50 protein-coding genes, 2 tRNA genes, 1 other RNA gene and 2 pseudogenes (2 of these 55 only partly in view) are annotated in these 57,671 nt (G+C 58.2%); 18 read left to right on the top strand and 37 right to left on the bottom strand.

Going from position 1 to position 57,671, the window contains the following annotated elements:
- From pnp to rlmE, 15 genes are all read right to left on the bottom strand, one after another.
- Positions 1-288 carry the 5' portion of a polyribonucleotide nucleotidyltransferase gene (gene pnp, locus AC0R79_RS05135; RefSeq protein ID WP_007953735.1) on the bottom strand. The gene continues 1,818 nt to the left of window position 1, outside the view, so only the first 288 of its 2,106 coding nucleotides appear in the window; it begins with the start codon at positions 286-288; its stop codon lies off the left edge, out of view.
- 194 nt (positions 289-482) lie between these two features.
- A complete protein-coding gene (rpsO, locus tag AC0R79_RS05130; protein ID WP_011332409.1) occupies positions 483-752 on the bottom strand; it encodes a 30S ribosomal protein S15 in 270 nt (89 codons plus the stop codon).
- A gap of 141 nt (positions 753-893) precedes the next feature.
- Positions 894-1,811 carry a tRNA pseudouridine(55) synthase TruB gene (gene truB, locus AC0R79_RS05125; RefSeq protein ID WP_007953739.1) on the bottom strand — a complete coding sequence of 306 codons (918 nt, stop codon included), beginning with the start codon at positions 1,809-1,811 and terminating at the stop codon, positions 894-896.
- A gap of 4 nt (positions 1,812-1,815) precedes the next feature.
- Entirely contained in the window at positions 1,816-2,217 is a 402-nt protein-coding gene (rbfA, locus tag AC0R79_RS05120) for a 30S ribosome-binding factor RbfA (protein WP_007953741.1), read from the bottom strand.
- A 159-nt stretch (positions 2,218-2,376) separates the two neighbouring features.
- On the bottom strand, positions 2,377-4,893 hold the full coding sequence (gene infB, locus AC0R79_RS05115) for a translation initiation factor IF-2 (protein WP_007953742.1): 2,517 nt from the start codon (positions 4,891-4,893) through the stop codon (positions 2,377-2,379).
- Between the two features lie 27 nt (positions 4,894-4,920).
- The gene (nusA, locus tag AC0R79_RS05110; protein ID WP_003221546.1) at positions 4,921-6,402 is read right to left on the bottom strand and encodes a transcription termination factor NusA; all 1,482 of its coding nucleotides are present in this window, start codon (positions 6,400-6,402) and stop codon (positions 4,921-4,923) included.
- Positions 6,403-6,449: 47 nt separating this feature from the next.
- Entirely contained in the window at positions 6,450-6,908 is a 459-nt protein-coding gene (gene rimP / locus AC0R79_RS05105) for a ribosome maturation factor RimP (protein WP_039769696.1), read from the bottom strand.
- 138 nt (positions 6,909-7,046) lie between these two features.
- Positions 7,047-7,123 (bottom strand) — tRNA-Met (locus AC0R79_RS05100).
- A 97-nt stretch (positions 7,124-7,220) separates the two neighbouring features.
- Positions 7,221-7,306: transfer RNA gene (locus tag AC0R79_RS05095), tRNA-Leu, on the bottom strand.
- A gap of 22 nt (positions 7,307-7,328) precedes the next feature.
- Positions 7,329-7,712 (bottom strand): preprotein translocase subunit SecG, encoded by a 384-nt coding sequence (secG, locus tag AC0R79_RS05090; RefSeq protein ID WP_011332406.1) that lies wholly within the window; start codon positions 7,710-7,712, stop codon positions 7,329-7,331.
- A 4-nt stretch (positions 7,713-7,716) separates the two neighbouring features.
- Positions 7,717-8,472: a triose-phosphate isomerase gene (gene tpiA, locus AC0R79_RS05085; RefSeq protein WP_007953744.1), complete on the bottom strand. Its 756-nt coding sequence runs from the start codon at positions 8,470-8,472 to the stop codon at positions 7,717-7,719.
- Positions 8,473-8,537: 65 nt separating this feature from the next.
- On the bottom strand, positions 8,538-9,875 hold the full coding sequence (gene glmM, locus AC0R79_RS05080) for a phosphoglucosamine mutase (RefSeq protein WP_007953745.1): 1,338 nt from the start codon (positions 9,873-9,875) through the stop codon (positions 8,538-8,540).
- Between the two features lie 16 nt (positions 9,876-9,891).
- Positions 9,892-10,743, bottom strand: a complete 852-nt coding sequence (gene folP / locus AC0R79_RS05075) for a dihydropteroate synthase (RefSeq protein WP_474733517.1) — start codon at positions 10,741-10,743, stop codon at positions 9,892-9,894.
- A gap of 8 nt (positions 10,744-10,751) precedes the next feature.
- On the bottom strand, positions 10,752-12,659 hold the full coding sequence (gene ftsH / locus AC0R79_RS05070; RefSeq protein WP_011332403.1) for an ATP-dependent zinc metalloprotease FtsH: 1,908 nt from the start codon (positions 12,657-12,659) through the stop codon (positions 10,752-10,754).
- Positions 12,660-12,861: 202 nt separating this feature from the next.
- Positions 12,862-13,491: a 23S rRNA (uridine(2552)-2'-O)-methyltransferase RlmE gene (rlmE, locus tag AC0R79_RS05065; protein ID WP_007953751.1), complete on the bottom strand. Its 630-nt coding sequence runs from the start codon at positions 13,489-13,491 to the stop codon at positions 12,862-12,864.
- Positions 13,492-13,592: 101 nt separating this feature from the next.
- Between rlmE and AC0R79_RS05060 the strand changes: the two genes are divergently transcribed.
- Complete coding sequence (locus AC0R79_RS05060; RefSeq protein ID WP_007953753.1) at positions 13,593-13,901, top strand: YhbY family RNA-binding protein; 309 nt, start codon at positions 13,593-13,595, stop codon at positions 13,899-13,901.
- 9 nt (positions 13,902-13,910) lie between these two features.
- Here the strand turns inward: AC0R79_RS05060 and AC0R79_RS05055 are convergent, their stop codons facing one another.
- From AC0R79_RS05055 to grpE, 8 genes are all read right to left on the bottom strand, one after another.
- The gene (locus AC0R79_RS05055) at positions 13,911-14,315 is read right to left on the bottom strand and encodes an MFS transporter (protein WP_127796890.1); all 405 of its coding nucleotides are present in this window, start codon (positions 14,313-14,315) and stop codon (positions 13,911-13,913) included.
- A 28-nt stretch (positions 14,316-14,343) separates the two neighbouring features.
- Positions 14,344-14,820: a transcription elongation factor GreA gene (gene greA / locus AC0R79_RS05050; RefSeq protein WP_007953757.1), complete on the bottom strand. Its 477-nt coding sequence runs from the start codon at positions 14,818-14,820 to the stop codon at positions 14,344-14,346.
- The gene (carB, locus tag AC0R79_RS05045; RefSeq protein ID WP_007953758.1) at positions 14,817-18,038 is read right to left on the bottom strand and encodes a carbamoyl-phosphate synthase large subunit; all 3,222 of its coding nucleotides are present in this window, start codon (positions 18,036-18,038) and stop codon (positions 14,817-14,819) included. The genes greA and carB overlap by 4 nt, the downstream gene beginning before the upstream one ends.
- 126 nt (positions 18,039-18,164) lie before the next feature.
- On the bottom strand, positions 18,165-19,301 hold the full coding sequence (gene carA, locus AC0R79_RS05040) for a glutamine-hydrolyzing carbamoyl-phosphate synthase small subunit (RefSeq protein ID WP_007953761.1): 1,137 nt from the start codon (positions 19,299-19,301) through the stop codon (positions 18,165-18,167).
- Between the two features lie 256 nt (positions 19,302-19,557).
- On the bottom strand, positions 19,558-20,364 hold the full coding sequence (gene dapB, locus AC0R79_RS05035; protein WP_007953764.1) for a 4-hydroxy-tetrahydrodipicolinate reductase: 807 nt from the start codon (positions 20,362-20,364) through the stop codon (positions 19,558-19,560).
- Positions 20,365-20,373: 9 nt separating this feature from the next.
- Positions 20,374-21,498, bottom strand: coding sequence for a molecular chaperone DnaJ (dnaJ, locus tag AC0R79_RS05030; protein ID WP_007953765.1), 1,125 nt, complete (start codon positions 21,496-21,498; stop codon positions 20,374-20,376).
- A gap of 297 nt (positions 21,499-21,795) precedes the next feature.
- Positions 21,796-23,712, bottom strand: a complete 1,917-nt coding sequence (gene dnaK, locus AC0R79_RS05025) for a molecular chaperone DnaK (protein WP_474733512.1) — start codon at positions 23,710-23,712, stop codon at positions 21,796-21,798.
- 102 nt (positions 23,713-23,814) lie between these two features.
- The gene (gene grpE / locus AC0R79_RS05020; protein ID WP_207984996.1) at positions 23,815-24,384 is read right to left on the bottom strand and encodes a nucleotide exchange factor GrpE; all 570 of its coding nucleotides are present in this window, start codon (positions 24,382-24,384) and stop codon (positions 23,815-23,817) included.
- A 240-nt stretch (positions 24,385-24,624) separates the two neighbouring features.
- Between grpE and recN the strand changes: the two genes are divergently transcribed.
- Positions 24,625-26,298: a DNA repair protein RecN gene (recN, locus tag AC0R79_RS05015; protein WP_127796887.1), complete on the top strand. Its 1,674-nt coding sequence runs from the start codon at positions 24,625-24,627 to the stop codon at positions 26,296-26,298.
- A 75-nt stretch (positions 26,299-26,373) separates the two neighbouring features.
- Here recN and fur read toward each other — a convergent pair whose 3' ends face one another.
- Positions 26,374-26,778 carry a ferric iron uptake transcriptional regulator gene (fur, locus tag AC0R79_RS05010; protein WP_007953774.1) on the bottom strand — a complete coding sequence of 135 codons (405 nt, stop codon included), beginning with the start codon at positions 26,776-26,778 and terminating at the stop codon, positions 26,374-26,376.
- A gap of 97 nt (positions 26,779-26,875) precedes the next feature.
- Between fur and AC0R79_RS05005 the strand changes: the two genes are divergently transcribed.
- Positions 26,876-27,403, top strand: a complete 528-nt coding sequence (locus AC0R79_RS05005; protein ID WP_474733509.1) for an outer membrane protein assembly factor BamE — start codon at positions 26,876-26,878, stop codon at positions 27,401-27,403.
- A gap of 61 nt (positions 27,404-27,464) precedes the next feature.
- Here the strand turns inward: AC0R79_RS05005 and AC0R79_RS05000 are convergent, their stop codons facing one another.
- The 3 genes from AC0R79_RS05000 to AC0R79_RS04990 are packed head-to-tail and all read right to left on the bottom strand — an operon-like array spanning position 27,465 to position 29,617.
- A complete protein-coding gene (locus AC0R79_RS05000) occupies positions 27,465-27,779 on the bottom strand; it encodes an RnfH family protein (RefSeq protein WP_375745368.1) in 315 nt (104 codons plus the stop codon).
- Complete coding sequence (locus AC0R79_RS04995) at positions 27,772-28,206, bottom strand: type II toxin-antitoxin system RatA family toxin (RefSeq protein ID WP_003221509.1); 435 nt, start codon at positions 28,204-28,206, stop codon at positions 27,772-27,774. Before AC0R79_RS04995 ends, AC0R79_RS05000 begins: the two co-directional genes overlap by 8 nt.
- Positions 28,207-28,213: 7 nt before the next feature.
- Positions 28,214-29,617 carry a sodium-dependent transporter gene (locus AC0R79_RS04990; protein ID WP_007953780.1) on the bottom strand — a complete coding sequence of 468 codons (1,404 nt, stop codon included), beginning with the start codon at positions 29,615-29,617 and terminating at the stop codon, positions 28,214-28,216.
- Positions 29,618-29,736: 119 nt separating this feature from the next.
- Between AC0R79_RS04990 and smpB the strand changes: the two genes are divergently transcribed.
- Positions 29,737-30,219, top strand: coding sequence for an SsrA-binding protein SmpB (smpB, locus tag AC0R79_RS04985; RefSeq protein ID WP_007953781.1), 483 nt, complete (start codon positions 29,737-29,739; stop codon positions 30,217-30,219).
- Between the two features lie 50 nt (positions 30,220-30,269).
- Here smpB and AC0R79_RS04980 read toward each other — a convergent pair whose 3' ends face one another.
- A complete protein-coding gene (locus AC0R79_RS04980; protein ID WP_258712885.1) occupies positions 30,270-31,037 on the bottom strand; it encodes an FCD domain-containing protein in 768 nt (255 codons plus the stop codon).
- Positions 31,038-31,299: 262 nt separating this feature from the next.
- Between AC0R79_RS04980 and AC0R79_RS04975 the strand changes: the two genes are divergently transcribed.
- The 8 genes and pseudogenes from AC0R79_RS04975 to AC0R79_RS04940 all read left to right on the top strand — a co-directional run.
- On the top strand, positions 31,300-32,994 hold the full coding sequence (locus AC0R79_RS04975; RefSeq protein ID WP_474733503.1) for a lactate permease LctP family transporter: 1,695 nt from the start codon (positions 31,300-31,302) through the stop codon (positions 32,992-32,994).
- A 150-nt stretch (positions 32,995-33,144) separates the two neighbouring features.
- Positions 33,145-33,969 (top strand): (Fe-S)-binding protein, encoded by an 825-nt coding sequence (locus AC0R79_RS04970; protein ID WP_474733501.1) that lies wholly within the window; start codon positions 33,145-33,147, stop codon positions 33,967-33,969.
- On the top strand, positions 33,966-35,420 hold the full coding sequence (locus AC0R79_RS04965) for a LutB/LldF family L-lactate oxidation iron-sulfur protein (RefSeq protein WP_474733498.1): 1,455 nt from the start codon (positions 33,966-33,968) through the stop codon (positions 35,418-35,420). Before AC0R79_RS04970 ends, AC0R79_RS04965 begins: the two co-directional genes overlap by 4 nt.
- The gene (locus tag AC0R79_RS04960) at positions 35,420-36,091 is read left to right on the top strand and encodes a LutC/YkgG family protein (RefSeq protein ID WP_102687340.1); all 672 of its coding nucleotides are present in this window, start codon (positions 35,420-35,422) and stop codon (positions 36,089-36,091) included. Before AC0R79_RS04965 ends, AC0R79_RS04960 begins: the two co-directional genes overlap by 1 nt.
- Positions 36,088-38,910: an FAD-binding and (Fe-S)-binding domain-containing protein gene (locus tag AC0R79_RS04955; protein WP_474733493.1), complete on the top strand. Its 2,823-nt coding sequence runs from the start codon at positions 36,088-36,090 to the stop codon at positions 38,908-38,910. The genes AC0R79_RS04960 and AC0R79_RS04955 overlap by 4 nt, the downstream gene beginning before the upstream one ends.
- Positions 38,911-39,040: 130 nt before the next feature.
- A complete protein-coding gene (locus AC0R79_RS04950) occupies positions 39,041-39,319 on the top strand; it encodes a hypothetical protein (RefSeq protein ID WP_007953788.1) in 279 nt (92 codons plus the stop codon).
- Between the two features lie 95 nt (positions 39,320-39,414).
- Positions 39,415-39,804, top strand: a transfer-messenger RNA (tmRNA) gene (gene ssrA / locus AC0R79_RS04945).
- Positions 39,805-40,342: 538 nt separating this feature from the next.
- Positions 40,343-40,462: pseudogene (locus tag AC0R79_RS04940) on the top strand (IS66 family transposase); the annotation flags it as partial.
- An 85-nt stretch (positions 40,463-40,547) separates the two neighbouring features.
- On the opposite strand, the gene AC0R79_RS04935 reads toward AC0R79_RS04940, so the two are convergent.
- The 5 genes from AC0R79_RS04935 to AC0R79_RS04915 form a co-directional block, all read right to left on the bottom strand.
- Positions 40,548-43,589 (bottom strand): type I restriction endonuclease subunit R, encoded by a 3,042-nt coding sequence (locus tag AC0R79_RS04935; RefSeq protein ID WP_474733491.1) that lies wholly within the window; start codon positions 43,587-43,589, stop codon positions 40,548-40,550.
- Positions 43,590-43,624: 35 nt separating this feature from the next.
- The gene (locus AC0R79_RS04930; RefSeq protein WP_474733489.1) at positions 43,625-44,194 is read right to left on the bottom strand and encodes a hypothetical protein; all 570 of its coding nucleotides are present in this window, start codon (positions 44,192-44,194) and stop codon (positions 43,625-43,627) included.
- Between the two features lie 37 nt (positions 44,195-44,231).
- Complete coding sequence (locus AC0R79_RS04925; RefSeq protein ID WP_474733487.1) at positions 44,232-44,969, bottom strand: restriction endonuclease subunit S; 738 nt, start codon at positions 44,967-44,969, stop codon at positions 44,232-44,234.
- Positions 44,969-47,206, bottom strand: a complete 2,238-nt coding sequence (locus tag AC0R79_RS04920; protein ID WP_474733486.1) for a type I restriction-modification system subunit M — start codon at positions 47,204-47,206, stop codon at positions 44,969-44,971. The genes AC0R79_RS04925 and AC0R79_RS04920 overlap by 1 nt, the downstream gene beginning before the upstream one ends.
- A gap of 376 nt (positions 47,207-47,582) precedes the next feature.
- Positions 47,583-47,810 carry a hypothetical protein gene (locus AC0R79_RS04915; RefSeq protein ID WP_474733484.1) on the bottom strand — a complete coding sequence of 76 codons (228 nt, stop codon included), beginning with the start codon at positions 47,808-47,810 and terminating at the stop codon, positions 47,583-47,585.
- 1,081 nt (positions 47,811-48,891) lie between these two features.
- On the opposite strand from AC0R79_RS04915, the gene AC0R79_RS04910 reads away from it, so the two are divergent.
- From AC0R79_RS04910 to AC0R79_RS04900, 3 genes are all read left to right on the top strand, one after another.
- The gene (locus AC0R79_RS04910) at positions 48,892-49,260 is read left to right on the top strand and encodes a DUF6124 family protein (protein ID WP_474733483.1); all 369 of its coding nucleotides are present in this window, start codon (positions 48,892-48,894) and stop codon (positions 49,258-49,260) included.
- A gap of 216 nt (positions 49,261-49,476) precedes the next feature.
- Complete coding sequence (gene rimJ, locus AC0R79_RS04905; RefSeq protein WP_115076483.1) at positions 49,477-50,064, top strand: ribosomal protein S5-alanine N-acetyltransferase; 588 nt, start codon at positions 49,477-49,479, stop codon at positions 50,062-50,064.
- Between the two features lie 68 nt (positions 50,065-50,132).
- Positions 50,133-51,566 (top strand): ArnT family glycosyltransferase, encoded by a 1,434-nt coding sequence (locus AC0R79_RS04900; RefSeq protein ID WP_474733481.1) that lies wholly within the window; start codon positions 50,133-50,135, stop codon positions 51,564-51,566.
- A gap of 65 nt (positions 51,567-51,631) precedes the next feature.
- Here AC0R79_RS04900 and AC0R79_RS04895 read toward each other — a convergent pair whose 3' ends face one another.
- Entirely contained in the window at positions 51,632-52,453 is an 822-nt protein-coding gene (locus AC0R79_RS04895) for a phosphatase PAP2 family protein (protein WP_474733479.1), read from the bottom strand.
- Positions 52,450-53,121 carry a lipopolysaccharide core heptose(II)-phosphate phosphatase PmrG gene (gene pmrG, locus AC0R79_RS04890; protein WP_474733477.1) on the bottom strand — a complete coding sequence of 224 codons (672 nt, stop codon included), beginning with the start codon at positions 53,119-53,121 and terminating at the stop codon, positions 52,450-52,452. Before pmrG ends, AC0R79_RS04895 begins: the two co-directional genes overlap by 4 nt.
- 243 nt (positions 53,122-53,364) lie before the next feature.
- On the opposite strand from pmrG, the pseudogene AC0R79_RS04885 reads away from it, so the two are divergent.
- The 3 genes and pseudogenes from AC0R79_RS04885 to AC0R79_RS04875 all read left to right on the top strand — a co-directional run.
- Positions 53,365-54,426 (top strand): annotated as a pseudogene (locus AC0R79_RS04885) (methyl-accepting chemotaxis protein); the annotation flags it as partial.
- A complete protein-coding gene (locus tag AC0R79_RS04880; RefSeq protein ID WP_474735067.1) occupies positions 54,421-55,284 on the top strand; it encodes a methyl-accepting chemotaxis protein in 864 nt (287 codons plus the stop codon). The pseudogene AC0R79_RS04885 and the gene AC0R79_RS04880, both read left to right, overlap by 6 nt.
- Before the next feature lie 469 nt (positions 55,285-55,753).
- A complete protein-coding gene (locus tag AC0R79_RS04875; RefSeq protein ID WP_474733475.1) occupies positions 55,754-56,137 on the top strand; it encodes a DUF6124 family protein in 384 nt (127 codons plus the stop codon).
- A 108-nt stretch (positions 56,138-56,245) separates the two neighbouring features.
- On the opposite strand, the gene AC0R79_RS04870 is transcribed toward AC0R79_RS04875, so the two are convergent.
- Positions 56,246-56,440, bottom strand: coding sequence for a FitA-like ribbon-helix-helix domain-containing protein (locus tag AC0R79_RS04870; protein ID WP_474735065.1), 195 nt, complete (start codon positions 56,438-56,440; stop codon positions 56,246-56,248).
- 488 nt (positions 56,441-56,928) lie between these two features.
- Positions 56,929-57,671, bottom strand: the 3' portion of a protein-coding gene (locus AC0R79_RS04865; protein WP_474733472.1) for a DUF1329 domain-containing protein. Its footprint extends 631 nt past the window's final position; the window shows 743 of its 1,374 coding nt (coding positions 632-1,374); its start codon lies beyond the right edge, outside the window; its stop codon occupies positions 56,929-56,931.

Below are 57,671 nucleotides of genomic sequence, written 5' to 3'. Positions count from 1 at the left end.
GTCGATCAGTCGGGAAGTCAGGGTTTCTTTCTCGGAAGGACGGCCTTCACGCTTGAAGAAACCGCCAGGGATCTTACCGGCAGCGTAAGTCTTTTCCTGGTAGTGAACGGACAGAGGGAAGAAGCCCTTGCCCGGATCGGCTTGCTTGGCACCGACTACGGTCACCAATACGCTGACGTCGTCGTCAACGGTGACCAATACTGCGCCGGAGGCCTGACGGGCGATACGGCCAGTCTCGAGGGTAACGGTCGACTGACCGAACTGGAATTTTTTGATTACCGGGTTCACGGTGTCCTACCTTCTTTGTGGCTCTTGGGGGAACTGGTTTCTTGCGAAATTCTTGGGCAATGTCGGGAATCGGCCCGACGCCTGTCCAGGGTAAAACGTGTATCCAGATAAAACTTGAGGCTGGGAGCCTGCCGGACGCCGGCGGAAACCCGCTGACGTCTGACAGACAACCAACCTCATAGCGCAATCGCTGATTAGCGACGCAGACCCAGGCGAGCGATCAGAGCGCTGTAACGGCTCACGTCCTTGCCTTTCAGGTAGTCCAGCAGCTTGCGACGCTGGTTAACCATGCGGATCAGACCACGACGGGAGTGGTGGTCTTTACCGTTGGCCTTGAAGTGACCTTGCAGTTTGTTGATGTTGGCGGTCAGCAGTGCAACTTGCACTTCTGGCGAACCAGTGTCACCAACAGCTTGCTGGTAGTCGGCAACGATTTGAGCTTTTTCTTGAACGTCGAGAGCCATGAGGCAATCCTTTTATCAGGAAACTGTTTCAAAAACAGTTTCAACAGGCCAGGGACAAATCCCTGTATCTATAAATGAGTAGTGACCGTGCCTGTTGACAGCCACACTCGCCGGCCTGCTGTTACACAGACCGGTTTCCGGTCATTCTGACCGAATCAGTCGACGCGGCGCGATGCGCCCGTCTTCGCTCACTTCACCGATACCGATGAAGCGACCGTTGTGATCCTGTACCCGCACCATGCCGAACTTCGGAGCATCCGGGGCACGTACCGGCTGGCCGTTGAGCCAGTAGAACGCGCTCGCTTCCGAGAACTGCAGCAACGGCCAATCCTGCAGGCCGCTGTCCGATGGCATCAGGAAGCGGTCGACCGCTTCGTTGCCGCCTTCGGCATGTACCGCTTCCAGCTCTTCGAGGGTCACGGTCTGCGCCAGGGTGAAAGGCCCGGCCTGGGTACGACGCAGTTCAGCGACGTACGCGCCACAACCGAGTTGCTCACCGATATCCTCCACCAGGGTGCGAATATAGGTGCCCTTGCTGCAATCCACCGCAAGACGCGCAGTATCGCCTTCGAAGGCCAGCAATTCCAAGCGCGCAATAGTAACAGAACGCGGTTCGCGCTCCACTACTTCGCCTGCACGGGCCAACTTGTACAACGGCTGGCCATCACGCTTGAGAGCGGAGTACATCGGCGGTATCTGACTGATTTGCCCACGAAATTTCGGCAGAACCGCTTCAATGTCGGCCTGACCAACGGTCACCGGGCGCTCCTGCAAAACCTCGCCCTCGGCGTCCGCCGTGGTGGTGGTCTTGCCCAGTTGCGCCAGGGTTTCGTAACCCTTGTCGGAATCGAGCAGGTACTGCGAGAACTTGGTCGCCTCGCCAAAGCACAGCGGCAGAACACCGGTGGCCAGTGGGTCGAGACTGCCGGTGTGACCGGCCTTCTCGGCGTTGAGCAACCAGCGAACCTTCTGCAACGCGGCGTTGGAGGTGAACCCCAGCGGCTTGTCGAGCAGGATGATGCCGCTGACGTTACGACGGATACGTTTGACCTGAGCCACCGAGTTACTCCTTGGTGTCTTCGGGTTCTGCCGCAGCCACGTGCTGATTGTCCTCAGCCACGGCGCGCTCGATCAGGGCCGACAGGTGCGCACCACGCACGACGCTTTCGTCGTAGTGGAAGTGCAATTGCGGCACGCTGCGCAGCTTCATTTCGCGGGCCAGCTGCATGCGCAGGAAACCGGCGGCAGCGTTGAGCACCTTGATGCTTTGCGCGATGTCTTCAGCGTTGTCCTGCCCCATCACGGTGATGAAGATCTTCGCGTGACCGACGTCACGGCTGACTTCCACAGCGGTAATGGTGACCAGGCCGACGCGCGGGTCTTTGACTTCACGACGGATCAGTTGGGCCAGCTCACGCTGCATCTGATCGCCGATACGTTGGGTACGGCTGTATTCTTTTGCCATGATTTGTTACCTGTTACTGCCCCGCGGTGAAACCCGCAAGGTCTGAAAGCGGCAAACGCCCGGCCTGACAAAAGCCAGACCGGGCGTTGCGTTTAGAGTCCTGACGCCGTGCCGCGCACTTGCATGCGGCGGCCCGACGTGGCCCTTGAAGTGCGCGAGTCAGAGGCTGCGAGCAACCTGAACCTTCTCGAAGACTTCGATCTTGTCGCCGACTTTGACGTCGTTGTAGCTCTTCACGCCGATACCGCATTCCATGCCGGCACGTACTTCGGAAGCGTCATCCTTGAAGCGGCGCAGGGATTCCAGCTCGCCTTCGAAGATAACGATGTCTTCACGCAGTACACGGATCGGACGGTTACGGTGAACAGTACCCTCGATCACCATGCAGCCGGCGATGGCGCCGAACTTAGGCGAACGGAATACGTCACGGACTTCGGCCACACCGAGGATGTTCTCGCGAACATCGCTGCCAAGCATACCGGTCAGGGCTTTCTTGACGTCTTCGATGATGTCGTAGATCACGTTGTAGTAACGCATGTCCAGACCTTCCTGCTCGACGATCTTCCGTGCGCCGGCATCGGCACGCACGTTGAAGCCGAACAGTACAGCGTTGGAAGCCAGTGCCAGGTTGGCATCGGATTCGGTGATACCACCGACGCCGCCACCGACCACGCGCACTTGCACTTCGTCGTTGCCCAGGCCGTTCAGAGCGCCCTGCAAAGCTTCCAGCGAACCACGGACGTCGGATTTGAGGACGATGTTGAGCGTCTTCTTCTCTTCCTGACCCATGCTTTCGAAGATGTTTTCCAGCTTGCCGGCGTGAGCGCGAGCCAGTTTGACTTCGCGGAACTTGCCTTGACGGAACAGAGCCACTTCACGGGCTTTCTTCTCGTCGGCAACCACGCTCATCTCGTCGCCGGCGTCAGGCGTACCGTCCAGGCCGAGGATCTCGACCGGAATGGCCGGGCCCGCTTCCTTGATCGGCTTGCCGTTCTCGTCGAGCATGGCGCGCACTCGGCCATAGTTCGAGCCGACCAGCACCATGTCGCCTTGACGCAGCGTACCGTCCTGAACCAGGACAGTCGCCACCGGGCCACGGCCCTTGTCGAGACGCGATTCAACCACAACACCACGGCCAGGGGCCGAAGGAGTGGCAGTCAGTTCGAGAACTTCGGCCTGCAGCAATACAGCTTCGAGCAGTTCGTCGACGCCGGTACCCATCTTCGCGGAGACCGGAACGAATGGAGTGTCGCCACCCCAGTCTTCAGAAGTCACGCCGTGGGCCGACAGTTCGCTACGGATGCGATCGAGATCTGCACCCGGCTTGTCGATCTTGTTCACCGCAACTACCAGCGGAACGCCAGCAGCAACAGCGTGCTGAACGGCTTCGATGGTTTGTGGCATCACACCGTCGTCCGCCGCAACCACCAGGATCACGATGTCGGTCGCCTTGGCACCACGGGCACGCATGGCGGTAAACGCGGCGTGACCAGGGGTGTCGAGGAAGGTGACCATGCCGCGTTCGGTTTCAACGTGGTATGCACCGATGTGCTGGGTGATACCGCCGGCTTCGCCAGCAGCTACCTTGGCACGACGGATGTAGTCGAGCAGCGAGGTCTTACCGTGGTCAACGTGACCCATTACGGTCACAACCGGCGCACGAGGAACCGCTTCACCTTCGAACTTCAGGGACTCGGCCAGGGAATCTTCCAGTGCGGTGTCGCTGACCAGGGTCACTTTGTGGCCCAGTTCTTCGGCTACCAGTTGAGCAGTTTCCTGATCAAGCACCTGGTTGATGGTCGCTGGAGTACCCAGTTTGAACATGAACTTGATGATTTCGGCAGCCTTCACCGACATCTGCTGAGCGAGATCGCCAACAGTGATGGTTTCGCCGATCTTCACTTCACGCACGACAGGACCGGTAGGGCTCTGGAAACCGTGGGCGTTGCGTTTCTTCAGCTTGGCCTTGCCGCGACCGCCGCGACGGAAGCCATCGCTTTCTTCGTCGGTAGTGCGTGGCGCCACACGTGGAGCCGGAGCCTTTTCCTTGACCGATGCGCGATGCGGAGCGTTTTTGCGCTCGCCATCACCACCGCCACGACGGTTGTTGTCGTCGGCACGTGGCTTGTCCGGACGGCGCTGTTCGTCACGCTTGCGAGTGTCGGCAGCTGGGGCAGCAGCCACAACCGGCGCGGCTTCGCGCACAGGTTCGGCCACTGGCGCAGGAGCAGCGACGGCTTCGGCAGGAGCGGACGGCGCAGCAGGCTGGCGACGCGCTTCTTCTTCGGCGCGAACGCGGGCTTCTTCTTCAGCCTTCTGACGGGCAGCATTTTCTACTGCGCGACGTTCATCCAGTTCACGCTTGCGCTCGGCTTCGATTTCTTCCGGGCTACGCTGTACGAAAACTTTCTTCTTGCGGACTTCAACGCTGATGCTTTTGCTGCCAGCCACACGCAGGGTGCTGGTGGTTTTACGCTGCAGCGTGATCTTGCGTGGTTCTTCCACTTTCGCCTTGTGGCTGCTTTTCAAGTGGGTCAGCAGGGATTGCTTCTCACTGTCAGTCACATTTTCTTCGGCGGCGGTGTGCGGCAGACCTGCCTCACGCATCTGCTGCAACAGGCGCTCTACCGGTGTTTTGACCTCATCGGCCAGTTGTTTCACCGTGACTTGCGTCATGCACTTCTCTCCTCAGGCCGCGCCTAATTACTCGAACCAGTGGGCTCGGGCGGCCATGATCAACTTGCCGGCACGATCATCGTCAATGCCGTCGATGTCGAGCAGGTCGTCAATAGACTGCTCGGCCAGGTCTTCGCGGGTAATTACGCCGCGCACCGCCAGTTCCATCGCCAAATCCTTGTCCATACCCTCAAGCGAGAGCAGGTCTTCGGCCGGATGGGCGTCTGCCAGCTTTTCCTCAGTAGCGATGGCTTTGGTCAACAAGCGATCCTTGGCACGAGCGCGAAGCTCGTTGACGATATCTTCGTCAAAGCCGTCGATGTTGAGCATTTCTTCCAACGGTACGTAGGCAATCTCTTCCAGGCTGGTGAAGCCTTCGTCTACCAGCACCTGAGCCAGTTCTTCGTCGACTTCCAGCTCGTCGATGAAGTTGCGCAGGATGTCGCCGGTTTCCGCTTGCTGCTTAGCCTGGATGTCCGATTCGGTCATCACGTTCAGGGTCCAGCCAGTCAGCTGGCTCGCCAGACGCACGTTCTGACCACCACGACCGATGGCCTGAGCCAGATTGTCTGCGCCAACGGCGATGTCCATGGCATGGGCATCTTCGTCAACGATGATGGCCGCCACTTCTGCCGGCGACATGGCATTGATCACGAACTGGGCCGGGTTGTCGTCCCACAGGACGATGTCGACACGCTCGCCACCCAACTCGCCCGACACGGCCTGGACGCGCGAACCGCGCATACCGATGCACGCGCCTTGCGGGTCGATGCGTTTGTCCTTGGAGCGGACAGCGATCTTGGCACGCGAACCCGGATCACGGGATGCGGCCATGACTTCGATCAGGCCTTCAGCGATTTCCGGCACTTCGATACGGAACAGCTCGATCAGCATTTCCGGCGCGGTACGCGAAAGGATCAGCTGAGGGCCGCGGTTCTCGGTGCGGATTTCCTTGAGCAGCGCACGCAGACGCACGCCAACACGGAAGGTTTCGCGAGAGATGATGTCTTCACGGGCCAGCAACGCTTCAGCGTTATTACCCAGGTCGACGATCACGTTGTCGCGGGTCACTTTTTTCACGGTGCCGGAGATGATTTCTCCCAGGCGCTCGCGATAAGCGTCAACCACTTGAGCGCGCTCGGCTTCGCGCACTTTCTGCACGATGACCTGCTTGGCGGTCTGCGCAGCGATGCGGCCGAACTCGATGGACTCGATCTTTTCTTCAACGACGTCGCCAACCTTGGCGCCAGGGTGCGTTTCAGCAACCTTGCTCGGCCAGGTTTCGATGGCCGGATCATCGAGATCATTCTCTTCGACGACCGTCCAGCGACGGAAAGTTTCGTAAGAACCGGTGTGGCGGTTGATTTCCACACGCAGATCAACTTCGTCTTCAAAACGCTTTTTGGTAGCAGTGGCCAGAGCCAGCTCCAGCGCTTCAAAAATTACGCTTGCCGGTACACCCTTTTCATTGGATACCGACTCAACAACCAGCAGTACTTCTTTGCTCATCGTACGCCTCGCCTTTCGCAAGCCATTGGATCCGCGGGATCCGCGTCTCAGTCAAAACTGGGAATAATGTTGGCCTTGTCGATCATATCGATCGGCAACAGGAACTCATGGTCATCTACCTGCACCACGACGTCCTGCTCTTCTACACCGCGCAGAAGGCCCTGAAAGTTGCGTCGACCTTCAAAAGGCGAGCGCAGCTTGATCTTCACTTGTTCACCGACATATTTGGCAAACTGCTCAAGAGTGAACAGTGGGCGTTCCATGCCTGGCGAGGAAACTTCAAGGGTGTATTCAACGGAGATCGGATCTTCAACATCCAGCACACCGCTGATCTGACGGCTGACGATGGCGCAATCGTCCACCAGTACGCCGCCTTCCTTATCGATATAAACGCGCAACATTGAGTGGCGACCTTGAGCCGAAAACTCAATACCCCAGCATTCATAGCCTAGGGCCACGACCACCGGGGCCAGCAAGGCCTGCAACTCTTCTAGCTTGCTCGACACCTGAACCCCCTCGTGCATGTATGTGCATGCTATGCAAAATAAAAAAATGGGCGAAACGCCCATCCTTGAAACGCCGTCGAACAGCGGCGTTGAAAGTGTCCAGCTAACAAAAAGCCCCTTAAAAGGGGCTCCTTAAACTGGTTGCGGGGGCCGGATTTGAACCGACGACCTTCGGGTTATGAGCCCGACGAGCTACCAGACTGCTCCACCCCGCGACAAAGCTGGGGCGGAAGTATACGACCGATCCCTTATAGGGTCAATGTAACCTTCCACCTGCAAGAAAGCCCGCAACAGCGGGCTCTCCTGACTAATTGGTACCGAGAAGGGGACTCGAACCCCTACACCCTATGGGCACAACCACCTCAAGGTTGCGTGTCTACCAATTCCACCACCTCGGCAATACTACGTTTGAAACCCTTCTTACTTCTGCTCTTGAGCTGGAGGTACGTCAGTCGCTGGAGTAGCCGACTTTTGCTCTTGAAGCACCGGGACATCATCAGAAGCCGGTTGTTGCTTTGGAACTTCCAACACTGCCGGGTTTGGCAAACCTGCCTGAGTCAGCTGGTGAGCCTTCTCTTTAGCAAAGTATCCTAACCCCAAGCTGGTTATGAAGAAACCGGCGGCAAGTATAGCAGTAAACTTACTAAGAAAGGTAGAGGAACCTTGGCTTCCGAACACAGTATTTGAAGCACCTGCTCCGAAAGACGCGCCAGCGTCCGCACCTTTACCCTGCTGCAGCAAAACCAGAGCAACTACGCCCAATGCACCCAGCAGATGAAAAACGACTACGACTGTTTCCAGCATTTTTTCAGTTTCCCGCGGCGCGACAAATCGCACCGAACTCATCTGCATTCAGGGAAGCTCCACCAATGAGCCCCCCATCGATATCCGGCATGCCGAACAGTTCGACCGCATTGGCCGCCTTCACGCTGCCGCCGTATAGAAGCCGCACACCTCGTGCCACTTCAGAATTCTCTGCCGCCAACTGCTCGCGAATGGCTTTATGCACATCCTGAGCCTGTTGCGGCGTTGCAGTCAGCCCGGTACCAATCGCCCAGACCGGCTCGTAAGCGATCACTGCGTTGGCAAAAGCACCGACACCCAGCTCCTCGATGATACTGCCCAGCTGACGCCCGACAACCTCAAGAGTTTTTCCGGCTTCGCGTTGCTCCAGGGTCTCCCCTACGCACAACACCGGAATCAAGCCACATGCCTGTGCCGCTGCGAACTTGCGATTCAGCATTCCGTCTCGCTCACCCATGATCTGGCGGCGTTCGGAGTGCCCGACAAGCACCAGGGAACAACCTGCATCCACCAACTGACTCGGCGCAATCTCGCCCGTCAACGCACCTTGCATGGATTCCACCGCAGAGTTCTGCGCACCGACCGAAATCGATTTACCTTTCAAGCCATCAATCACTTGATTGATATACAAGCAAGGCGGGAATACCGCGACATCAACACCGCTTGGCAAGGCCAGATGACGAAGGCCGTTGATCAGCTCAGCGACGCTGGCGCGGGTACCGTGCATCTTCCAGTTACCAGCTACCATAGGGCGACGCATGCTGTACCTCGTCGGTCAAAGTGGGCGCAGATGTTACCCAACACAATCATGGCTGGCAAGCCGAATCAGGCAGAAACTTCAGTTACCAGTTTTGCCAGTTCTTCGGCATAGCCACGAACCTGAGTTTCGTCCTCGCCTTCGACCATCACTCGCACCAAAGGCTCTGTCCCGGACTTGCGCAAAAGCACACGACCACGACCCGCCATCGCCTCGGTCACACGCTTGCTGGCTTCCTTCACAGCCGGATGTTCAAGAGGGCTGTCGCCACCACCGAAACGCACATTGATCAGCACCTGAGGACACTTGCGCAGGGCCTGGCGAGTTTGCGCCAAACCTTCGTTACGGGTTTTCAACGCCATCAAAACCTGCAACGCCGCGATGATCGCGTCGCCAGTCGTCGTGTGATTGAAGCAGACGACATGTCCGGAGTTCTCGCCCCCGATCAGCCAATCGCGCTCCAGCAATTCGGCAATCACATAGCGGTCGCCGACATTTGCCCGGACAAAAGGAATCCCCAGATCCGCCAGAGCCAGCTCCAGCCCCAGATTACTCATCAGCGTACCGACCACACCGCCCTGCAACTTGCCTCGCTCATGCAGATCGCGCGCAATAATGAAGATCAGCTCATCGCCATCAACAATCGCACCCGTGTGATCAACCATCAACACCCGGTCGCCGTCGCCATCGAATGCGATCCCAAGATCAGCGTGCTCGGACAGCACCGCCGCCTGCAACTGCCCCATATGAGTGGAGCCACAGTTATCGTTGATGTTCAGACCGTTAGGCTGCGCAGACAGCACCACGACTTCGGCGCCCAGCTCGCGAAAAACGCTAGGTGCGACCTTGTAGGTTGCTCCGTGCGCACAGTCGATGACGATCTTGAGACCGGCAAAACTGGTGTTGGTCGGTACGCTGCTTTTGCAGAATTCAATATATCGACCGGAAGCATCGTTGATTCGCGAGACCTTGCCGATCTTGCTCGACTCGACGACCGTCATAGGGGTGTCGAGCAGCTCTTCGATCATCAACTCCAACTCATCCGGCAGCTTGGTACCTCTGCCGGAGAAAAACTTGATGCCGTTATCGTCATGCGGGTTGTGCGATGCGCTGATCACGATTCCGGCCTCGGCCTGAAATGTACGCGACAGGTAGGCAATTGCCGGAGTCGGCATCGGGCCCAGCAGCATCACATCGGCACCTGCGGATGTCAGGCCAGCCTCAAGGGCCGATTCGAACATGTAGCCGGAAATCCGCGTGTCCTTCCCGACCAGCACCTTGCAGGCACCCATCTTGCGAAAGGCCATACCGGCAGCCCAGCCGAGCTTGAGCATGAAGTCAGGAGTAATCGGATATTCCCCGACGCGACCACGAATGCCGTCAGTACCAAAATATTTCTTGCTCATAAGTGCTCCATCATTCTTATTCGGCTGATTCCACGGCTGCGAGCATTCGCACCACGTCCACCGTTTCCGCCACATCATGGACGCGCAATATACGCGCACCTTTCACCGACGCCAGTGCAGCCAGTGCCAAACCACCGTATAGACGCTCACCCACCGGGCGATTCAATGCATGACCGATCATGCTTTTGCGCGAAACGCCCACCAACAGTGGCCGCCCCAGCGCATGCAGGGCTTCCATATGCTTGAACAAGCTTAGATTGTGCTGCAGGGTTTTGGCGAAGCCGAAACCCGGATCAAGAATGATCCGCTCGGCCGGAATACCTGCCAACTCACACTGAGTCATGCGCTCGGCAAGAAACTCACCCACTTCCCGGGTGACATCCTGGTAACGCGGATCATCCTGCATGTCGCCAGGCTCGCCGAGCATATGCATCAGGCATACAGGCAACCCGGTGGCAGCAGCAGCATCCAGCGCGCCATCCCGCCGTAGCGAACGAACGTCGTTGATCAAGCCGGCACCCAACCGCGCCGTTTCGCGCATGACCGCCGGAGTGGACGTATCGACCGATATGACCACATCCAGTTCGCGGCTGATCAGCTCGACGACGGGAGCGACACGCTCCAGCTCCTCCAATGGAGAAACCGCCCGCGCGCCGGGCCGGGTTGACTCCCCGCCCACATCGATCAGCGTTGCACCCGCCGCAACCATGGCTTCGGCATGACGCAAGGCCGCATCGAGCTGACTGTATCGGCCACCGTCGGAAAAAGAATCGGGAGTGACATTGAGAATGCCCATGACATGCGTCCGGGCCAAATCAAGAACCCGGTTGCCGCAAGACAACCGGGTCAGGGACTGTACAGAAGTCATTTCAAACCTTAAACGTCGGCAGCCGGGCCGCCAATCGGTGTTTCCGGACGCTCGCCCTGAATGACAGGAGGCGTGCCAGTACCGGTACCGCCCGACCAGTCGCGAGGCTCGCGAGGTGTACGACCGGCCATGATGTCGTCGATCTGCTCGGCATCGATCGTCTCGTACTTCATCAGGGCATCCGCCATGGCGTCGAGCTTGTCGCGATTGTCCGTAAGGATCTGCTTGGCGGTGCCGTAGCACTGATCGATGATGCTGCGTACTTCGGAGTCGATCAGCTTGGCTGTCTCCCCGGAGAAGCTGGCATTCTGACCGCCACCACCGCGACCGAGGAATACCTCACCCTCTTCTTCGGCGTACATCAACGGACCGAGTTTTTCCGACAGGCCCCACTTGGTCACCATGTTCCGCGCAATCTGACTCGCACGCATGATGTCGTTGGAAGCACCAGTCGTCACACCGTCGAAGCCCAAAGTCATCTCTTCAGCAATACGGCCGCCGTACAGCGAGCAGATCTGACTGATCAGCGCACGCTTGGACAGGCTGTAACGATCCTCTTCCGGCAGGAACATGGTCACACCCAACGCACGACCGCGCGGGATGATCGACACCTTGTAGACCGGATCATGCTCGGGCACGACGCGACCAACAATGGCGTGACCTGCTTCGTGATAAGCGGTGTTCTGCTTTTCCTTCTCGGACATGACCATGGATTTGCGCTCGGCGCCCATCATGATCTTGTCTTTGGCCAGTTCGAACTCTTTCATTTCGACGATGCGCTTGCCGGCACGGGCAGCGAACAGCGAAGCCTCGTTGACCAGGTTCGCCAGATCGGCACCGGAGAAGCCCGGAGTACCACGCGCGATAACGGCCGGAGCAACATCGTCACCCATTGGCACCTTACGCATGTGAACCTTGAGGATCTGCTCGCGACCACGGATGTCCGGCAAGCCGACCACCACCTGACGGTCGAAACGACCCGGACGCAGCAGAGCCGGGTCCAGTACATCAGGACGGTTGGTTGCGGCGATGACGATGATGCCGTCATTCATTTCGAAACCGTCCATCTCGACCAGCAGCTGGTTGAGAGTCTGTTCGCGCTCGTCGTGACCGCCACCCATGCCGGCGCCACGATGGCGACCAACGGCGTCGATCTCGTCGATGAAGATGATGCATGGAGCGTGTTTCTTGGCCTGTTCGAACATGTCACGAACGCGGCTGGCACCGACACCGACAAACATTTCGACGAAGTCGGAACCGGAAATGGTGAAGAACGGCACCTTGGCTTCGCCGGCAATCGCCTTGGCCAGCAAGGTTTTACCGGTACCCGGAGGACCGACCATCAGCACGCCGCGAGGAATGCGACCGCCCAGGCGCTGGAACTTGCCCGGATCACGCAGGAACTCGACCAGCTCGCCCACTTCTTCCTTGGCTTCGTCGCAACCGGCAACGTCAGCCAGGGTGGTTTTCACCTGATCTTCGGACAGCAGACGCGCCTTGCTCTTGCCAAAGCTCATCGGCCCGCCCTTGCCGCCCGCACCGCCCTGCATCTGGCGCATGAAGAACATGAACACCGCGATGATCACCAGGATCGGGAAGCTGGCCACCAGAAGCTGGGTCCAGATGCTTTGCTGCTCAGGCTGCTTGCCTTCGACCACAACGTGATTGTCGACCAGGTCGCCGATCAGGCCATTGTCCTGGATTGCCGGACGAATGGTCTTGAAGCTGTCGCCATCGTTGCGTTTGCCGGTAATCACGTAGCCATCGACAGCCACGCGCTCGACCTTGCCATCCTTGACCTGCTGGATGAAGTCGGAATAGTTGAGGGTCTGCGGCTCGTTAGGGCTGGAGAAGTTGTTCATCACCGTCACCAGGACAGCCGCGATGATCAACCACAGGATCAGATTCTTTGCCATATCGTTCAATTAACTACCCTCTGAAGCAAGCTCCGCTACTGGCGCGCGCTTCGCATGATATTCACCGGCCTAACTTACTACATTACCTACAGCTCTGGCAGGCGCCGTCTGTAACCCTTTGTGAAACACTTTCTACACAATATTCGCTTATGCGCGCGGGGCGAAATACGAAAAACCTATCACCCCGCCCAAAAACCTCGTTTTACTCGCTACGACCGCGGTAGCCCCAAGCCAGCATGTACTGCTCGCGAGAGCTGCCACGAGAGGAGTCCGGCTTGATCATCTGGATCTTGTCGAACTTCTTGCGAGCATCCTTCAGGTAAACATCGAACCCTTCGCCCTGAAAAATCTTGATCACGAAATTGCCACCCGGCTTGAGTATCCGTTCCGCCAGATCAAGCGCCAGCTCGCAAAGAAACATGGCTTTTGGCATGTCCACTTCAGGCGTACCACTCATATTGGGGGCCATATCGGAAATCACAAGGTCCACCTGCGAATTACCCACAGCCTCAAGGATCTGAGCGAGCACTGCATCCTCGGTGAAGTCACCCTGGATGAAAGTCACGTCCGGAATGCTGTCCATTTCCAGGATGTCCGAGGCGATCAGTCGCCCCTGACCACCGATGAGCCGGCTGGTGACCTGCGACCAGCCGCCAGGCGCCGCGCCGAGGTCGACGACGTTCATGCCCGGACGGATCAGTTTGTATTTCTCCTGGATCTCCAGAAGCTTGTAACTCGCACGCGAGCGGTAGCCATCCTTCTGCGCTTGCTTCACATAGGGATCATTGACATGTCTTTTCAGCCAACCAAGGCTTGTCTTGGAACGCGCCATTGGGCACCTCGTTGATTAGGGTCGTGATTAATTGGGCGGATCCACGAGCCCTCGGGTAAAATGGCCGCCATTTTACAGAATCCAGACGAAAGGGTCAGATTATGCCGCTCACTCCAGAGCAGAAGAAACAGTACAAATCCATTGGCCACCACCTGAAACCAGTTCTGACTGTGGCTGACAACGGTTTGACTGAGGGTGTTTTAGCCGAACTCGAACGCGCATTGGCAGATCACGAGCTGATCAAGATCAAGCTCAACATCCTCGATCGCGAGGCGCGCCTGGCGTCCGTTGCAGAGCTGTGCAAGACCGGCAAGGCCGATCTGGTTCAAGTCATCGGCAAGATGGCACTGATTTACCGCAAGAACTTCAGCGTCAACAAGCAGCTGTCGAACGTCCATCGCTTCAAGTGATGGCAAGGGTCAAGGGTGTGCTTCGCGCACCCTGCCACTCCATCCCGGCACCGGCTGCAATACCAGCACCAACCCGGAAAAACCCAACACAAGAAAACTGAACACCTGCCAGCGCTGCGCATCCGGCCAGCCGACACGCACTGCGACAAACATCGCACACGCATACAACGCCATCAGCAACACCTGCCCGCGAAAATCTCGCCATAGACTGGCAAGGCCCTCGGCCTGTAACAGCACCAAAGCCTGAAATATCACACACGCGACGGCAAAACCCACCACCGCCACTTCAAACGTACTTGCAACCTCATCGATCAGCAGCGGCGCCAGGCCAATTTGACCCAGCACCGGGCGCAGACCGAGATGTACCAGCCACAGGCCACCGACCCACAACATCTGGGCCAGTTGCCAGAGCATCGCGCCCGCATGCAGCGGGCGCCCACCCTCAGATGTGACGGACTTCGACAATCTCGTACTCGATATCGCCACCTGGCGTTTTCACGACGACCGTATCGCCCTCTTCCTTGGCAATCAAGGCGCGAGCGATCGGCGAGCCGACCGAAATCTTGCCGAGTTTGATGTCCGCCTCGTCCTCACCCACGATCTGGTAAGTGACGCTTTCATCAGTCTCGACGTTGGCGATTTCGACGGTAGTGCCGAAAATCACTTTGCCGGTGTGCGGAATGGTCGTCACATCGATGATCACCGCGTTCTGCAGGCGACCTTCGATATCACGGATCCGCGCCTCGACCATGCCCTGCTGTTCGCGCGCAGCATGGTATTCAGCGTTTTCTTTCAAATCACCCAACTCGCGGGCCGTACCGATGTCCTGGCTGAGCTTCGGACGAACGACCTTGGTCAGGTGAGCATGCTCTTCTTCCAAGGCTTTGGAGCCCTGGACGGTCATTGGGTATTTATTCATGCCTTCAATCCTGCGTGTAGATCCTGCAAGCGGCGCACGGTCTTCTCGGGACCGAACTTCAGCGCTTCACAGATAGCTTCGCCAGCAGCAATGGTGGTGGTGCAGTAAATCTTGTGCTGCAAGGCGTTACGGCGAATGGAATAGGAATCGGCGATCGACTGGCGACCTTCGGTGGTGTTGATGATCAGGGTGACTTCGTCATTCTTGATCATGTCGACCACGTGCGGACGACCCTCGGTCACCTTGTTCACGCGACGCACTTTCAGACCTGCGGCTTCGATCAGCTTGGCAGTGCCGGCAGTGGCGACGACTTCGAAGCCCAAGTTGATCAGATCACGGGCCACGCCTGCAACCAGCGGCTTGTCATCGTCGCGCACGCTGATGAATGCGGTACCGCCGGTCGGCAGCACTTCGCTGGCACCCATCTGGGCTTTGGCAAAGGCTTCGCCGAAGGTGTCGCCGACGCCCATCACTTCACCGGTGGACTTCATCTCTGGGCCGAGGATCGGGTCAACGCCAGGGAATTTGGCGAACGGGAACACCGCCTCTTTCACGCTGTAGAAGTTCGGAATGATTTCCTTGGTGAAGCCGATTTCCTTCAGGGTTTTACCGGCCATGACGCGGGCCGCGATCATCGCCAGGGAAACACCGATGCACTTCGACACGAACGGTACGGTACGGGAAGCACGCGGGTTGACTTCGATAACGTAGATGTCTTCGCCTTGCAGCGCCAACTGAACGTTCATCAGGCCGACCACGCCCAGCTCCAGGGCCATTTTCTTGACCTGTTCGCGCATCTCGTCCTGGATGTGTGCCGGCAGCGAGTACGGCGGCAGCGAGCACGCGGAGTCACCGGAGTGAACGCCCGCCTGTTCGATGTGCTGCATGATCGCGCCGATCACTACGTCCTTACCGTCGCAGACCGCATCCACGTCCATCTCGATGGCGCAGTTGAGGAAGTGGTCGAGCAGCACCGGGCTGTCGTTCGACACTTGCACCGCGTCACGCAGGTAACGCTTGAGTTCTTCTTCCTTGTAGACGATTTCCATCGCCCGGCCGCCCAGTACGTAGGACGGACGCACCACCAGCGGGTAACCGATCTTCGCGGCAGCGCGAACGGCTTCGTCTTCGCTGCGCACGGTGGCGTTTGGCGGCTGACGCAGGTTCAGGCGCTCAACCATTTGCTGGAAGCGCTCACGGTCTTCGGCACGGTCGATGGCGTCAGGGCTGGTGCCGATAATCGGCACGCCGGCTGCTTCCAGGGCGCGAGCCAGTTTCAGAGGCGTCTGGCCACCGTACTGCACGATCACGCCTTTCGGCTTCTCGACGCGGCAGATTTCCAGCACGTCTTCCAGGGTCACTGGTTCGAAGTACAGACGGTCGGAAGTGTCGTAGTCAGTGGAAACGGTTTCCGGGTTGCAGTTGACCATGATGGTCTCGTAACCGTCATCGCGCAGCGCCAGTGCCGCGTGTACGCAGCAGTAGTCGAACTCGATGCCCTGACCGATACGGTTCGGGCCACCGCCGAGGATGATGATCTTGTCGCGACCGGACGGCGCAGCTTCGCACTCTTCCTCGTAGGTCGAGTACAGGTAGGCGGTGTCGGTGGCGAACTCGGCCGCGCAGGTGTCGACGCGCTTGTAGACCGGGAACACTTCCAGCTTGTGGCGGTGAGTGCGCAGGTTTTTCTCAGTGACGCCCAGCAGCTTGGCCAGACGCTGGTCGGAGAAACCTTTGCGCTTGAGCTTGTACATCAGATCGCGGTCGATAGCGGACAGACCGAGGGTCTTGACCTTCTCTTCGTCCTTGATCAGATCTTCGATCTGTACCAGGAACCACGGATCGATCATGTTCATGCCGAAGATTTCTTCGACGGTCATGCCGGCGCGGAAAGCGTCCGCCACGTACCAGATACGCTCGGCGCCCGGCACGGTCAGCTCGCGCTTGAGCACGCTCATGCTTTCCGGGTTGCTCAGGTCGACCTTCTCGTCCAGACCGCAAACGCCCACTTCCAGACCGCGCAGGGCTTTCTGCAGGGATTCCTGGAAGGTACGGCCGATGGCCATGACTTCACCGACCGACTTCATCTGAGTAGTCAGGCGCGCGTCAGCGTTGGCGAACTTCTCGAAAGCGAAGCGCGGCAGCTTGGTCACGACGTAGTCGATGGACGGCTCGAAGGACGCCGGGGTACGGCCGCCGGTGATGTCGTTCTGCAGTTCGTCGAGGGTGTAACCGACGGCCAGCTTGGCCGCGATCTTGGCGATCGGGAAACCGGTGGCTTTCGAGGCCAGAGCCGACGAGCGGGATACACGCGGGTTCATTTCGATCACGACCATGCGGCCGGTGTCCGGGCAGATACCGAACTGAACGTTGGAACCGCCGGTCTCGACGCCGATCTCGCGCAGTACCGCCAGCGAGGCGTTACGCAGGATCTGGTATTCCTTGTCGGTCAGGGTCTGAGCCGGGGCAACAGTGATCGAGTCACCGGTGTGCACGCCCATCGGGTCGAAGTTTTCGATCGAGCAGACGATGATGCAGTTGTCCTTTTTGTCGCGGACAACTTCCATTTCATATTCTTTCCAGCCGATCAGCGATTCGTCGATCAGCAGTTCCTTGGTCGGCGACAGGTCCAGACCACGGGCGCAGATTTCTTCGAACTCTTCACGGTTGTAAGCGATACCGCCACCGGTGCCGCCCATGGTGAAGGACGGACGGATGATGCATGGGAAGCCCAGGCGCTCGAGCACCGCGTTGGCTTCTTCCATGCTGTGGGCGATACCGGAACGCGGGCATTCCAGGCCGATGGCTTTCATCGCCTTGTCGAAACGCGAACGGTCTTCAGCCTTGTCGATGGTGTCGGCGTTAGCACCGATCATCTCTACGCCGAACTTCTCCAGAACGCCTTCGCGCTCCAGGTCCAGAGCGCAGTTCAGAGCAGTCTGGCCGCCCATGGTTGGCAGCACTGCATCCGGACGTTCTTTTTCGATGATCTTGGCAACGGTCTGCCACTTGATCGGCTCGATGTAGGTCGCGTCGGCCATGTCCGGGTCGGTCATGATGGTGGCCGGGTTGGAGTTCACCAGGATGACGCGGTAACCCTCTTCGCGCAGGGCTTTACAGGCCTGGGCGCCGGAGTAGTCGAATTCGCAGGCCTGGCCGATAACTATCGGGCCAGCGCCGAGAATCAGGATGCTTTTAATGTCTGTACGTTTTGGCATGGGTTTGTCACTCAAATCCGCAGGTCAGTCGGCAAGCCGTCTTGATCGATTTCTGAAGTCCCGAGGGGGCCGCCGGTTCCGGGGCCGCCCTCGAGGGGCTTCTCGCTACAGTCTCAAGGCGAGCGCTTAGCGTCGCTTGGCCATCTCGTTGATGAAGCGGTCAAACAGAGGGGCCACATCGTTCGGGCCCGGGCTCGCTTCAGGGTGACCCTGGAAGCTGAACGCGCTCTTGTCGGTGCGTTCGATACCTTGCAGGGTGCCGTCGAACAGCGATTTGTGGATCGCGCGGACGTTGGCTGGCAGGGTTTCTTCGTCTACCGCAAAACCGTGGTTCTGGCTGGTGATCATCACGACGCCAGTGTCCAGATCCTGAACCGGGTGGTTGGCACCGTGGTGGCCGTGGCCCATTTTCAGGGTCTTGGCGCCGGAGGCCAGAGCCAGCAGTTGGTGACCGAGGCAGATGCCGAAGACCGGAATTTCGGTTTCCAGCACTTCCTTGATCGCCTTGATCGCATAGTCGCAAGGCTCCGGGTCACCAGGGCCGTTGGACAGGAACACGCCGTCCGGTTTCAGAGCCAGTACGTCGGCAGCCGGGGTTTGTGCCGGAACGACAGTGACGCGGCAGCCGCGCTCGACCAGCATGCGCAGGATGTTGACCTTGACGCCGTAGTCGTAGGCAACCACGTGGTATGGCAGCTCGGAGGCTTCGATGGTCGCGTGGCTATCGGTTTTCAGATCCCAGACAGTGGAGCGCCATTCGTATTGGGTCTTGGTGCTGACGACTTTCGCCAGGTCCATGCCCTTCAGGCCCGGGAAGCCTTGCGCCGCGGCGATGGCCGCTTCTTCGGAAATGTTGTCGCCGGCCATGATGCAGCCGTTCTGTGCGCCTTTTTCACGCAGGATGCGGGTCAGGCGGCGGGTGTCGATACCGGCGATCGCCACAACGTTGTTGGCTTTCAGGTAATCGGACAGGGACATCGTGTTACGCCAGTTGCTCGCTACCAGCGGCAGGTCACGGATGACCAGGCCAGCGGACCAGACGCGATCGGACTCGGCATCTTCCGGCGTGGTGCCGGTGTTGCCGATGTGCGGGTAAGTCAGGGTAACGATCTGTTGGGCGTAGGAAGGATCGGTAAGGATTTCCTGATAGCCGGTCATTGCGGTGTTGAACACCACCTCACCAACGGTCTGACCGTCGGCTCCAATGGCTTCGCCGCGAAAAATGCTGCCATCAGCAAGGGCGAGTATGGCTGGCTTAGTCAAGAAGACCTCCCGTAAATAACGCATGAAAGGGCAATCGCAGGTTGTAAAAAAGCGGAGTGACGTATGGACACGTCACCCCGCTTCTTCACTGAATTATTCTGCGCGCTTTTAGTGGACACACTAAAGCTGTAGCTTACAGAAAAAGGGATTTTTGGTCTACCGCCAATGAGGCCGAAAGGCCGGAGAATGCGACAGGGCGTCGCTCAGCGGATTGAAACCGGCACAAACAGGGCGTTTGCGCCGGATTCAGAACATCTCAATGCAGGTCGAGCACGTCCTGCATGTCGTACAAACCAGGCTCGCGAGCATCCAGCCACAACGCCGCACGCACCGCGCCCTTGGCAAATGTCATGCGGCTCGAAGCCTTGTGCGTGATCTCCAGGCGCTCACCTTCGCAAGCAAACAGCACCGTGTGATCACCCACCACATCACCACCGCGGACAGTGGCGAAGCCGATGGTTTCACGCTCACGGGCACCGGTGTGGCCTTCACGACCATAAACCGCGACTTTCTGCAGATCACGATCCAGCGCATTGGCGATCACTTCACCCATGCGCAGGGCCGTACCCGACGGCGCATCGATCTTGTGACGGTGATGGGCTTCGATGATTTCGATGTCCGCATCTTCCGCAAGCACCCGTGCGGCCATGTCGAGCAGCTTCAGCGACAGGTTGACGCCGACACTGAAGTTGGCGGCGAAGACGATCGGAATATCCTTGCCCGCCTCGGCCAGCAACTGCTTCTGCGCAGCGTCCAGCCCGGTCGTGCCGATCACCATCGCCTTGCCGGCCTTGCGGCAGAAGGCCAGGTTTTTCAGCATGACTTCCGGCAGGGTGAAGTCGATCAACACATCGAACTCTTCCGCCACCGATTCCAGATTCCCGGACAGCGGCACGCCGATTCGACCGAGCGAAGCCAGCTCACCGGCATCCACACCGATCAGCGTACTGCCAGGGCGGACAATCGCGGCCGTCAGACCGGTCAGCGGCGCGCGCTGCTGCACCGCCTCGACCAGAATCTTGCCCATGCGCCCGGCAGCGCCCATCACAGCTATACGTCGCATGCCGACTCCTTACAGATCGCCGAAGAAGCGCTTCACACCGTCGAACCAACCGGTGGTTTTCGGGGAATGGCTGTTGTCGTCCGCCAGGGAGCTGCGGAACTCTTCCAGCAGCTCACGCTGACGACGGTTCAGATTGACCGGGGTCTCAACGGCCACACGACACATCAGGTCGCCCGCACCACCGCCACGCACTGGCGCAACGCCTTTGCCGCGTACGCGGAACTGCTTGCCGGTCTGCGTCCCTTCCGGAATCTTCAGTTTTACGCGACCGTCGAGGGTCGGAATTTCCAGCTCGCCGCCCAGGGCTGCGTCGACGAAGCTGATCGGCACTTCGCAGAACAGGTGCTTGCCGTCACGCTGGAAGATGTCGTGTTCGCGGACGTTGATCACCACGTACAGGTCGCCGGTCGGGCCACCCTGAGTGCCCGCCTCGCCTTCGCCGGACAGACGAATGCGGTCGCCAGTGTCGACACCGGCCGGCACTTTGACGGAGAGGGTTTTGTACTCTTCAACGCGACCGTCACCGTGGCAGGAATCGCACGGGTCGGAAATGATCTTGCCCTGGCCATGGCAGCGCGGGCAGGTCTGCTGCACCGAGAAGAAGCCTTGCTGCATGCGCACCTGACCGATGCCGCCGCAAGTCGGGCAAGTCGAAGGCGACGAGCCTTTCTTGGCACCCGATCCATCACATGGTTTGCAATTGACCAGTGTCGGAACGCGGATATTCACGGTGGTACCGCGCACCGCTTCTTCCAGGTTCAGCTCCAGGGTGTAGCGCAAATCGCTGCCACGCTGGGCGCCGCCACGGGAACCGCCGCGACCGCCACCGAAGAAGTCACTGAAGACATCACCGAAGATGTCGGAGAAGTTCTGACCGCCGAAGCCTGCACCGCCGCCACCCATGCTCGGGTCGACGCCGGCATGACCGTACTGGTCGTACGCTGCACGCTTGCTGGAATCGGACAGCACTTCGTAGGCTTCGTTGGCCTCTTTGAACAGTTCTTCCGACGCTTTGTCATCGGGATTACGGTCCGGGTGATGCTTCATCGCCAGACGGCGATAGGCCTTTTTCAGGTCTGCTTCGCTTGAGCCACGCTCAACACCCAACACTTCGTAATAGTCACGCTTAGCCATAAGTTCTTCATACTCTTGAGGACGTTCGGCAAACCCCTCCTGAGCTTCGCCAAACTCGTTGAGCCCCAATACAGGCCCGGACCCAACTCACGTCAATTCAACGATCCTGGTCTTTGGTTCATGCGGTATTTGCGGCGCGAAAAGCAGGAGCATTCCCGGCCATACCGCCAGCACCCGAACCTTGTCGCATGCTGTAAAAATTCGCGTATTCCAGATACGCCAACGCGGGAGCAAGCTCCCGCGCGGCGACATCCTACCAGTCAGTGCCCAAAGGCAGTCAACCGGCCGACCAACAACTTACTTGTGGTCTTTGACTTCTTCGAACTCGGCATCGACAACATCGTCAGCCTTTTCAGCTTTCTCGTCGTGCGGTGCCGCGCCTTCAGCAGGCTGAGCCTGTTCGGCGTACATCTTCTGGGCAACCGGCGCAGAGACTTTCGACAGTTCTTCAACCTTGGCTTCAATGGCAGCCTTGTCGTCGCCTTTGACGGCAGCTTCCAGGGCAACCACGGCCGCTTCGATTGCAGTCTTCTCTTCTGCAGTCACTTTGTCGCCAGCGTCAGCGATCATCTTGCGAGTCGAGTGAACCAGTGCATCACCCTGGTTACGGGCAGCGGCCAGCTCTTCGAACTTGCGGTCTTCCTCGGCATTCGCCTCGGCGTCACGCACCATGCGCTCGATTTCTTCATCGGACAGACCGGAGTTGGCCTTGATCACGATCGACTGGGTCTTGCCGGTAGCCTTGTCCTTCGCACCTACGTGCAGGATGCCGTTGGCGTCGATGTCGAAGGTCACTTCGATCTGCGGCACGCCACGTGGAGCTGGTGGAATGTCGGCCAGGTCGAACTTGCCCAGAGACTTGTTCTGTGCGGCTTGCTTACGCTCGCCTTGCAGGACGTGAATGGTCACGGCGCCCTGGTTGTCGTCGGCAGTCGAGAACACTTGCGATTTCTTGGTAGGAATCGTGGTGTTTTTCTCGATCAGCGCGGTCATCACGCCACCCATGGTTTCGATACCCAGGGTCAGCGGGCTGACGTCGAGCAGCAGAACGTCTTTCACGTCACCGGCCAGAACGGCGCCCTGGATAGCAGCACCCATGGCAACGGCTTCGTCCGGGTTCACGTCTTTACGTGCTTCTTTACCGAAGAAATCGGTAACTGCCTTCTGCACCAGTGGCATACGAGTCTGACCACCGACCAGAATCACGTCGTCAATTTTGCTGGCGTCGATACCGGCGTCCTTCAGAGCAATACGGCATGGCTCGATGGTACGGTTCACCAGATCTTCGACCAGCGACTCGAGCTTGGCACGAGAGATCTTCACGTTCAGGTGCTTAGGACCAGTCGCATCTGCTGTGATGTACGGCAGGTTGACGTCGGTCGACTGCGAAGAAGACAACTCGATCTTGGCTTTCTCAGCGGCTTCTTTCAGACGCTGCAAGGCCAGAGGGTCGTTCTTCAGGTCCATGCCGGACTCTTTTTTGAATTCGTCGACGAGGTAGTCGATCAGACGCATGTCGAAGTCTTCACCACCCAGGAAGGTATCACCGTTGGTGGCCAGTACTTCGAACTGGTGCTCGCCGTCAACTTCAGCGATTTCGATCACGGAAACGTCGAAGGTACCACCACCCAGGTCGTAAACGATCACGGTGTGATCGCCCTTGGCCTTGTCCATGCCGTAAGCCAGAGCAGCTGCGGTTGGTTCGTTGATAATACGTTTTACGTCCAGACCGGCGATGCGACCGGCATCTTTAGTCGCCTGACGCTGGCTGTCGTTGAAGTAGGCCGGAACGGTGATCACCGCTTCGGTCACTGCTTCGCCGAGGTAGTCTTCGGCGGTCTTCTTCATCTTCTTCAGGACTTCGGCGCTGATTTGCGGCGGAGCCATCTTCTTGCCGGAAGCCTCGACCCAGGCGTCACCGTTGTCGGCCTTGACGATTTTGTAAGGCACCAGCTTGATGTCTTTCTGCACGACTTCTTCGTCGAAGCGGCGGCCGATCAGGCGCTTCACCGCGAACAGTGTGTTGTGCGGGTTGGTCACAGCCTGACGCTTGGCGGACTGACCCACCAGGATTTCACCATCGTTGGCGTAAGCGATGATCGACGGCGTGGTACGCGCGCCTTCAGCGTTCTCAATAACTTTGGCTACGCCGTTTTCCAGCACGGAGACGCAGGAGTTGGTAGTCCCCAGGTCGATACCGATAATTTTGCCCATGTTCACTCTCCCGAAACTTTGGATTTTTTTGCCGCAGCAGTGGTGGCTAACTGCGGTAATACTTAAACGCTTGACTTCTAAATGGGGGCCTTACGGCTAATTTCAAGCCTTCTCGTCAATCGAAGGCGAAACTGGCGCCGGCGCCTTGCTGACCACGACCATCGCCGGACGCAACAGGCGACCGTTGAGCTGGTAGCCCTTCTGGAACACCTTCAGAACGCTGTTCGGCTCAAGGTCTGCACTTTCCTGCATGGCCATTGCCTGATGTTCCACGGCATTGAACGGCTCGCCTTCCTGCGGGGCCACAGCGACAAGCTGATAGCGCGCAAGGGTGTCGTGAAACATTTTCAGGGTCAGCTCGATGCCTTCACGCATCGGACGGATGCTCTCGTCATCCGGGTTCGACAGCTCGAGGCCGCGCTCCAGGCTGTCGACGATCGGCAGCAGGTCGCCGGCGAATTTTTCCAGCGCAAACTTGTGCGCCTTCTCGACATCCTGCTCGGCACGGCGGCGGACGTTCTGCAGATCGGCAGCTACGCGCAGCGATTGATCCTGCGCGGCGGCCAATTGCTCTTCGAGCACTTGTACACGGGTCGCCAGGTCATCACCCGAAGTCTCGGGCGCCTGATTGGCTTCTGGATTTTGCGTATCTACTGTCTGTTCGTCAGCCATAGAATTCTCCTTTCAATATCGTCCGCGAGTTCGATTCGCGCTTCTGCCCCGGTATATGGGGCCGCAAAATCAGGCTTCAAGGGCTGACAATGATTAACCCTACAAAAAAGTGCTGCATTGTCATTCCCGGGCGCGATAAGCATTTGATCGGATCATCCCCATCGAGCTAAGCGAGGGCATTGTCAGCCTGAAACAAAACACTGTATAAATAACCAGACCTGAAGCCTGGGAGCGGCCTTTATGCTGGTGCACCTGTCCGTACACAACTACGCCATCGTTGAACATCTCGATCTTGAACTCGATCGCGGCATGAGCGTGATTACCGGGGAAACCGGCGCCGGCAAATCGATCATGCTCGACGCGCTGGGCCTGACCCTTGGCGATCGCGCCGACAGCGGCGTGGTTCGCCCGGGCGCCGACAAGGCCGACATCCTGGCGACCTTCGACCTGGTCGACATTCCCGAAGCCAGCGCCTGGCTGGCCGAGCGCGACCTGGAAATCGACGGCCCGTGCATCCTGCGCCGGGTCATCACTTCCGAAGGTCGCTCACGCGGCTATATAAATGGCACGCCCTGTCCGCTTGGCGATCTCAAGGCCCTCGGCGAGCTGCTGATCGACATCCACAGTCAGCACGAACACCAATCCCTGCTCAAGACCGACACCCACCGGCGCCTGCTCGACGAGTACGCCGGGGCCACCGATCTGGCGCGACAGGTGCATCTGGCCGCCCAGCGCTGGCGCCAGACTCGTCAGGAGCTGGAGCGCCTATCCAACTCCGGCGACGAACAGCGCGCGCGCCATCAACTGCTCAGCTACCAGCTCGAAGAACTGGAAAACCTTGGACTCGGCGAAAACGAGCTGGAAGAACTGGAGCAGGAACACAAGAACCTGACCAACGCCGAAACCCTGCTCGGCATCTGCCGACAAGTGGTCGAGCAATGCAGTGAAAGCGATTCCGGCAACGTGCTCAATGCCCTGACGGCCAGCCTCAATCGCCTGTCGAGCGTGAACAATTCGGTCGGCGCGCTGGGTGAAGCGAGCAGCCTGCTGACCAGTGCGCAGATCCAGGTCGAAGAAGCCGTCGGCGAACTCAATCGCTTTCTCGACAACTTCGATGCCGATCCGGCGCGCCTGCAATACCTGGAAGAACGTCTGGACTCCATCTACACGCTGGCACGCAAACACCGCATTCAGCCGACGGAAGTGGCGGAGATGCAGCAGAAACTGCTCGACGAAATCGAAGCCCTCGACGCCAACGATGAATCCATCGAACGCCTCGCCGAAGAACTCGCATCCTATGCACGCCACTATCAGGAAAAGGCCCGGGAGCTGAGCGAGCTGCGCCATCAGGCGGCCGGCAGTCTGGCCAGCGCGGTGGAGCAAGAGATTCAGCGCCTGGGCATGCCCGGCGGTCGCTTCACCATCGAATTGCGCGCCAACAACAGCAGCGAACTGCAGCCCAATGGCCTGGAGCAGGTCGAGCTGCTGGTCAGCGCCAACCCGGGCCAACCCTTGAAGGCACTGGCCAAAGTGGCGTCCGGCGGTGAGCTGTCACGGATCAGCCTGGCCATCCAGGTGATTACCGCCCAGACCTCTCGCGTACCGACGCTGGTGTTCGACGAAGTGGACGTGGGCATTGGCGGTCCGACGGCCGAAATCGTCGGCCAGTTGTTGCGTCGCCTCGGGGATCGCGGACAGGTACTGACGGTCACGCACTTGCCGCAAGTCGCGGCTCAGGGACATCAGCATCTGTTCGTGCACAAGGTTCGAGGCGAGCAGGCCACTCACACGGCCGTTTCGAAGCTGAGCAAGAATGACCGTATAGAAGAAGTCGCGCGGATGCTTGGCGGCATCGATCTGACCAAAGAGTCCTTGGCGCACGCGAAAAAGATGGTGGTTACCGCAAAAGTTTAAGCACCGCAGAAAGCACGAAGGCGACCCTTGGGTCGCCTTCGCTCGTTTCGCGAACCTGAAATTCGCGCGACATGCTTACTTTTTCTTGCGTACGTACAGCACCAGGTTGTGATCCACCAACTCGACACCGTGCTCCTCGGCGATTGCCTTCTGGAGTTTTTCGATTTCGGTGCTGACGAATTCGATAACCTCACCGGATTCCACGTTGACCATATGGTCGTGGTGGCCACCGTCGGCCAATTCGAATACCGCGTGGCCGCCGTCGAAGTTGTGACGGACCACGAGGCCAGCCGCTTCGAACTGGGTCAGAACACGGTAAACCGTGGCCAGACCGACGTCCTCGCCAGCTTCCATCAACGCCTTGTAGACGTCCTCGGCACTCATGTGACGCTGCTCTGTAGAGTCGAGCATTTGCAGGATCTTGACCCGTGGCAGGGTCACTTTGAGGCCGGCTTTGCGTAGTTCGCTATTTTCAACCATGGTCAGCTTTCTCGCGATGCTGCTTCGCAGCTTCTCTTAATGCGGGTATGATCGGCGTTTACGTTGTCCCAGCCAAGATAGTGGAAGTCGCCCACCGATGCAAAACACCAAGCTCTTGCTAACCAGTTTCACCTTTGTGGGACTGCTCGCACTCGCCGGTTGTTCATTCCCCGGGGTTTACAAAATCGACATCCAGCAGGGCAATGTCGTCACGCAGGACATGATAGACCAGTTACGCCCGGGAATGACCCGGCCGCAAGTACGGTTTATCATGGGCAACCCTCTGCTTGCCGACACGTTCCATGCCAACCGCTGGGATTATCTGTACAGCCTGCAACCTGGTGGCGGTGAACGCCAGCAGGAACGCATGAGTGTCATTTTCGACTCGAATGACCGCCTTGTCAGCCTGTCCGGTGACTTCATGCCGGGCGTCAGCCGTGACGAAGCCATTCTCGGCAAGGACAGTGGCACCAGCGTGACCACTCCTGCTGAAAACGTCGAGCAGCCGAAACCGGAAAAACCGGCCAAGCCTGGCTCCTTGCTGGATCAGATCCAGAAGGACGTCGATGGTGTGGAAACCGTTCCGGTTCCAACGCCAGAACCGCTGGACACCTCGCCGCAATAATTTGCGACGCAATAAAAAACCCGGAAATTCCGGGTTTTTTATTGCCTGCCGTTTGGCCAGCCTACTGATTTCGCGCCTTGGCCTCGGCAGCCTTGGCGGCGCGCAGACGGCGCACCTCTTTCGGGTCTGCCAACAGTGGCCGATAGATCTCGATGCGATCGCCTTCCTGAACCTGTCGAGTATCCGGATCAGCGATCACTTTGCCGAAGATCCCCAAATGGCAACTCTTCAGATCCAGCTCCGGAAATTCAGCATCAATCCCGGACGCCATCAGCACCGCACGCACCGTCGCACCCTCGGCAACGCTGATTACACGCAACACCTGACGATCAACGGCGGCATACACCACTTCGATTTCGATCACCGGCTCAACCATGCATCTGCTTGGCACGCTGGCAGAACGCGTCCACCAGCGTATTGGCAGCCTGATTGAACAAAGGACCGAGCGTCGCGCGAACCAGCGGCCCGGCGTAGTCGAAAGACAGATCCAGACTGATCTTGCAGGCCTTCTCGTTCAGCGCCTTGAACACCCAGACGCCGTGCAGCTGATTGAACGGCCCCTCCTCCAGGTTCATTTCAATCGACTGCCCCGGCACCAGCGTATTGCGCGTCACGAAGTGCTGACTGAGGCCGCCCTTGGCCACGCCGACACTGGCGCGCATATGCTCAGGCGAGCTTTCCAGGACTTCTGCAGACGAGCACCACGGCAAAAACTCGGGGTAACGCGCCACGTCATTGACCAGGTCGTAGAGAAATTGCGCCGGGTAAGGCAGCAGCGCCGATCGTTGAATATGTGTCGTCATGTAAGCGTCACTTCCAGAGCTGGGCGGCAAACACTACAAGAATGCCGATGGGCGCCACATAGCGCATCAAGAACAGAGACAGGGCGAACAGCGCCGGGCTGCGAATCGACAATTCGTCACGCACCGCTTCACGCCCCATCACCCAACCGGCAAACAGCACGAAGCACAGTCCGCCGAGTGGCAACATGATCCGCGAGGTGAAGAAGTCGATCACACCAAAGAAGTCCAGGCCACCGGCCGCACCCCATTGGTAGAGATGGAACACCCCGCCATCGTTCACGAAAAATTTGGCTTCCTTCCAGATATTGAAGGAAAACACCGTGCCCAGGCCGACGAACCAGCAGGTGAACGCCAACCAGAATGTCACCCAGGCACGACTGATTTTAGTCCGCTCGACCAGATAGGCGACCATCGGCTCCAGCAGGGAAATTGCCGAGCTCCAGGCGGCAATGGCCACCAGAACGAAGAACACCACGCCCATCAACTGGCCGAAAAGCACGTTACCGAAAGCAAATGGCAGGCTGACGAACATCAGCCCCGGGCCTTCGCTCGGGTTCAAACCACCGGCGAACACAATCGGAAACAAGGCCAGACCGGCCACCAACGAAACAAAGGTATCGAGCAGCGCCACACCCACGACCGTACCTGACAGCGAGGCTTCCTTGGTCATATAGGCGCCGTAGATCATGATCGAACCCACGCCCACGCTCAGCGAGAAGAACGCGTGGCCCATGGCCGGCAGCAAGCCGTCGAGGACTTTTTCCGGGTGGAAGTCGAACATGAAGTGCACGCCTTCCATGAAATGCCCGGTGGTCATGCTGTAACCCAGCAGCACCAGCACCATCACGAACAGCAGCGGCATCATGATCCGCAGGCTGCGCTCGAGCCCGGCGACCACACCCTTGGCGATGACCACAGCCGACAACAGCATGAAAACCGTGTGCCACAGCGTGATGCGCCACGGGTCGGCGATGACATTACCGAAGTACGCCCCGACCTGATCGGCCGTCGCGCCCTGGAAGTCCCCGCGCCCCATATCAATGATGTAATCCAGCGACCAGCCGCCGACCACACTATAGAAAGACAGGATCAGCAAGGCCGTGATCATGCCAGCGAACGCGCCCCATGACCATTTGCCAGAGTGCCCGGCTTCCAGCGCCAGCACCTTCAGGGCATTCGCCGGACTCTGACGGGCACGCCGGCCGATCAGGGTTTCGGCGAGCATCACCGGAATGCCGATCAGCGCGATACACGCCAGAAACATCAGCACGAAGGCGCCGCCACCGTAGACCCCGACCATGTAGGGGAATTTCCAGATGCTGCCCAATCCCACGGCCGAACCGGTCGCGGCGAATATGAAAACCCAGCGGCTAGCCCAACTGCCGTGGACAGAAACCTTGTCTGTCGACATCGTTTATCACGCCCAAGCGTTAGAAAAAGAGGCCGCATTGTCCGGGATTCACTCAACCTGCTCAAGCACGCAGCATCACCGTAGCCGACAGCCGTTTATCTCCATATAATGCCGCCCCTATGGCTAAACAGAAGAAACACCCAACAGGGACCATCGCGCAAAACAAAAAGGCGCGACACGATTACTTCATCGAGCACAAGTTCGAGGCTGGTCTGGTCCTGGCCGGCTGGGAAGTAAAAAGTCTGCGGGCAAGCAAACTGCAACTGGTCGACAGTTACGTGTTGCTCAAGGATGGCGAAGCGTGGTTGCTCGGCAGCCACATCACGCCTCTGATGACCGCCAGCACCCACGTCATTGCCGACCCGGTGCGTACCCGCAAGTTGCTGCTCAACCGCCGCGAGCTGGACAAGCTCGCCGCCGCCGTGCAGCAAAAGGGTTACGCCTGCGTGTGCCTGTCCTGGTACTGGAGCAAGCACATGGTCAAGTGCGAGATCGCACTGGGCAAGGGCAAGAAGGAATACGACAAGCGTGATACCGAACGCGAACGCGACGCCGGTCGCGAGTTGCAGCGTGCGGTGCGCAACAAGGGCAAGGAAGACTGATTCTTCTGCCTGAATGACCGTTCCCGCGCCCGGCACGGGAACGGTCATGCCTACATCCCTTTGCGTCGCTCGGCGCGAGCCATGCGCTGCACTTCCTGCCGCACCTCTTCCAGCACTTCCTGCACATACAGAATGTGTCGACTGGACACTTCACGCGCCTGTTCCGCGCGCCCCTCGATAATCGCCAGATACAACTCCCGATGCTGCGTGATCAGCATGTCGCGGGTTTCCGTGCGCTGCTTGTACATGCCACCGATGTTGGTCACCACGTTGCGCTTGAGCAGATCGAACAGGCCGCGAATGGTGTGCAGCAACACCGCGTTATGACTGGCTTCGGCAATCGCCAGGTGGAATTTCGCATCCGCCGCGCCCTCTTCCGCCCGGCTCACTTCGTCGTGACGCGAATAGCAGTCCTGCAACTGTTCAAATGCAGCCGTCAGCCGCTCGCGATCCACATCCGTGGCGCGCAATGCTGCGTAATAGGCGCACGATGCCTCCAGCGTGTGGCGAAATTCCAGCAGATCGCGCTGCGCCTCGGGATTGCTTTCCAGCAATTGCAGCAGCGGATCACTGAACGTCGAGCCGAGGCTTTCCACGACATAGTTGCCGCCGCCCTGCTTGCTGACCAGCAAGCCCTTGGCCGCAAGCTTCTGAATCGCCTCACGCAACGAGGGCCGGGAAACGCCGAACTGCTCCGCCAGTGCCCGCTCGGCCGGCAGACGTTCGCCGGACTTCAGCGTGCCTTCGAGAATCATCCCCTCCAGTCGCTCGACAATGTCGTCAGACAAACGGCGCTGACGTATCTGATCAAACCCCATCACTCAACTCTCCACCATCCCGACCGCTCGCCGGGCTCTCTATTCTGGCCTATCGACGCGTTGCCGACACCTGCCAGATGACACTTGGGCGACCGGATCAGATCGAGCTCTGCACCGGTGATTCGACAAAAGTTTTAGGGCGGCAAATTGACACACCGATATCAAGGCTTTTACCCTAGCCAACAGCGATTGTAAATTGGTCTTACCAATTAACCAAGAACGCTGACAGTGCCTGACCAACAACAATTAGGGGCCACCCCATATGCAAACCTGGCAACAGCTCTACAGCCCGCTCGGCAGTCTCGGCGTGTCCGCACTCGCGGCCGTCATCCCCATCGTTTTCTTCTTCCTCGCCCTGGCGGTGTTCCGCCTCAAAGGTCATGTGGCCGGCAGCATCACGCTCGCCCTGGCCATCGCCGTGGCGATCTTCGCGTTCCAGATGCCGGTGGACATGGCGTTTGCCGCCGCCGGATATGGCTTCGCCTATGGTCTGTGGCCGATTGCCTGGATCATTGTGGCGGCGGTGTTTCTGTACAAACTCACGGTCAAGAGCGGTCAGTTCGAGGTCATCCGCAGCTCGGTGCTGTCGATCACCGATGACCAGCGTCTGCAGGTGCTGCTGATCGGTTTCTGCTTCGGCGCATTTCTGGAAGGTGCCGCCGGTTTCGGTGCGCCAGTGGCGATTACCGCTGCGCTGCTGGTAGGCCTGGGCTTCAACCCGCTATACGCCGCAGGCCTGTGCCTGATCGCCAACACCGCACCGGTTGCGTTCGGCGCATTGGGTATTCCGATCATCGTGGCCGGGCAAGTCACCGGCATCGACGCGTTCAAGATCGGCGCCATGACCGGCCGCCAGCTGCCACTGCTGTCGCTGTTCGTGCCGTTCTGGCTGGTGTTCATGATGGACGGCCTGCGCGGCGTGCGTGAAACCTGGCCCGCAGCGCTGGTCGCCGGCTTGAGCTTCGCCGTGACCCAATACTTCACTTCGAACTTCATTGGCCCGGAACTGCCAGACATTACGTCGGCCCTGGCCAGCCTGATTTCGCTGACCCTGTTCCTGAAGGTCTGGCAGCCAAAACGTGCCGCCGGCCAGCACATTGCCGGTGCCGTTTCCGCTTCGGTAGTGACTGCCAGCGTCGGCGGTTTCGGCCAGAAGCGCACCACCGTCGCTTCGCCTTACAGCCTTGGGGAAATTTTCAAGGCGTGGTCTCCGTTCCTGATCCTCACCGTGCTGGTGACCATCTGGACCCTCAAGCCTTTCAAAGCCATGTTCGCTGCCGGCGGTTCGATGTACGCCTGGGTGTTCAACTTCGCGATTCCGCACCTCGATCAACTGGTGATCAAAACCGCACCGATTGTTGCTGCTCCGACCGCGATTCCGGCCGTGTTCAAACTCGACCCGATTTCCGCGACCGGCACGGCGATTTTCTTCTCCGCGCTGATCTCGATGCTGGTGCTGAAGATCAATTTCAAAACTAGTCTGACCACTTTGAAAGAGACCTTCTACGAACTGCGCTGGCCGATCCTGTCGATCGGCATGGTGCTGGCGTTTGCCTTCGTCACCAACTATTCCGGCATGTCCTCGACCATGGCTCTGGTGCTGGCCGGTACTGGCGCAGCGTTCCCGTTCTTCTCGCCGTTCCTCGGCTGGCTCGGCGTGTTCCTGACCGGTTCCGATACCTCGTCCAACGCCCTGTTCAGTTCTCTGCAAGCGACCACCGCGCACCAGATCGGGGTCAACGACACCTTGCTGGTGGCGGCCAATACCAGCGGCGGCGTGACCGGCAAGATGATCTCCCCGCAATCGATCGCCGTGGCCTGCGCCGCGACCGGTCTGGTGGGCAAGGAATCCGATCTGTTCCGCTTCACCCTCAAGCACAGCCTATTCTTTGCCACGATCGTCGGCCTGATCACTTTGGCTCAGGCCTACTGGTTCACCGGCATGCTGGTGCATTAAGACTACAAGCGACATGGAAATAACCGACGCCGGTTCGTGATTCCGGCGTCAGCAATTCACAACCCGGTCTGTAAGGCTGCTGAAAGCAACGCGCTCTATATTCGGCAGCCGCAACAGACGGATAACCGGGCCCACCCGGAGACACGCCTGATGAGCGAGCTTTTTTACAACGCTGTGCCCAACGCCACTCGCGTCGCACCGCCACTGCCCGAACCCCGGCAATACCCCGGCGAGAAACCGTCGCGGGTCTACCTGTTCGGCACGTGCGTGGTCGATCTGTTCTATCCGGAAGCCGGGATGGACGCGATCCACTTGCTGGAGCGCGAAGGCATCCGGGTCGACTACCCGCAAGGGCAGAGCTGCTGCGGACAACCGGCCTACACCTCGGGTTACACCGAGCAGGCACGGACGGTGGCGCGCTCGCAACTGGCGCTGTTTGCCGGAGATTATCCGGTGGTGGTGCCGTCGGGCTCCTGCGCCGGGATGATCCGCGAGCATTATGCCGACTTGTTCAAGGACGAGCCGGAAACGTTGAAACTGGTTCAGGCCCTCGCGGCCCGCACCTATGAATTGGCCGAGTTTCTGCTGTTCGTCTGCAAGGTGCAGCTCAAGGACAGCGGCGAGCCGGTCAAAGTGGCGCTGCACACCTCGTGTTCGGCGCGACGGGAAATGAACACCCACCTGCACGGCCGCGAGTTGTTGGCGCAGTTGAGCAACGTGGAACGGGTCAACCACGATCACGAAAGCGAATGCTGTGGCTTCGGTGGGACATTCAGCGTCCGTATGCCAGACATTTCCGGCGCGATGGTGGCTGACAAGACCCGGGCGTTGAAGGAATCCGGCGCGCATCAGGTACTCAGTGCCGACTGCGGCTGCTTGATGAACATCAACGGCTCGCTGGAAAAACAGAAGGAAGCGCTGCGCGGGCAACACCTGGCGAGCTTTCTCTGGCAACGAACCGGAGGTGCGCGATGAGCACTTCCACGATTATTCCTACGGTTGCCGTAGAAGAAGATTTCCGCACCCGGGCGCACAACGCCCTGGGCGATTCGCAGTTACGGAACAATTTCCGCACCGCGATGGATTCATTGATGACCAAGCGGGCAGCGGCTTTCAGCGATGCCCACGAAAGAGAACATCTGCGTGAACTGGGCAATGCGATCCGTGCCCGCGCGCTCTCCAAGTTGCCCGACCTGCTCGAGCAACTGGAACAGAACCTGACCCGCAACGGTGTGACAGTGCACTGGGCGGAAACGGTGGACGAGGCCAATGGCATCGTCCTTTCGATCATCCGCGCTCACGAGGCGCGGCAAGTGATCAAGGGCAAATCGATGGTCAGCGAAGAGATGGAGATGAACGATTTCCTCGAGGCTCGGGACATTGAATGTCTGGAGTCCGACATGGGGGAGTACATCGTCCAGCTCGACCACGAGAAGCCTTCACACATAATCATGCCGGCAATCCACAAGAATGCCGGTCAGGTCGCGTCCTTGTTCCACGACAAACTTGGCGTGGAATACACCAAGGACGTTGACCAACTCATTCAGATCGGTCGCAGGGTTCTGCGGCAGAAATTCTTCGAAGCGGACATCGGCGTCTCCGGCGTCAACTTCGCCGTGGCCGAAACCGGCACCCTGCTGCTGGTGGAAAACGAAGGCAACGGCCGCATGACTACCACCGTGCCACCGGTGCACATCGCCGTCACCGGCATCGAAAAAGTCGTGGAAAACCTGCGCGACGTGGTGCCGCTGTTGTCATTGCTGACCCGCTCGGCGCTGGGCATTCCGATCACCACCTACGTCAACATGATCTCCGGCCCGCGCAAGGAACACGAACTCGACGGCCCGCAGGAAGTGCATCTGGTGCTGCTCGACAACGGTCGCAGCCAGGCCTTCGCCGACAGCGAATTGCGCCAGACCCTGAACTGCATCCGCTGCGGCGCCTGCATGAATCATTGCCCGGTCTACACCCGCGTCGGCGGCCATACCTACGGCGAGGTTTACCCTGGCCCGATCGGCAAAATCATCACTCCGCACATGGTCGGCCTGGCGAAAGTCCCGGATCACCCGAGTGCGTCTTCGTTGTGCGGCGCCTGCGGTGAAGTGTGTCCGGTAAAAATTCCTATTCCCGCACTGCTGCGCCGCCTACGCGAAGAGAACGTCAAAGCCCCCGACAGCCCTCATCAAGTGATGCGCGGCCAGGGCAGCAAGTATTCGCGCAAGGAACGTTTCATCTGGAACGCCTGGGCGAAGCTCAACAGCTCGCCAGTCCTGTATCGGCTGTTTGCGTTTTTCGCCACGCGTCTGCGCGCGCTGGCGCCGAACAATGTCGGCCCGTGGACGCAGAATCACAGCGCGCCGAAACCCGCCGCCCGCTCACTGCATGACATGGCTCGCGAACACCTGGCCAAACAAGGAGACCGTTGATGAGCGCCAAGCAAAACATCCTCGGCAAGTTACGGAAAAGTCTGACCGGCACCACGCCGATTGCCGACAACTTCGACGTCGATCTGGTGACCCAGCCTTACACCTACAGCGCCGAACAACGGATCCCGCAACTGCGCAAGCTGATGGAAGCAGTGCACACCGAGATCCACCTGACGTCCGCTGATGCGTGGCCGGCGCTGCTGGCGCAATTGCTGCGTGACCGTCAGTTGCCGAGCCTGCTGATCGCACCTACTACGCCCCACGGGCAGCGCATCACACAACACTGGGCGAACAATCCTGATCTGCCGGCGCTGAAGTCCTACGACCGCCCGATGGAAGAGTGGAAAGCCGAGTTGTTCAACGACACCCCGGCCAGCCTGACCGGCACCCTCGGCGCCATCGCCGCCACCGGCAGCCTGATTCTGTGGCCGACCCGCGAAGAACCACGGCTGATGAGCCTGGTACCGCCGGTGCATTTCGCCCTGCTCAAGGCCAGCCAGATCCGCGACAACTTCTATCAGGTGCAGCAGGAATTCGAGTGGGCGCAAGGCATGCCGACCAACGCGTTGCTGGTGTCCGGCCCGTCGAAAACCGCCGACATCGAGCAAGTCCTGGCCTACGGCGCCCACGGCCCGAAAGACCTGGTGGTGTTGATCCTGGAGGACCAATGACCTTACCGGCGACTTTCCTGCGCGATGCGCAGCAGCTGATTCCTTCCGAGCGCCGCTTCGACGATCCGCTGTCGACCCTAGCCTTCGGCACCGATGCCAGCTTCTACCGGTTGATTCCGCAACTGGTGATCCGCGTCGAGTCCGAAGATGAAGTGGTGGCTCTATTGAAGCTGGCGCAGCGCGATCAGGTCCCGGTGACCTTCCGCGCCGCTGGCACCAGCCTGTCCGGCCAGGCGATCAGTGATTCGGTGCTGATCGTGCTTGGGGATAACTGGAACGCGCGGGAGATCCGCGGGCAAGGCACACAAATTCGCCTGCAACCGGGCGTGATCGGTGCCCAGGCCAATGCATGGCTGGCGCCATTCGGACGCAAGATCGGCCCGGATCCCGCCTCGATCAACGCCTGCAAGATCGGCGGCATCGTCGCCAACAACGCCAGCGGCATGTGCTGCGGCACTGCGCAAAACACCTATCACACGCTGGCCGGGATTCGTCTGGTGCTGGCCGACGGCACGCGACTCGATACCGAAGATGCCGCCAGTGTCGCGGCGTTTCGAGTCAGCCACGGTGACTTGCTGGAACGTCTGGCGACTTTGGGCCGCGAGACCCGCGCCAATGCCGAACTGGCCGCGCGAATCCGCCACAAATACCGTCTGAAAAATACCACCGGTCTGTCGCTCAACGCCTTGGTGGATTTCGATGAGCCTGTGGATATCTTGAGTCACTTGCTGGTCGGTTCCGAAGGCACCCTCGGTTTCATCAGCGCAGTGACCTACGACACGGTGATCGACCCCCCGAACAAAGCCTCGGCGCTGATCGTTTTCCCGGATGTGGAAACCTGCTGCAACGCCGTCACCGTGCTGAAAAGCCAACCGGTCTCCGCCGTGGAACTGCTCGACCGCCGCAGCCTGCGCTCAGTGCAGGACAAACCCGGCATGCCGGCTTTCGTACAGCAGCTGTCGAACAATGCCTGCGCGTTGTTGATCGAATCCCGCGCCGCCTCCTCCACTTTGCTGCAGGAACAACTGGCGCAGATCATGGCGTCGCTCAGCGGTTTCCCGGTGGAGAAACAGGTCGACTTCACCGAAGACCCGGTCGAAAACGCCCGCCTCTGGGCAATCCGCAAAGACACCTTCCCTGCCGTCGGCGCCGTGCGCAAGACCGGCACCACGGTGATCATCGAAGACGTCACCTTCCCGGTGGAACAACTGGCGATCGGCGTAAACCGTCTGATCGAGCTGTTCGACAAACATCACTACGACGAAGCGATCCTTTTCGGACACGCGCTGGAAGGCAATCTGCACTTCGTCTTCACCCAAGGTTTCAACAGCGCGGAAGAAGTCGCACGCTATCAGGCGTTCATGGACGACGTGGCGCAACTGGTGGCCGTGGAGTTCGGCGGTTCGCTGAAGGCGGAACACGGCACCGGACGAAACATGGCGCCCTTCGTCGAACTGGAATGGGGCAGCGACGCCTATCAATTGATGTGGCAGCTCAAACGCCTGCTCGACCCCAACGGCATTCTCAATCCGGACGTGGTGCTCAGCGAAGATCCACAGATCCACCTCAAGCACCTGAAACCGCTGCCGGCGGCCGACGAGATTGTGGATAAATGCATCGAGTGCGGTTTCTGCGAGCCGGTCTGCCCTTCGAAAGGCCTGACCCTGAGCCCGCGCCAGCGCATCGTGATCTGGCGCGATATTCAGGCGCGAAAACGTGCCGGGATCGACACCACCGAGCTGGAAAAAGCCTACGAGTACCAAGGCATCGATACCTGCGCGGCAACCGGTTTGTGTGCGCAACGTTGTCCTGTAGGCATCAACACCGGCGAGCTGGTGAAAAAGCTGCGCGGCCGTCAAGCCACGCATACGAAAACCGCCAACTTGATCGAAGGAAATTTCGCCACCACCCTGCAAGGTGCGCGTTTCACCCTGCATGTGGCCAACGGTGCGCGGATGTTGTTGGGGGCACCGCGACTGGCGAAGCTTTCGGCCACGCTGACGCGGCTCTCCAAAGGTCAGGTGCCGCTGTGGACCAACGCGATGCCGCAGCCGGAAAAAGCCATTCGCTTCAGCCCGGCCGTGTCTGACGAACGCCCGCGCGTTGTGTATCTGGCGGCCTGCGTCTCGCGTGTTATGGGGCCGGCGGCGGGCGACAGGGAGCAGATGTCGCTGTACGACAAAACCCGTGGTCTGCTGGAAAAGGCCGGTTATCAGGTGGTGTTCCCGGACAATCTGGACAACCTCTGCTGCGGCCAGCCTTTCGCGTCAAAGGGCTATGCCGAACAGGCCGAGCACAAGCGTCAGGAGCTGATCGGCGCATTGCTCCAGGCCAGTCGCGGCGGGCTTGATCCGATCTATTGCGACACTAGCCCCTGCACGTTGCGACTGGTGCAGGATGTGGGAAATGTTCGCCTGGATCTGTATGACCCTGTGCGATTCATCCGTACGCACTTGATGGATCGTCTGGAGTTCACGCCCCAGGAAGCACCGATTGCCGTTCACGTGACCTGCAGCACTCAGCATCTTGGGGAAAGCCAGGCGCTGATCGACCTGGCGCGCAAATGCAGCAAGACGGTAGTGATCCCGGAAGGCATTCACTGTTGCGGTTTTGCTGGTGACAAAGGTTTCACCACACCGGAGCTCAACAGCCACTCACTGCGAACGCTCAAGGATGCGGTGCAACAGTGCAGCGAGGGAATTTCCACCAGCCGCACCTGTGAGATCGGTCTGACGCAACACGGCGGAATCGACTACCACGGTCTGGTGTATCTGGTGGACCGGGTGACCCGCGCCAAAGCCCCCGCAACCGCCCTCTGAAGAAAAATAGAACCCTTGCGAGCGACCGCAGTCCACAGAACAGGCCCCGAACAATCGGGGCTTGTCCTCCATTCGGTTGCCCGTCCTGACGGCCAGCGAAGTCTGGATCCCTCAGTTCAAGGAGATTCATATGAAACGTTCTGTACTGTTAGGTCTGTTCGTTACTGCCTCGATGATGGCGTCTGCTTCGTTCGCCGCCGACAAGCCCGCCGATCTGTGCGATGCCAATCTGCAAACCATCAACAACGCCAAGGCGCAGGCAATGGCCTCACCCGACCTGAATCAACGGGTAGAAGCCAGTGTGCAAAAAGCCCAGGCACTCAAGGCCCAGGGCAAGATCGACGAATGCGTGGCTGAAACCCAGCAAACCATTCTGGAAATCCGTAAAACCAGCGGAACCAACAACTGATCGAAGCTCAGGCCAACCTTCGGGTTGGCCTTGTGAGCCGTTTGGCGTACACTGCGCAGGCTTGTTACTCACAAGATCCACAGAGCACCAGGCTCGGGGCCGTTTAGGATTCGACGCCGGTTGCGAAACTCTAGGTGCATGCCGACTTGGTAACAGAAGTCGTAAATCCACTGTTGCAACTTCTTATAGTTGCCAATGACGACCAATACGGTGCTGCTCTCGCTGCTTAATTGCAGCTGACATGCACTCCTGGTACCTTCGGGTCCAGCAATCATCAGGGGATGTCTGTAAACCCAAAATGATTGTCATATAGAACAGAATCGCCGTGCAGTACGTTGTGGACGAAGCGGCTAAAACTTACACAACTCGCCCAAAGCACCCTGCCCGTCGGGTCGCTGAGGGTTAACTTAATAGACACGGCTACGCATGTAGTACCGACAGCGGAGTACTGGCGGACGGGGGTTCAAATCCCCCCGGCTCCACCAAATAAACATCTAAAGACGTCCAAGGGCGTCTTTTTTTGTGCCTGAAATCCAGTAAATACGGGGCTTTCAGGTCCAACTGGGTCCGATGGTAAAGCTCATTGAAACTCCTCAGCCAGAGCACAGAAGGTGATTCTGCATATTCCTTGAACGCTCTGTTCTGCTGGATTTTTGGCTCCCTTGGCCAGTGGCATGTCCGTGCTTCTCCTTCGAATCATGTCTTTATCCAGCACTTTGTAGAGACGGTTTTATGCGCTTCAGCAAGGATCAGCAACTCCATCATCGAAGGAGTGAAACGACGCTAGCCCGTGGTGTGTTTCTTCCAAGTGCGAGCTTATCATCGATATACGTCCGCCCATTCGCGCAGATCCGTTGCAGCACAATGCGCAAACTCTTTTAGATCATCCTTGTTCTCAAACTGCTCAACAAGCTCCTTCATGGACTCTTTCAGTTCCTTGGCAAGCTCATCCCACTCGCGTGTGAGGCCTTGCAGTCACTCATCAAGAGCCGCCTGCTAATCTGCATCTATTGTCTTCCGAACATCATCCGCCAGAGACGGCTTGCGCGTGAGGGATCGGCCATCGCCAAGGCCTTGGATTATCGCCTCAAAAGCTGGGCGGCGCTGTCACGCTATCTCGATGACGGCGCGGTCCCCATAGACAGGCGCGGCTGCCTCACGCTCTCCGTGTACCGCCTTCGCCAGGTTTAATGCGACATCAATGGGCAGCCCAGCATGCTATTGCATATCAGTTGTCCATATCTCCAGCCATCTTGACCTGCTGGTATACGGCCCGCATCAGATGAGTGGCAGCAACATTTCTGAACGCCTCATCATTCATCAGGCGGACAAAAATTTCTTCGTTGCCATCCATGCGCTCAATAAACAGGTTCTCAAGCTGTTTGTTGAACACTGGCTCGAAATTTTCGATGCTGTTGGCCATTGCCGCCTGTCGTAACTGCTCGTTGGCAACGGCGGTCTCGCGAACTTGATCAAAAAAGAGTTGGTCGGCAGGGGTGAATTCGGTCCCGAACCGCTCATTCAACTTGCCAACCAAAGTCGAAAGCTGAACATCCTCGTCTGCTTGACCGGTGCCTACATTGGTCGGTCCCTCAAGTGCGTCGGCCTCGCCCGCTTTGAGATCAATCGCCCCTTCACTGATCTTTTGCAGCCGGTAGTATTTCAGCTCGACTTCATCGTCGACCTGGACTGTCCGATTGTCCGTCGTGCGTGGCAGCTTCGTCAGCAGGAAACGAGCATAGGTGTAGAGTTTTTCGTGATCAGAATCCTGATAAGGCACGATTTGAGAGACAAAGCTGTAGAGATTGCGAAAGCTGACTAACTGGCCTTTGAACAGATTCTGATCTTCTTCCCCGATCCTCTCGAAACGTTCAATCGCCAGATCGAGCAGACCGTTCAATTTCTTGTGCTCGCCGCCTGTTGGATTAAGGCGATTGCGGAACCAAATTTCACACCATTCATCCACCTCGGCTTTAGTGAAAATCTTCCAGCTAGCGAGCTTGTGCGCCAGCGTATTGAGTTGCTGCGGATCGGTATCGTCGCCCTTATCAGTCGTCTCGTAGTACGGTTTGAAGGCGGTGTAAATGTCCGCAGGCTCGTTAACAAAGTCGAGCACGAACGTGTCGGTCTTGCCGCGCGTCGTACGATTAAGGCGTGAGAGGGTTTGCACGGCCTGAATGCCGGACAGGCGCTTGTCGACGTACATGCTGTGCAACAGCGGCTGATCAAAGCCCGTCTGGTACTTTTCGGCCACCAGCAAGACTTGATACTCCTCTGTATTGAACTTTTCCGGCAGTTCGGATTCCTTTATGCCGTTGTTCATGCTCACTTCGGTGAATTTCTTGTCAGCGAACTCTTTAAGCGTGATTTCGCCTGAGAAAGCCACCAGTGATTTCACGTCGATGTAACCCTTGTCCTTGATGTACTTGTCGAACCCTAGCTTGTAGCGCACAGCGTGTTCGCGTGAGCCGGTTACCACCATCGCTTTGGCCCGACCGCCTATCTTGTGGCGAGTATGGGTGCGGAAGTGCTCAACGATAACTTCGACCTTCTGTGCGATCTCGTAGTCATGAAACTCAACGAACCGAGCTAGGGCACGTGCGGCCTTGCGGCGCGGCACGTCGGGATCGGCCTCCGCCTTCTGGATTAGCCTATAGTAGCGCTTGTAGCAGGTGTAGTGCGCCAGCACGTCATGAATGAAGCCCTCCTCGATGGCTTGCCGCATGCTGTAGTGGTGGAACGGCGCTTGGCCGTCTGGGCCGGGTTCATTGAAGACGGCAAGTGTCTTGAACTTAGGTGTCGCCGTGAAGGCGAAGAAACTTAAGTTGGGCTGCTTGGCGCGCTTAAGTTGCTCACGCAGCAGTTCCTTCTTCGCTTCCTCGCTCATTGCATCGTCGTCCATGTCCAGCAACTGCTCGGCGATGGCAGACTCAATACCGTCCTTATTCAAGATCTTGCGAAGCTCCATCGCGGTTTCGCCGCTTTGCGAACTATGCGCCTCGTCCACAATGACGGCGAAGCGCTTGCCCGCAGTCGAGATTGCTACACCCTTGCCGCTAGCCTCCATCGTGCGGATGGCTTGGGTGATGAAGGGGAATTTCTGGATTGTCGAAATAATAATCGGCACACCATCAGCCAGCGACTTCGCCAACTGCTGCGTGTTTTCGTCGATCTTCTGCACCACGCCCAGCTTGTGTTCAAACTGAAAGATCGTATCTTGCAGCTGCTGATCCAGCACGCGCCGATCAGTGATGACCACTACCGAGTGAAAAATCTTCTCATTGCCGGAGTCATGCAAGCTGGAGAGTCGGTGCGCCAGCCAAGCAATCGAATTCGATTTCCCCGAGCCAGCGGAATGCTGGATCAAATAGTTGTGCCCTGAACCATGTGTTTGCGCGTGATCAGTGAGTACCCGAACCGCGTCCAGCTGGTGGTAGCGCGGGAAGATCAACGACTCTTTTCGGTGTCGTTTGATACCCTTTTCAGTGACGACAGCTTTTTCCTCTACATTCAGATGGATGAAGCGGGCCAGAATGTCCATCAGGCTGTCACGGGTCAGCGCCTTGTGCCACAGATAGGTTGTGCGCACATCTCCTACCGCAGGCGGATTGCCCGCTCCGTGGTTGTACCCCAGGTTGAAGGGCAAGAAGAATGTTTCCTTACCTTCCAGCTTGGTGGTCATGAATACTAGCTCAGTATCCACCGCGAAATGCACCAAGCAACGCTGCTTGAAAGCGAACAACAGTTCCTTAGGGTCGCGCTCAAATCGATATTGGTATTTCGCGTTCTCCACGTTCCAGTGTGTCGCCGACATATGGTTCTTCAGCTCCAACGTCGCCACGGGCAAGCCATTCACCGCCAACACAATGTCGGGGATTGCCCCGCTCTTGGTGTTTACTTGTCGCACAATCGTCAGGCGGTTGTCGTCGTAACGGCAGGTAGCAGAGGGGTCTAGTCCGGTATTAGGCGCAAAATAGGCCAGTCGCACCGTCTTGCCCACACATTTGAAACCTTCCCGCAATATCGCTAACGCCCCTTTTGCGGCAAGCTCCTTCACCAAACTGTCCAACAAAATCGCTGGCGCTTTGGTCGCGTCGAGTTGGGTCAAGCGCGTCCAAAGTTTGGGCTGCGTCTTCTGCACAAAGGCGACGACATCCGCCGGGAACAATGCCGTTTCCGGGTCGTAGGTGCTGGGGTCACCTCTTTCATAGCCGCCGCTCTGGACGAGAGCGTGCTCGATGTCATTTTCAAAGTCGATTTCTTTGTGCATCTTTCTCATCCTTTAAATGCATTGGATTCGGCCTGTTAGCGAATCACCTCAATATTGCTATTTTCCAGATCCGCCAGCGCCATGCCATTGAGGTCGGCGTAGTGATAGTGCCGTATCGTGTGATCGCGCTGCAGATACTTGCCGTCCGCATCCAGATACGGAGTAGGGTTTGGATGATTGCTAAGCACGTACTTGGTGGCGTGAATAGAGCTGCGTTTTGTGGTGTAGGCATTAATGGTGGCGTGCAGCGCCTTGAGCCAATCCACACTTGCTTTCAACTGATCCGGCACGTCGTGCGGAATGCTCTCCGACTTGAACTCAAGGCAGTACACATACAGCTTGCTTTTACGCAGGTTGAACACCACGAAGTCACAGCGCCTCGACCATGGCTTGGCAGTATCGTCCAGGAAGTGGAACAGCGGCAGCGACGAGCCATTTTTCTTGGCGTCCAGCTTTATCACTAACGTCTCGCCCGTGGTCTGCAGGATCACTTTGTATTCAATGGGCTTGCTACCGCTTTGGCCAAATATTTTTTCCTTCAACACCACCTCACTAACACCGCATTGCGGCTCTCCGTAGTGGTTGATATTGAGATAGGACTTCAAGCAATTGAAGTAACCTTGTGCCGTTAGCGCCATTTACTTAGCTCACACCTAACGCGATTTGCGGTATCCGCACTGCTCGCACGTCAATTTGCCCAGTGACGGCGTTGGTGATCAGAGCGGATCGGTACTCTTGCAAAAGAGAAGCCATGCTTTTCTTCCTTTCGTTTTTCTCCGCATCAACAGAACCTGTCATTGATCTGATCAATGCATCAATTTGTGCAACTTTGAAGTCAAGGAAGCGTGCGATTATTACTTGCTCGTCCAGTGGAGGCTCAACTGCCTCAATCCGAACAAGGTCACTGGCATTGATGGCCGGATAGCTGACACCTACCGACTTTGAGACCACTTCGCCGACAAATCCATTTGACTGCAGTAGATATCCCGCGAACCCAGAATGAAGGTTCTCTTTGGGGCGAATAACTGCAAAACCAGTTGAAACAATCATGTTCTCCGGTGGTTTACAAATCGGCGCGATTGCCTTGAGATAAGTTCGCACTGTAGAAACAATGATATCGCCGTCTTGCACTCTTCTCCGCGCTCGAGATGGTGCTTTTTCAAAGAGCATTATTTCTGACTTTTCAACCCCACCCGTCAGCGTGACACTCGAAATGTCTACATAATCAATTTCAAAATCAGGGTCTGTCTTCTCATCTAACGTCTCATCATTGTGCGAGGCTACGTTTTTGATCCGTTTGATAGCCCAATGCTCGGGTATCTCTTTTAACCATGCGCAGTTGGTTGCTTTGTATTTTTTGTATGGAAAGTAGAGAATCATCACAGCACCTCACTCAGCATGGACACAATTTCTTTTTCGAGTTGACTGATTTCACCTGCAATTTCGCCCAATGGGCGCGGCGGCTGGTAAATATAGAAGCGCCGGGTCAGGGGAATTTCGTATCCAACCTTGGTTTTGCTGTGATCGATCCACGCATCTGCAACGTGTGGCAGGACTTCGGCTTTGAGGTAGTTCTCGCAGTGGTCTTTCACCAATGCCAGCAGATTGTCGTGGCCGGTTTCGTTATCGTAGCCAAGCGGCAGCGGCAAAATAATGTCATCCGGTAAGGCCACGATTTCGTTGTCCCGCAGCTCGGCGTCGGGTTCGGGATTTCCTTTGGCATTCAGGCAAATGTCTGCTTTGGGGTCGCGCTCGGACAGTGCAGCCAGGATGGCCTTCTTGACCAGCGCACCGACCTTAATGCCGGCCTTTTTAAAGACAGCCTGGAGCACGGTCTCAAATGCAGGACGGTTTAGGTACAGCAGATCGCCGTCCATGCCTTGCAGAGCGGTTTTTATGGCGGCCTGGGCCTCCTGTCCTGCTTTGATTTCCGCACGATAGGCTGCATCGTCCTTACGCTTCTTGCTGCTGGCGAGGTTGACGAAGGAACTTTGACCGTCCAGCTTGGCTATTCGCTCGGCACTGAATTGGAAGTTCAAGCGCAGCGGGCGCTCGACAGTGATCTTGAGAAAGCCAAACTCGCGGTTATCTAAGAGCTTGCTGCAAACGCGACGCTCAGTCTTGCCGTCCACCAAAACTTCGCTTTCCGCATCGTGGTCGTGTTCGGCGTACAGGCGCACCAACTCCTTGATGTGATCGTCCGACAGCTCGTTGCGCTTATTGCCCAAGCTCTTGTCCATCTTCTTGAAATGCCGTGTGCCGTCGATTAACTGCACCTTGCCTTGGCGATGGACTGGCTTATTGTTGCTGACGACCCAGACGTAGGTGTAGATGCCCGTGTTGTAGAACATCTGGTCTGGAAGGGCGACTACGGCATCAAGCATGTCGCGCTCGATGATCCAGCGGCGGATATTGCTTTCGCCGCCGCCTGAATCGCCACTGAACAACGGGGAACCGTTGAAGACAATGGCGATTTTGGAGCCGTCGCCGCCCTCGTTCTTGCCATCCACAAGCTTTGGCGGGTTATGCATCTTGGAAATCATGTGCTGCAAAAAGAGTAGCGAACCATCCGTGATACGTGGCAGGCCAGCACCAAAGCGACCTGTGAAGCCCTGATCTTCATACTCTTCGCGCACAAAGTCCTCTTCCGGCTTCCACTCCACGCCAAAGGGCGGGTTGGCCAGCATGTAGTGAAATTTCTTGTCCGGGTGACCGTCGTGCGGCACAAAACCATTGGTCTTGTTCTTGGCGTCCTTGATGCCCAGTGTGTCGCCATAGATCAAGTTGTTGATCGGCTCATCCTTAATCAGCAGGTCAGAGCAGCAGATCGCGTAAGATTCTGGGTTGTATTCCTGGCCAAAGAGCTCGATATGTGCGTCTGGGTTCAGCCCATTTGTGAAACCGTCTCCACAGATGAACTTCTCCGATTCGGACAGCATACCGCCGGTACCCGCCGTGGGGTCATAGACGCTGCGGTAGATACCTTTTTCGTAGATTCCCTCCTCTCCGGTGAACAGTAACTGCACCATCAGACGAATGACTTCACGCGGGGTGAAGTGATCCCCGGCCTCTTCGTTGGCTTGCTCATTGAATTTCCTCACCAATTCTTCGAACAGGTAGCCCATCTGTAAATTGCCGATGGCCTTGGGCGAGAGGTTGATTTCTGCGGAGCAGAACTCTTTGATGATAAGGAAAAGCCGGTTCGCCTCGTCCAACTTGGCGATCTCGGTTTCAAACTCAAACTTGTCGAAGATATCGCGGGCGCGCGGCGAGAAGCCCTGGATGTACGCGATCAAGTTGCCAGCGATGTTAGGTGCATCACCTAGCAGCTTCTCAAACGTAAAGCCGCTGGTGTTGAACAACTCCTGCTTGCGGTTGGTGGCAGCGATACGCGAAAGAGTCTTATCCAGGGCGGGGCCGGTGATGCCTTTGTCTTCCAGGCGTTTCTTTTCGTCCAGCACCTTCTGCTTGTTTTCGGCCAAGACCAGATCGAAGCGGCGCAGAACAATCAGCGGCAGCATCACGCGGCGGTACTGCGGTGGACGGTAGGGGCCGCGCAGCTTATTGGCGATGTTCCAGATGAAGCCGACTAGGCTCTGGTGTTGTGCGTTTTGCATGGGCGATTCCTGAATACTGTTAGTTGTTGCGTGACGTGTCTACTTGTACCGATCAGGCCTGCGTCATATCTGCTGCAGCCATCTCCCAGCGCTTGCTCTCAACGGCAACAGGCTTCATGTCGGACACTGAGGAGGCTAGGTGTCCACGAGCTCTGTGCCTCTCCTCTTGCGTCAAAATGATTGGCGACGCCGTGCCCTAGCCCCTGAAGTAGATGAACCTCCTGGAGGCGAAGTCGTAGTTGCTAGGAACTAAATTCTTGCGAAGGCTTTTACTTGATTCGAATGCTCGAGCCTTTCCCCGTCGTCGACAGTGAACTTGTGGATCAACTCAGGCAGGACGAAACACAGGGGTCCGCACAGCCCAATCCGCTAGCCATCAGACATCTCCCCAGCGTTTGCGAAGTGTTTTAATCAAACCATTGCCGCACAAAGGGCGGCCATCCGGCCCAAACCGCGCAACCGAACCATCCGTCAGGCCGAAGACCTCCTCAATCCGCAGACGAATACTGCTGACCTTGGCATCCGGACGAGCTGCACGATAACGTGCTGCCTTTCTGTTGGTAACTACGACCTGACTCTCTTCCCCCAGATCCTTAGCTCCCAATCGTTTTTCTCCTCGAACTCCTCCAGATTTTCCTCTGCATCCACGACCTCAGTGGCTACCTCCTCTTTCTGGCCATGGGAGTACCAGGTACTGCCGCCCTCCTTTTCCCACACCGGACCATCCTCGACGTGGAATGTCCGCACACCCTGCGAGGGTCTTATATAATCGCTATAGCGGGGTTTCACTCCAGACAAGCACTCAAATATGCGCCCAGGTCACCAATACCTTTTTGGGAGCGGCAACCAACAGGAATTCCGACCAGCAGGATTCGTGGAATTTGACGCTGAAAGCGCTATTCAAATAGAGGGTAGCTCGCAGCCTCGAGTCGTCCACGGCCAACCTAAGCAACACTTACATCACGGCCCACAGACTGATTGCAGCCACTCAGAGTCACCCTGCGACCATTTTGGTTCTACAAGATACGAAGCCCATGCAGGCCTGCTCTAAGCGACCCACCTCCACAACCGCTCTGCCCTCTCACAATCGACTAGAAAGGATTAGCAACCACCAAGCAGTGCGACGTAAAGCCTGAATGGGGGGACAAATGGGGGGATATATAAAAAAATAAAGAAAATAACCATTAAAATCATATGGTTGATCAATAAAAAACGCCGCCCACAAGCCGAGCTAACCTAAAACCGATTAGCTAGAACAGGAGGGGTTATTGGCAGATCTCAACGTTAGAAAGGTATTTGATCGAGTCCTCCAGATCAGAGTGAACATCATCGGCTCGGTCGAGCTCGCCTCAGAGCATCATAAAGGGACACGGTATTCCAAAAAGTATTCCAAGAAAAAAATATAATCATAAAAATCGTTGCAAATCAGTTCGTTACAGATTCAATTCAGATTACCCCGGCTCAACGACAAGGCCCGCCAATTGCGGGCTTTGTTGCATCTGGTGGATTGAAACTTGAAGAACGAGACTTTCCTACCAGCATCCTAGGAAATTTCCCGCAACCCGCGTCGACTTCCATGAACTGGTTCAAGATGCTTCCAAACGCTAGTCTTCGCGCTCCGCTGCAACCCGGCAGATGGTTTACCAAAGGGATTCGCCGGGAGCCTGAAACCATGGAGCCTCGTCATGAAAAAAGACAACCCAAGCCTGCCTGATCAAACACCGTCTCACGAAGCCGAATCGAAAGAGCCGGCTGTGCTTGCCCAGCCTCAGGAATACGTGAGAAAGTCGCGTCGCACCCTGCCTTTCAACGAGATTTTCTCCGTGCGCACCGACGTGGACACGGCCACTCTGCTGACCCATGCCTGCGAAACCCTGGCGGCGCTGAACATGGTGACGGCCAACATTGCCGATGATTTCACGGGCTCTCAGCGCAGCCGGTTGCTGGCGATTCGGCAGCTGTCGATCATGACCGAAATGCTGGTCAATCGCGCCGTGGAGAACCTTGATCCGGTGAATCTGGTGCCTCGTACGACGGCGCCTGTCGTGCACTGACAACGACCGTTCGTCGATGGCGCAAGTCGTTCATCGACATGAACTTTTCTTCACCCCGGCGGCGGTAATGGCCGTGTACATTGCCTTCGCTCATTCAAGAAACTACGGTTCGCCCGCGCTCCTGCGGGCTTTTTTTCGCCCGCAATTTGGCGGCGATTTGTGTTTTCCTGCCCACCGGGCAATTCTGGTGATCAATCCCGAGACCCGGAGCACCCGATGCCGCTGCTGACCCTGCCCTGTCAACGCCTGACGCTCGCGGTACTTGACCCGGATCAAGCGCCGCTGGAAAGCGCGTTCTACCAGCGCAATCAACGTCACCTCGCGCCGTGGTCACCGATTCGTACCACCGATTACTTTTCCACTGAACAGATCCGCCGACGCCTAGAGATACAGGCCAGCGCCTTCGAAGCCGGGCTGGCGGTGCATATGGCGTTGCTGACCCCGGACGGCGAGCAGATGATCGGCGCCTGCAATTTCAGCGGAATCATCCGCGGTGCATTCCAGGCCTGTTATCTGGGTTATCACATCGACGAAGCGCATCAGGGCAAGGGTTTGATGCAGGAAGCGCTGGAGGCGGCCATCGCCTACATGTTCGACACCCAGAATCTGCACCGGATCATGGCCAACTACATTCCCGGCAATGAACGCAGTGCCCGGTTACTGGAGCGCCTTGGATTCGAACGTGAAGGCTATGCCAAGGCGTACCTGAACATTGCCGGACGCTGGCAGGATCATGTGCTGACGGCGCGGGTCAATCCGCGTTTCGAAACGCCGGAGCAACGCTGGTCACGACCGCTGTCCTGACGTTCACAAATTATTAAGGATTGGCCGCGTAAGCTCGGGTTTCCGCTCACTTCCGGTTGCCTGAACCCATGTCGCGTGCCGCCTGTTCCCTGCTTCTGCTTGCCGCCCTGCTGTTCTTTTTTGCCCTCGGCAGCCATCAACTGCAAGGCTCCACCGAGGCCCGGGTCGCGGGCATTGCGATGGAGATGCACCTGGACAACGACTGGGTGACACCGCGTCTATTCGGTGAGCCCTTCCTGGAAAAACCGCCCCTGAGCCTGTGGCTGGACGCCGGCGCCATGCGTGTTTTCGGCGTTTCGCCCTGGGCGGTGCGACTGGCGTCGGCGGTGGCCGGGTTGCTCAGCGTGATGCTGCTGTACGCGATGTTGCGCCGCTTCGAACGTCCGAAGGCCATCGCCTGGACGGCGGGGATTCTGCTGGCGACCATGGCCAGTTACTGGAGCAACGTGCGCGGGGTCGGCGAGGATGCTCTGCTTGCCCTCGGCGTGACCATGACTTTGCTGGCCTTTTTTCAGGCGCAGCGAGCACCGACTCCAGGCAATTCGTTGCTGTTTGTCGCCGGGATCGCCTTCGCCACGCTGAGCAAAGGCGTGCTCGGGCTGGCGATGCCGGGCGTGGTGATTTTCGCTTTTCTGCTGGCCGACAATCTGATGGACAAGCGCTTCAAACTGACGGACTGGCTGCGTCCGGGTTTGCTGACACTGGTCGGCCTGATCCCGCTGATGATCTGGCTTGCAGTGCTCTATCAGCGCGGCGGCGTCCAGGCGGTCAGCGAAGTCTTGCTGACCAACAGCGTAGGACGTTTCAGCGGATCGTTCGTCGAAGCCGGGCACTATGAGCCGTTTTACTACTACCTCGCCAAACTGCCGCAGGCATTTCTGCCCTGGAATATTCTGGTGTACCTGGGCCTGTGGCATTTTCGCAAGGAACTGAAGGCCAACCGTTACCTGCTGTTTTTCAGCCTGTGGATCATCGCGCAGTTCATCCTGCTGACCCTGGCCTCGAGCAAACGCACGGTGTACCTGATGTCGATGACACCCGCAGCGGCAGTGATCGCGGCGGAATACGCAGGCGTGCTGTTCGACAAGCTGAAGGATCACAAGAATGGCTTTGTCGGACGAATCGCCCGCCATCGTCAGATAGTGGCGGCGGGGATACTGACGGTGGTCATCGCCAGCTACCTTGGCGCCGCGCAATGGGCACTGCCGAACGCCGATAAACACCTGTCGTTCCTGCCGCTGACCGAGCACATCCAATCCTTGCAAGCGAGCGGCAATCAGGTCGCACTGTTTCAAGCCAACGAGCGGGTCGGCGGCGCCAGCGTGTTCTATACCCGGAGTGTCCTCAAGGGCCTGGATACCGATGCGCAATTGAAGGATTTCCTCAGCGCCTCGCCATCGAACATCGCCGTGATCTCGGGAGACAGCGAACCCGCCGCGCCGCTGAAAGTCCACAAGACCATGATGGTCGGGCGCCAGGCGTATTACTTCGTGGGCTATTGAAGCCACGACAGCACAAACAAAAAACCCGCCGGTGATGGCGGGTTTTTCATTTCAGCGGCGATGACTCAGAGAGAAACCTCAGGCAGTGCAGCGAACACCTTCCGGTCACGTTTGCTCAACACCGGCAGTTCCAGACGAGCCCGTCCGTAGAACGCCAGCGCCGTCAGCAAACACGCCAGCCACACGAAGATCCCGGCCCAGAACGTGTGAGACATGTAGTGCCAGCCCTGTAGGACTCGCGTAGTGCCGTAGACAAAACCGAGCAGCAGCGAGCCCCACAACAACGCGCTGGAAAAGCGCCATTGATAACGACGCGCCACGAAGTACAGCGCCAGCATGGTGAAGCCACCGGAAGCATGGCCACCCGGCCAGCAGCGCCCTTCACCCGCTTCGTGGAACAGCTGGAAATTGTTGTACCACTCGATGTGCGGCATCTTTCCGCCGTACAGCGTGGTTTCAATCGGGCAGTAAACGCTGGTGTGCGCCTTGAGGAAATGGATCACCCCGGTGCAGACCGCAAAAGCCACCACCACAAACAGAAAATCCCTGCGGTGATCGGCGGCAAAGCGCAGCACCGGCGCGACTTTGCTGCGCTCGAGAAAACCGCCCAGACGCGGATGCTTTTGCGGTTTCACCAGCGGCCAGACAAACGACAACATCGCGCCGATCAAGGCAATTTCCGCCGTCCAGTTCGGAATGATCCGCGCCCACTTGTGGGTCAGTTTTTCGAAGAAGTGGATCTTGTCGAGCGGAAAGGTGTGGGTCAGTGGATCGAACAGCAAATTGCTGAAGGTGATGTCGATGTTGGTCATGTCGAACATCAGAAAAACCACGGCTGCGCACAGCAGCGGGATGCCGAAGTTGTAAGCGTAAAAGCGTGATTTCATTGGGTGGTCACCGTGCGCCAGTCGGAGGCTTCAATGAAGCCGAGCATCTGTGGGGCCGCCGGGCTGGCGGTGGAAACAAACAGCGATGCGCCGTAACCGAGGGTCGAGGCCGGCACCTTGAGGTCTTTTTCCAGCTGCGCCATGCATTCGCTGTGGGTCACCAGAATCAGGTTGCGTCCCGGGACTTTGTGCGCGAGCGCGTCCTGCAGCATCCGGCCCTTGCAGCTGATCAGCCAGTCTTCGCCGGTCGCGGCCTTGTTGAACATGTAGCCGGCGGTCTGCACGGTGCGCATCATCGGGCTGTTGTAGACGTCGGCCTTGTCCAGACCCAACTGCTCGAACTGCGCGCCGACGCTCACCGCGACACTGCGCGAACGATCGGTGATGCCATCGTGGCCGCTCAGGCACGGGGCTTTCGAGTGGTCGCAGCGCTCGACATGACGTACCAGCACGATCATCTCGCCCTTGTCCCAGCCGTCCTTCAGCGCCTGTGCCCCGGCCACATTGCCGTGGGCAAGGTCAGGCACCGCCGCCGGGGCCAGCAGCCACAGCGTCAGCGGAATCACCAGCGCCGACGCTGCCAAGACCACCCAGGTGTTTCGAAAACGGGCCAGACCGCTCAGATCAATCGAGCGCTTGACGCCGAACAGACTCAGTCGCAATTCCACAAAAAGCCGCCATCACTTGTCATTCGATGCGGCGAGGTTAAAGAGCACGGCGTGGGCAGGCAGTGAAACCCATGTGAAAAAAGTCTTGGGGACGCTTGTTACAAATTCCGTAGGACAAAATCCTTTCAGCTCTCGGATTTGCGGCCGATACAGTCCTGCTTACACCCTTGCTGGCTCAAAAAAACAACAATCTTCCAGCCTGACCGACGATCAAGACGCACAACGTTTTCTGGAGGATTTGTGATGAATAGCTGGTTCGGCAACATCAGCGTTAACCTGAAACTGGGGCTCGGATTCGGCCTCGTCCTGGCCCTGACCTGCATCCTGGCGCTCACCGGCTGGACCAGCCTGGGCGGCCTGATTGACCGCAGCAACTGGATGAGCGACATCACCCAGCTCAACGCTGGCCTGACCAAACTGCGCGTGGTGCGCCTGCAATACATGCTGACGAATGGCGATGAAACCGCCGCGCAGAACGTGCAGACCACCCTCGACGGGTTCGCCGCACAACAGCAGAAGCTGATCAGCAGCTTCAAGAGTCCGGAAAACGTCAAGCTGCTCAAGGAGCAGGCGGCGACTATCGCCGAGTACCAGACGTCCCTGAACAAGATGCGTAACGCCTACCGCACCGGCAACACCGCGCGCGACTCGATGGCCACCAGTGCCGCGACGGCTTACGGCCTGATCGAAGCGCTGAGCAACCGCGTCCAGCAAATGCCGCTGAGCGATGAGCGTTTCGAGCAGTTCCAGGCTGTCACCGCCGCCAAGGAAGCGTTCATCCTGGCGCGCTACGAAGTGCGCGGCTACACCGCCACCGCCAACGCCGAGACCGAGCAGAAAGCCGTCGGCCAACTGGACGTGGCCATTGCCAGCCTCAAGCCACTGAACGTGCATTTCGCCAGTTCGCAGCAGGACGCCCTGCGTCAGCTGGAAACCGCACTGACCAACTACCGCAGCGCGTTGCAGGCCTTCAAGAACGCCAACACCGATGCGGTGCAGGCGCGCAAGGAAATGACCGATCAGGGCGCGACCATCGTGACCCTGAGCGAGCAGCTGTATCAGATCCAGCTCGATCGCCGTGACGCGGAAAGTGCCCAGGCCCGCACCCTGCAACTGATCAGCACCCTGCTGGCGTTGCTGGTCGGCATCATCGCTGCCTTCATCATCACCCGTCAGATCACCCGTCCGCTGCAGGAAACCATGGCCGTGGTCGACCGCATCGCCAGCGGCGACCTGAGCCACAACGTGATCGTCACCCGCCGCGACGAACTCGGCGTGCTGCAACAAGGCATCGCGCGCATGGGCGTGACCCTGCGCGACCTGATCAGCGGCATCCGCGACGGCGTCACCCAGATCGCCAGCGCCGCCGAAGAACTGTCGGCCGTCACCGAACAGACCAGCGCCGGCGTGAACAGCCAGAAGGTCGAGACCGATCAGGTCGCCACCGCGATGCACGAAATGACTGCCACCGTGCAGGAAGTCGCGCGCAATGCCGAAGAAGCCTCGCAAGCCGCAGCCGCCGCTGACGGCGAAGCCCGCGAAGGCGACAAAGTGGTGAGCGAAGCCATCGCCCAGATCGAGCGTCTGGCCAGCGAAGTGGTGCGTTCCACCGAAGCCATGAGCGTGCTGCAACAGGAAAGCGACAAGATCGGCAGCGTCATGGACGTGATCAAGGCCGTGGCCGAACAGACCAACCTGCTGGCCCTCAACGCCGCCATCGAAGCCGCCCGTGCCGGTGAAGCCGGTCGCGGTTTTGCCGTGGTCGCCGACGAAGTCCGTGGTCTGGCCCAACGCACCCAGAAATCCACCGAGGAAATCGAAGGCCTGGTGGCCGGTCTGCAAAACGGCACTCAGCAAGTCTCGGCCGTGATGAACAACAGCCGCGCCCTGACCGACAGCAGCGTCGCCCTGACCCGCAAGGCCGGCGACTCTCTGGAAAACATCACCCGCACGGTGTCGAACATCCAGTCGATGAACCAGCAGATCGCCGCAGCCGCCGAGCAGCAAAGCGCCGTGGCCGAAGAAATCAGCCGCAGCATCATCAACGTCCGCGACGTCTCGGAACAGACGGCGGCGGCGAGTGATGAGACCGCCAAGTCCAGTGTTGAACTGGCGCGGTTGGGTGGGCAGTTGCAGCAGATGGTGAGCCATTTCCGCGTGTAAGCACTGCACACGAAAGCCGATGTAAAAAGAAGGGCAGCTGAAAAGCTGCCCTTCTTTTTTGTCCTGAAATTGCCATCTTCGGGAATTGGATGACGAGTTCTGAAACGTGATTACACGCGGTTGGCGATTGGTGTTTAAGGACACGCGGTGATACGTCCCGAAGCCCACAAAACCTTGCGCCGTTGCCTACGGCTACGCCAGAATCCGCCGGCTTGTGCGCCTTGGGCTGGCTGCGTAATTTGATTGCGTCACTGATTTCCAGTGATCGAACTTAGCGGTTCGGAATGTCCCCTACGGTTGCACATGTCGAATCCAGTCAGGCGCCAGCCTGCACTTGATGGTGGCTGTGCGCATGGCACCTTCGGGTGCGCCGGGTTTTGGGTGACTTACCGGTCCGCTAACTTGCGCACAGCTGCCACCCTTTCGCTTAGCGGCGAAAAGGTACGGCCTAACCAGAGGTTAGTCACCCATGTTCAAGGTAACGCCAAACCCACCGCTCATCGAACCCACAACCCTCCCGGATCCGGCATCCCCGTACGAATGCCCCGGCTCGAAACGCTTTAACGAAGCCGCCGAACGCGCCCTCGATTATCACCTGGGCCCACTCAGCGCCCACATCATGGCCGCGCCCTACAAACCCAACACCCTCTATCAGGCTCATCCCGAAGCCGACACCGAATCCCTGCTGGTAGACGCCAGCGAATCCCTCGGCTCCGCCACCGTCATGCTCAACAATCATGTGGCACTGGTCGAGGGCAGCCACCGCAAAACCCTGCAAGGCATAGCCCAGATCGTGATGATCGCCGAAATGGCCGTTAACCGCGCGCTGGACAAGGTCGTGCCGACTGATTGATGCGGGAGGTGGCGAGTGCGGTGCACTCGCCATTTTTTTGCACCCTGTAAAAAGCCCGCCGCCACACAAGTCTTGGTGTGGCGGCGGGCTTTTTGTGAGTTGTGTTTATCAGCCGCTGAGGTTTTCTGAACGTGATGGCAGATCGAGCTCGACGCCACCCATGGCGCCGAATCGATTGCGTATCCGAGTACCTAACCCGCCGGCTCGATCAACCGTAGCCAACGCGTTCTGCAGAATCTGCAGCGCTTCGTCTTCCATGGAATGGCCGTTTTGGGCGCCAGCGATACGCAGTTGCTCTGTCATCTCCGACGGAGAGGGATAAGGAATAAAAACGGTTTCAGCCTCGTACTCATACACACGATCAGCCACCAATTCTGCAAATCGTGCCGATGCGTGATCTTCACTGTCAGCATACGAGTAGAGCTCATCAATCAGCGCCATTCGTCTTTGCAGGTCAGCATCGCTCTTTATCGAGTCATGACAGGCAGATAACAGCTTTTGAACATTTGTTACCTGATCGCCGAGCTCACCAATCATCTGTGCGATATCAGCTCTGGAGGCATTGGGTTCCATTGATTCGGGCATATTGCGCTGCATGCTTTCGCCTTCAATCTTATTCGAGGGCGAAATCTATCTCGGATGCTGTTCTGGGTTCAGCAGCTACTTCGTCACACTTTATTGCGCAGTTAATCGATGACTGAATCATCGGCGCGCTGGATCCGCCAAGAGCTACTCCCTAACCCCACCCACTCTTGAAAGGGTGAGGGAGAAAGGGAGCTGACTCCCGTCGTTTACCGAGTCCCCCGCTGCCGCAACGCCGACGGCATGAAGTACGAATCCTCCGGCACCGGTTGTGAGAAATCGACGGTGGACGCCTCTTCGTTATCCAGGTTCTGCACGTAGTACCGACGCGCCTGCAAGTCGTGGAACACGTCGAGTGCGCTCCAGGTGGTGGGCAGGTCGTAGAAGTTTTTCAGGTAGGCCATCGACACGCGCCACAGCTCCCCTCGCCCGTCGTATTGATCCACCAGGGCGGCGCCCCAGCTGTCTTCGTCGAGGAACAGCACGCGTTTGGAATAGATATGCCGCGACCCCGGCTTGAGTGTGCCTTCGACCACCCAGACCCGGTGCAGCTCGTAGCGGGTGTATTGCGGGTTGAGGTGGCCGGGGGTGAGCAGTTGGGCGTATTTGACGTCGGGGCTGCCGACTTTGTAGTTGTTGTAAGGGATGTAGATTTCCTGCTTGCCCTTGAGCTTCCAGTCGAAGCGGTCAGGGGAGCCGTTGAACAGGTCGGTGTCGTCTGCGGTGCGCAGGCCATCGGACGAGGCGATCGGTGTGTCGTACGCGAGGTTCGGTGCGCGGCGGACGCGGCGTTGGCCGGCGTCGTAGATCCAGGCCTGGCGGGCGTCCTTGAGCTGGTCCAGTGTCTCGTGCACCAACGCTGCGCCACCGGCGAGGCGCGCCGGGCTTTTCACGAAGGCGAGGTAGTAGAACAGGATGTTTTTCAGGTCGGCGAACTGACCGCCCGGGCGGT

It is taken from the genome of Pseudomonas sp. HD57-3 (genome assembly GCF_056113135.1).
Note: the sequence above shows the minus strand (reverse complement) of the source record. Positions and strands in the feature narration are given on the sequence as shown.

What these genes read in the sequence shown, in the direction of transcription:
- AC0R79_RS04925 (WP_474733487.1), bottom strand. Translation starts at nt 44,969, where the DNA reads ATGATTCTCTACTTTCCATACAAAAAATACAAAGCAACCAACTGCGCA.
- dapB (WP_007953764.1), bottom strand. Translation starts at nt 20,364, where the DNA reads ATGCGACGTATAGCTGTGATGGGCGCTGCCGGGCGCATGGGCAAGATT.
- tpiA (WP_007953744.1), bottom strand. Translation starts at nt 8,472, where the DNA reads ATGCGTCGCCCTATGGTAGCTGGTAACTGGAAGATGCACGGTACCCGC.
- AC0R79_RS04935 (WP_474733491.1), bottom strand. Translation starts at nt 43,589, where the DNA reads ATGCACAAAGAAATCGACTTTGAAAATGACATCGAGCACGCTCTCGTC.
- grpE (WP_207984996.1), bottom strand. Translation starts at nt 24,384, where the DNA reads ATGGCTGACGAACAGACAGTAGATACGCAAAATCCAGAAGCCAATCAG.
- secG (WP_011332406.1), bottom strand. Translation starts at nt 7,712, where the DNA reads ATGCTGGAAACAGTCGTAGTCGTTTTTCATCTGCTGGGTGCATTGGGC.
- smpB (WP_007953781.1), top strand. Translation starts at nt 29,737, where the DNA reads ATGGCTAAACAGAAGAAACACCCAACAGGGACCATCGCGCAAAACAAA.
- rimJ (WP_115076483.1), top strand. Translation starts at nt 49,477, where the DNA reads ATGCCGCTGCTGACCCTGCCCTGTCAACGCCTGACGCTCGCGGTACTT.
- ftsH (WP_011332403.1), bottom strand. Translation starts at nt 12,659, where the DNA reads ATGGCAAAGAATCTGATCCTGTGGTTGATCATCGCGGCTGTCCTGGTG.
- rpsO (WP_011332409.1), bottom strand. Translation starts at nt 752, where the DNA reads ATGGCTCTCGACGTTCAAGAAAAAGCTCAAATCGTTGCCGACTACCAG.
- greA (WP_007953757.1), bottom strand. Translation starts at nt 14,820, where the DNA reads ATGAATAAATACCCAATGACCGTCCAGGGCTCCAAAGCCTTGGAAGAA.
- rbfA (WP_007953741.1), bottom strand. Translation starts at nt 2,217, where the DNA reads ATGGCAAAAGAATACAGCCGTACCCAACGTATCGGCGATCAGATGCAG.
- AC0R79_RS04960 (WP_102687340.1), top strand. Translation starts at nt 35,420, where the DNA reads ATGAGCGCCAAGCAAAACATCCTCGGCAAGTTACGGAAAAGTCTGACC.
- AC0R79_RS04920 (WP_474733486.1), bottom strand. Translation starts at nt 47,206, where the DNA reads ATGCAAAACGCACAACACCAGAGCCTAGTCGGCTTCATCTGGAACATC.
- infB (WP_007953742.1), bottom strand. Translation starts at nt 4,893, where the DNA reads ATGACGCAAGTCACGGTGAAACAACTGGCCGATGAGGTCAAAACACCG.
- fur (WP_007953774.1), bottom strand. Translation starts at nt 26,778, where the DNA reads ATGGTTGAAAATAGCGAACTACGCAAAGCCGGCCTCAAAGTGACCCTG.
- AC0R79_RS04990 (WP_007953780.1), bottom strand. Translation starts at nt 29,617, where the DNA reads ATGTCGACAGACAAGGTTTCTGTCCACGGCAGTTGGGCTAGCCGCTGG.
- AC0R79_RS04900 (WP_474733481.1), top strand. Translation starts at nt 50,133, where the DNA reads ATGTCGCGTGCCGCCTGTTCCCTGCTTCTGCTTGCCGCCCTGCTGTTC.
- AC0R79_RS04880 (WP_474735067.1), top strand. Translation starts at nt 54,421, where the DNA reads ATGGGCGTGACCCTGCGCGACCTGATCAGCGGCATCCGCGACGGCGTC.
- AC0R79_RS05000 (WP_375745368.1), bottom strand. Translation starts at nt 27,779, where the DNA reads ATGGTTGAGCCGGTGATCGAAATCGAAGTGGTGTATGCCGCCGTTGAT.
- nusA (WP_003221546.1), bottom strand. Translation starts at nt 6,402, where the DNA reads ATGAGCAAAGAAGTACTGCTGGTTGTTGAGTCGGTATCCAATGAAAAG.
- AC0R79_RS05060 (WP_007953753.1), top strand. Translation starts at nt 13,593, where the DNA reads ATGCCGCTCACTCCAGAGCAGAAGAAACAGTACAAATCCATTGGCCAC.
- AC0R79_RS05005 (WP_474733509.1), top strand. Translation starts at nt 26,876, where the DNA reads ATGCAAAACACCAAGCTCTTGCTAACCAGTTTCACCTTTGTGGGACTG.
- AC0R79_RS05055 (WP_127796890.1), bottom strand. Translation starts at nt 14,315, where the DNA reads ATGCTCTGGCAACTGGCCCAGATGTTGTGGGTCGGTGGCCTGTGGCTG.
- rlmE (WP_007953751.1), bottom strand. Translation starts at nt 13,491, where the DNA reads ATGGCGCGTTCCAAGACAAGCCTTGGTTGGCTGAAAAGACATGTCAAT.
- folP (WP_474733517.1), bottom strand. Translation starts at nt 10,743, where the DNA reads ATGACTTCTGTACAGTCCCTGACCCGGTTGTCTTGCGGCAACCGGGTT.
- dnaJ (WP_007953765.1), bottom strand. Translation starts at nt 21,498, where the DNA reads ATGGCTAAGCGTGACTATTACGAAGTGTTGGGTGTTGAGCGTGGCTCA.
- AC0R79_RS04870 (WP_474735065.1), bottom strand. Translation starts at nt 56,440, where the DNA reads ATGACAGAGCAACTGCGTATCGCTGGCGCCCAAAACGGCCATTCCATG.
- AC0R79_RS04970 (WP_474733501.1), top strand. Translation starts at nt 33,145, where the DNA reads ATGAGCGAGCTTTTTTACAACGCTGTGCCCAACGCCACTCGCGTCGCA.
- AC0R79_RS04910 (WP_474733483.1), top strand. Translation starts at nt 48,892, where the DNA reads ATGAAAAAAGACAACCCAAGCCTGCCTGATCAAACACCGTCTCACGAA.
- AC0R79_RS04965 (WP_474733498.1), top strand. Translation starts at nt 33,966, where the DNA reads ATGAGCACTTCCACGATTATTCCTACGGTTGCCGTAGAAGAAGATTTC.
- AC0R79_RS04875 (WP_474733475.1), top strand. Translation starts at nt 55,754, where the DNA reads ATGTTCAAGGTAACGCCAAACCCACCGCTCATCGAACCCACAACCCTC.
- carB (WP_007953758.1), bottom strand. Translation starts at nt 18,038, where the DNA reads ATGCCAAAACGTACAGACATTAAAAGCATCCTGATTCTCGGCGCTGGC.
- AC0R79_RS04955 (WP_474733493.1), top strand. Translation starts at nt 36,088, where the DNA reads ATGACCTTACCGGCGACTTTCCTGCGCGATGCGCAGCAGCTGATTCCT.
- AC0R79_RS04950 (WP_007953788.1), top strand. Translation starts at nt 39,041, where the DNA reads ATGAAACGTTCTGTACTGTTAGGTCTGTTCGTTACTGCCTCGATGATG.
- AC0R79_RS04995 (WP_003221509.1), bottom strand. Translation starts at nt 28,206, where the DNA reads ATGACGACACATATTCAACGATCGGCGCTGCTGCCTTACCCGGCGCAA.
- AC0R79_RS04895 (WP_474733479.1), bottom strand. Translation starts at nt 52,453, where the DNA reads ATGAAATCACGCTTTTACGCTTACAACTTCGGCATCCCGCTGCTGTGC.
- glmM (WP_007953745.1), bottom strand. Translation starts at nt 9,875, where the DNA reads ATGAGCAAGAAATATTTTGGTACTGACGGCATTCGTGGTCGCGTCGGG.
- AC0R79_RS04975 (WP_474733503.1), top strand. Translation starts at nt 31,300, where the DNA reads ATGCAAACCTGGCAACAGCTCTACAGCCCGCTCGGCAGTCTCGGCGTG.
- dnaK (WP_474733512.1), bottom strand. Translation starts at nt 23,712, where the DNA reads ATGGGCAAAATTATCGGTATCGACCTGGGGACTACCAACTCCTGCGTC.
- AC0R79_RS04980 (WP_258712885.1), bottom strand. Translation starts at nt 31,037, where the DNA reads ATGGGGTTTGATCAGATACGTCAGCGCCGTTTGTCTGACGACATTGTC.
- recN (WP_127796887.1), top strand. Translation starts at nt 24,625, where the DNA reads ATGCTGGTGCACCTGTCCGTACACAACTACGCCATCGTTGAACATCTC.